Here is a 41,051-nt window from a genome sequence, read left to right on the forward strand (position 1 = left end):
CGCTGGAATTCGCTGAAGCGGCGCAGGCCGTCGAAGGCGTCGCGCACGATCAGTAGCGACCACCAGTCGCCGATCGCGTCGAGCGAACGCGCCACCGGACACTCGGCACCTTCCAGGCTGGTTCGCCGCACCATCGCGCCACTCCTTTCACACGCCGCCGGTGCCGCGCCGCGGGATGCGGCGCGCGGCGTGGCCCGCCCCAGACGATGGCGGCTCCCGCGGCGAAGCGGTTGCATTGTAAAACCGCGCGGCGCCCCGGACAACCCGCCGCGTCAGTCGTCGATCGTCTCGTGCACGGCGGCCGCGCCCGCCTTCCAGTAGCTCGACGCGCGGATGCGGCTCTTGTCGATGCCGCGCTCGCTCACCAGGTACTGGCGCACCGCGCGGATCGCCGCGCCCTCCCCCGCGGCCCAGACGTAGCCCTCGCCGCGCGGCAGCGTGATGGCGCGCAGCGCCCGCTCGAGCAGCGTGGCGTCGCCGGCCGGCGCGCCGTCGCGGTGCTGCCAGCGGACCTCGACACTGGCGCGGCTCGGCAGCGGGATCTCGGCCGCGGCGTTGTCCACCGCCACCACCACCAGCGCCTGCGCGCCGGCCGGCAGTTCTTCCAGGCGCCGGCCGATGGCGGGCAGCGCGGTTTCGTCGCCCACCAGCAGGTGCCAGTCGAAGCCGTCCGGAATCACGAAGGAGCCGCGCGGCCCGCCCACGCCCAGGTACTGGCCCGGCGCGGCCTGCGCCGCCCAGGTCGAGGCGGGGCCGTCGCCGTGCAGCACGAACTCCAGGTCGAGCTCGCCGGCCACGGGGTCATGGCGGCGCGGCGTGTAGTCGCGCGCGGCCGGCCGCGGCGCGCCTTCGGCGAACACCGGGCCGTTGGGGCCGACTTCCGGCAATGCCGGCCTGGGCTGCCCGGGCGCGGGGAAGAACACCTTGACGTGATCGTCGAAGGAAGCGGAAACGAAGTCCTTCAAGTCGTCGCCGGCCAGCGTCACGCGCAGCAGCTGCGGCGACACCTGCCGCGTGCGCACCACCTGCAGCAGGCGCATCTTGAGGGCATGGCGGACACGTTGAACGGTAAGGTCTCGGGTGGTCATCGATATGGGGTCCGGTTGGTTGACGTCTGACTGGTTCACGCCCGGCTGGCTGGCGTCCGACTGGCTGACTTGCGTCATGCGCGCGATCAGCATCACGCGCCCGCCGCGCCGGGACCAGCCTCGATCTCCGCGGCGGCCCGCGCGAGGATGGCCGCGATGCGCCGCTGCTCGTCCGGCGCGGCATCCGTGCGCATCAGCAGCGCGCGCTTGAGCGCCATGCGCGCCTCGACGAACTCCGGCAGCCAGCCGCCGCGCGCCTCGGCATCGTCGGCGGGGTTGTCGCCGGGGTTGTCGCCAGAGCCCGACAGCGCGCGCCGCACCCACTCCATCTTGCGCGCCACGTGCTTGAGCTTGTTGAGCATCAGCGCCAGCCGCTCGCGGTTGGCATCCAGGTGCGCGCGGCCCGGCCCGGCAAGCTGGTAGCGCTTCTTGTTGCCCTCGCTGTCCACGGTGGCATAACCAACCTCCTCGAGGAAGGTCAGCGCCGGATACACCATGCCCGGGCTGGGCTTGTAGAAACCGTTGGTGCGCGTCTCCAGTTCCTTGATGAGCTCGTAGCCGTGGCTGGGCTTTTCCTCCAGCAGCGACAGCAGCAGCAGTTGCAGGTCGTCGGCGCTGAACTTGCGGCCGCGGCGCCAGGTATCGCCCTCGCCGTCGAAGCCGTCCCCGCCGCCGCCGAAGAAACCACCGGGCCCGCCGCCGTGGCGGTGGCGGCCGATGGCGTGGTGGCCAAAAAAAACCTCGGCGTGCGAGGCGAAATGAGAAGACAGTCGGGCAAGCATGTGGTGGCCCATCAGGCCCTTCGAGAAGTGGTGACGCATGGCAGCGGCTCCTTGGTATCTGAAAACATATCTTAAGATATATATCGTAAGTAATAAAGTCAAGGAAGAAACCGCAGGGGAGACACATCGACCGCAAACGAGGCAACCGGCCGGACCGCAAGAGCAAGCATTCCGGATCAAAGGCAACGAGTTCATCGCCCCGAAGGACAAGCACCTGCCTTCCGTTACGTGCCACGAGAAAAAGCGGAAATTTCCTCACCCAAGTTTGGTACTCGTCCTATAACGGCGACGCCGACTCATCGCCTACGCTTCAGACACTTGCACCCGGCACTTCGAAGGCACGCCGAACTCATTGCACGTTGCCGCCGTCCCGGCTCCTCGTGCTCGTGCGTTGGATGTCCCGACCTGATCGCGCGTGGCCCTCTGCGAAAGCGTCATTCAGCACGCAGCAAGGGCACCCGTTCTCCCCCAAAAGACCGTGAAAGCTGTTTCGGGCCTATGGCTCGTCTTGCGCGAGTCGAAGCCAATTCTGACCGGCGTTGGACGCCTTCTTCAGGGAGAGAACGATGTTTGTCAATGTGGAACTGCGCAAGTACTTTGGACCCGGAGCGTTCGGCGGCTCGTTCATTTCCGAGAGCCTGGTGAGCGTCCTGCAGGAAGTGCAAGAGGCCTTCGACGGCGCGCGTCGCGACCCCTTGTTTCTCGGCGAGCTCTGGCGGTTAATGACAACCTTCGCTGGCCGGGAGACGCCATTGACCTATGCGGAAAGGCTATCCGAAAAATTTGGGCAGCATTTCTACCTGAAGCGCGAAGATCTGCTTCACGGTGGCGCCCACAAGACGAACAGCACGCTAGGGCAATTGCTTCTGGCAAAGCGGATGGGGAAGAGCCGCATCATCGCGGAAACGGGCGCCGGGCAACATGGCGTGGCAACGGCGATGACTGGCGCCAAGCTCGGCATGGCGGTGGAGGTATACATGGGCGCGCTCGACATCCAGCGCCAGCAGCAAAACGTCAAGCGCATGGAACTCTTCGGCGCCAGGGTACATCCGGTCGAAGCTGGCGGCGCAACGCTGAAGGATGCGATCAACGAGGCCATGCGGGATTGGATTACCAACGTGGGAAGCACCTATCACTGCTTTGGAACGGCAGCCGGACCGTACCCCTATCCCTCGATGATCAAGTATTTCCAATCTGTGATCGGCAAGGAAGCACGTAATCAACTGTTGTGCCTGGATCCCCGGCCCCCCTCGGCGGTCTTCGCCTGCATCGGTGGCGGCAGCAATGCGGTCGGGCTGTTCTCCGGATTCGAGCACGATACCGAGGTGGCGCTTTTTGGCGCGGAACCCGGCGGTATCGCAGACGGCACGGACAGGCACGCCGCAACCCTCACCAAAGGATCGGTAGGTGTCTTCCACGGGATGCGCTCGCTGTTCTTGCAGAATCAGGAAGGACAGATCACGAATACCCATTCCGTGGCGGCCGGACTCGATTACCCGGGCGTCGGCCCTGAACTCGTAGCGTTGCAGGAAACGGGACGCGCGTCGTTCGTGGCGATCAGCGATGCGGAAGCGCTCGATGCCTTCGAACAGTTGTCCCTTCTCGAAGGCATCATCCCGGCGTTCGAATCGGCCCATGCCCTCGCGCTGGCCATGAAGTGCAGCAAGGACTTTTCGCCAGGCAGCCGATTTGTGGTCTGCCTGTCCGGCCGTGGCGACAAAGACCTGGATCAATACTGGAACATCAGGGGGATCTGATCATGAATCGTTTTGCACGATTGTTCACTCGCCGGGATCGCCGGATGTTCGTCCCTTTCTTCACGCTGGGCGATCCCAATGCCATAGCAAGCTTCGATCTGATCTGCGCCGCGGTCGACGCCGGCGCCGACGCGGTGGAACTGGGATTCCCGTTCTCCGACCCCATCACCGACGGCCCGGTCAATCAGCGCTCGATGCGACGCGCCCTGGCAGCGGGCACCACCTATGCGACCTGCCTCGACATGCTCCGAAGGCTCAGGGAACGCTACCCGGCACTTCCCATCGGGCTGCTGCTCTACTACAACCTGCTCTTCATGCGCGGCGAGCGAGCATACAAGGAGCTGGCCGCGATCGGCGTCGACGCGGTGGTCTGCTCCGACCTGCCATTCGAGGAATGTGCCACGCACATGTGGCAACTGGCCGACAGCCGCATCGGCTGCATCCAGATGGTGGCGCCGAATACGCCGGTCGAGCGGGCGCGAAAGCTCATCGATAGCTCATCGGCATTCACCTACGTGATCAGCCGCTTCGGGACAACCGGCACGAGCGCCAGCTTCGAACAGCAGGCATTGGCCAGAATCGAACACCTCAGCAAGCTTGCAGACAAAGCCATCGTGGCCGGTTTCGGCATCAGCACGGTCGATCAGGTCCGCGACTTCTGGGCGGCAGGGGCAAATGGCGTGATCGTGGGCAGCCTGTTCAGTCTTCAGATCGAGCGTTGCCTGGCGGATGTTCCGGCCGCGCGCCAGTTCATCGAGGCATTCGTGGGACAGGTGCAGGCCGGAAAACCGCGCCTGGACTTTGCCGGGATCGTCTGACATCGGCATGCCCGCGCACCCGACTCAAGGAGACCCCGCCCGATGCGCAGCATAGATTGGTTCCGTCTGCTTGTACTCAGCGCTGTCTGGGGAGCCTCGTTCATCTTCATGCGCGTTCTGGCTCCCGTGCTTGGCCCGGTGGCAACCGCCGATCTGCGCGTTGCCATCGGCGGCATGGCATTGCTGGTCTACTTCGCGGTGATCCGTTTCAATCCCAACTGGACGACATACTGGCGTCAGTATCTCGTCATTGGGGCATTCAACGTCGGCTTGCCCTTTCTGCTCTTCTCCTATGCGGCGCAACATATCCCGGCGTCCTACTCGGCCATCATCAATGCCACCACGCCATTGTTCGGCGCGGTGTTTGCCGCGATCTGGCTGAAGGATCGCCTGACGAGAACCAAGGCGACAGGACTGCTGCTCGGCATGGCCGGCGTGGGCACCCTCACCAGCGGCGGCATGACAGCCGCCGCCTCGCCGGCGTTTGCCTGGGCGATCCTGGCGTGCCTGCTGGCTTCGGCTTCCTATGCCGGCGCCGGTATCTACATCAAGAAATTCGCCTCGGACGTCAACCCCATCGGGTCGGCAGGCTGCTCGCAACTGGTTGCCGCCGTTGGACTCCTTCCGTTCTCGGTCGCGGCACCGCCAAACGCGACCGTCGACACGGTCATCGTGTTCAACATGCTCTGCCTGGGACTGCTGAGCAGCGCGCTGGGCTTTGTCCTGTATTTCCGGCTGATCCGCGACATCGGCCCCGCGCGGGCCATGATGGTCGCGTTCCTGACGCCGCTCTTCGGCATCGTGTGGGGAATTGCCTTCCTAGGCGAGGCGCTGACGGCTCCGGTCATCATCGGAGGCGGGATGATCGTGGCTTCGACGATATTGATCCTGCGGCGAGGCATGGCAACACGACCGCAAGAAGCCCAAGCCGTGCCGAAAAGCGAAGCTGGCTAGTACAACAGCCCTCGGACAGTACCCGTAGCGCCTGCCGCTCAGATGCGCCTTTATCGCCACATAACGTGCCTTCGGATGGCCCCTCGCCCGCCTTCCACGCCGCGCAGCACAAATCCAGCCAGATCAGGAGAACATTCCATTGTTCTGCTGCCCTATCCTGCCCGCGAATGGGCCGGTGGCGAGCATTGCAGTTTTCCGCCGCAGCCCCCGCGAGCCGCGAGGGAAAAAATACCGGTCGCGAAGAAAAGCGCAAAAAGAAAGCCCCTGGCCGGGGTGGTCAGGGGCTCAAGGCAAGAGGCGGGTCGCGGGTTCCGCCCAAGGCCGGATCATAGAGCGCGAAGCGGGGTGCGCCATCACCTGATCGGGTGACATATCCAGTCATATTTGTCTTTTTTACACTTTTCGGCACTTGTTGGCGAAGAAACTACAAAACGCGCCGCCACGGGCTCGCGCAAGGTGCGTGCGCCGGCGCCCCGCTCCGCCCGGTTGGTGGCGCGCGGCCTTGATCTGTCGCAAGTTTTCAGGTGGGTCCGACGCCAGTTTCTGCGGCTATCATTACCGGGTACCGCCGCAACGGCGGCGGTAGCGTGAATGCCGCCCCGTGGCCGGCACGCCGCGGCCGGAGCGGCGCGCATGCTTTCGTGACGGGACGCGGCGGCGGGAGGTACGCCGAGGCTCTCGCCAGGCCGCGGCCAGTCCGATTCACAATCAAGTCACAACCGATTCGTAACCTCTGCACAAGGACCCGTCCATGACACTGCGCCAGTTGTTCCGCGCCTCGCTGGCATGCGCCCCGCTGCTGGCGCTGGCTCCGGCCTCGCCCGCGTTCGCGTACTTCGACAACTTCATCAACTCGACCGTGGTCGGCAAGATGAACCAGAAGGAGTCCGCCTCGCTGGCCCAGCACGTGCGCAAGGTGCTCGACACCGGCGCCGACGGCGCCGCCGTGCCGTGGAACTACCCCGCCACGCGCGGACGCCGGGCCATCGAGGGCTCGATCACGCCGCTGCGCACCAAGACCGACCAGGGCCAGTCCTGCCGCCAGCTGCGCACCCAGCTCCAGCGCGACGGCCTGGAGGACAACTGGACCAGCTGGTTCTGCAAGCAGGGCGACGGCAGCTGGAAATCGCGCAGGGTAAGCGACGACTGAACGCCGCCGGCCCGGCGGGCCGGCGGCGGCAACCATGCGGCCGGACACGGTCGCGAGCGAAGGAGATCCCATGCCAACCATGCAAGCAGCGGTATTCCTCGGACCCAACCGTATCGTGCTCCAGGAAAAGCCGATCCCCGACGTCGGCCCCTCCGACGCCCTGATACGCATCACCACCACCACCATCTGCGGCACCGACGTCCACATCCTCAAGGGCGAATACCCGGTGGCGCAGGGGCTCACGATCGGGCACGAGCCGGTCGGCATCATCGAGAAGCTGGGCAAGAACGTCACCGGCTACCACGAAGGCCAGCGCGTGATCGCCGGCGCGATCTGCCCGAGCTTCCATTCCTACGCATGCCAGGACGGCTGCTCCTCGCAGGACGGCCAGGGCCACGGGCACGGCTACAAGCCGATGGGCGGCTGGCGCTTCGGCAACACCATCGACGGCACCCAGGCCGAATACGTGCTGGTGCCCGACGCCCAGGCCAACCTCGCGCCGATCCCCGACACGCTCACCGACGAGCAGGTTCTGATGTGCCCCGACATCATGTCGACCGGCTTCGTCGGCGCGGAGAACGCCAACATCAAGATCGGCGACATGGTGGCCGTGTTCGCGCAGGGCCCGATCGGCCTGTGCGCCACGGCGGGCGCGCGGCTGCGCGGCGCCGGCCTGATCATCGCCATCGACGGCATCGACGAGCGCCTGGAGATCGCGCGCCGCATGGGCGCCGACGCCACCGTCAATTTCCGCAAGGTGGACGTGGTGGACGAAGTGCTGCGCATCACCGGCGGGCGCGGCGTGGACGCGGCCATCGAAGCGCTCGGCACGCAAGGCACGTTCGAGTCCGCGCTGCGCGTGCTCAAGCCCGGCGGCACGCTGTCGAGCCTGGGCGTGTATTCCAGCGACCTGCGCATCCCGCTCGACGCCTTCCATGCCGGCCTCGGCGACAACCGCATCATCACGTCGCTGTGCCCCGGCGGCAAGGAACGCATGCGCAGGCTGATGCGTATCATCGAATCCGACCGGCTCGACCTCGGGCCGCTGGTCACTCACCGCTACAAGCTCGGCCAGATCGAGCAGGCCTACGAACTGTTCGCGAATCAGCGCGACGGCGTGCTGAAGGTGGCGATCACGCCGTGACGGCGGCGGCGCCATGCCGCGCATGCCACACATGACGCGCAGGCGCTGCCGGCCCATACCGCGGCACGGCAGCGCCCGCGCCCGTCAGGCCACCGCGAGCGGCTTGGGCAGGCGGATCATGACGAACTCGTTGGCGTCGACGCCGGAGGGCATGCGCGAGGGCGAGCCGCCCGGGTAGTTGTTGTCGTTGACCAGCAGCAGCGTGCGCGCGTCCACGATGGCGATCGCTTCGATGCACTCCATCGGGTAGGCGAACACGCCGTCGATGGTGTCGCTGGCGCCGAGCCTGGCCGGGTCGAGCAGCTGCATCAGGTCGGCCACTTCTTCCTTGACCAGGAAGCCGTCCGCGTCGACGCGGTCGAGGCTGATCTTGAAGATGCGCTTGAAGCGCGCCGCGTTGCGCCAGGTGTTCGACGCGGCGAACTTGCCGGTGCGCACGTCGCCGGCGCCGCTGTCCTTTTCCACCACCAGGAACTCGCGGTCGTTGACGGCGACCATGTCGTTGACCGAGTAGTACTCGGTCTCGAGGTTGCCGTCGCCGTTGAGGCGCTGGCCGCTGCCGACGCGGTAGCGGTAGCTGGTCTCGAAGTTGAGCGTGCCCAGGTTGAAGACGTTGATGATGCGGCTGCGCACGTCGTCGCCGGCCACTTCCTTCTCGTACATGCCGTACAGGCGCGTGCGGCTGGCGTTGATGGCCAGGCTTTCGAGGCCGCCGGAGCCGCCCAGGTTGGCCTGCGCGGTGGTGCCGTTGGCGACGAGATAGGGATTGTTCGGGGTCTGCACCAGCGGGTTGGCGCCGAGCCGGCGCAGGTTGGGCATCTGCACTTCGCGCGCGAGCAGCCTGCCCTGCCTGTCGAACTTGAGCAGGAACGGGCCGAATTCATCGCCAATCCACAGGTTGCCGCTAGCGTCGAGCTGCATCGATTCGGGATCGATGTCGTAGCCGGTGAGCAGGCGGCCGTTGACGATGGCGCTGTCCACCGGGATGGTCTGGCCGGCCGGCGAGACCGAGGTGCCGGGATAGCTGGCCATGTCGGCCACGATCGGGTAGCCGATGCGGCGGTCGGGGTCGCTCAGGCGGATATAGCTCTCGGGCGTGAACGCGGCCAGCGGCGCGCCGGTCTGGAAGTGGACCGGGACCACCCTGCCGGCGGCCCAGTCGAACGACACCGCGTAGATGTGCAGCAGCGCGTCGGGCGAGGCGCCGCGGCCGCCGAAGCCGTTGTCCTGCAGCGCGTAGAACGTGCCGGCCTTGGGGCCCGGGATGATGGCCGAGAAGCCTTGCATGGGCTGCCTGGCGTTGAACGGCAGCGCGTAGCGGTAGACGTTGGTGGCGCGGTCGTAGTCGCCGCCCGAGATGAACTGGCCGCTGGTGGGGCCGGCCACGAAGCTGTCGGCCGGCAGCACGGCGCGGCCGAGCAGCGTGGGCGCCTTGACTTCGGCCTCGGGCGTGACCGCGGGCGGGTTGGTGGCCGGCGGCACCGGCGCGCTGCCGGCGGCCGGCGGCGCATCGTCGCCGCCGCCGCAGCCGGCCAGCAGGGAGGTGGACACGCCCAGCATGGCGAGCGTGGTGGCGCCCAGGCCGCCGCGCAGCAGCTGGCGGCGCGTGGTGTCGGGCAATGCGTGTTCGCGTGATTGGCTCATGGAGTCGCAACGATAGGAATGGGGAGTCGGAGGCGCGCGGCAAGCCGGCCCGCCCGCGCGGGCGGGCCGGTCCTGCGCGCCACGCCAGGCATCAGAACAGGGACGGCTCGGTGCTCAGGTCGGTGAGCTTGTTGGCCTTCAGGTCGATGACGAAGTGCTTGGTCGGCGCGCCGTTGGCGAGCTTGAGCAGGATCGCCATCAGCGGCTTGAAGCGGGCCTGGAACAGCGCCCCGGCGGTGTTGCTGTCCTTGACCTGGTCGCCGGTCATGGCAAGCGTGGCCGAGGTGGACTGCAGCGCCTGGGCCAGCAGCTTGTACTGGCGGGCGCGGGCTTCGGGGATGTCGGAGAACGCCAGGTCGCCGGCATTGGCCAGGCGCACGAAGTCGCCGGCCAGGTCGATCGCCTTCCAGTCGTTGAAGTCTTCGAGGCGCATGCCGTTGGCCTGGGCCAGCGCGCGGGCGCGGGCTTCGGCCGCGGCGTAGTCGGTGGCGTAGGCCGGGTTGGCCGCGTTGGTGCCGCCGCCGTCGGCCAGGCAGGCGAAGAAGGCGTTGGTCAGCAGGCCGTGGGTGCCGGTGTTGGCCAGTTCCTTGAGCGTGACGCTGGTCTGCAGCTGCGACAGCACCAGCAGGTCGGAGCCGTACAGCGGGCTCTTGACCAGCTCGCGCATCTCGCAGCGCCAGTCGTCCTTGAGCAGGCGCAGGCGCACCAACTCGGCCATGTAGCGCGAGCTGAAGTCGGCGTAGTTCTTGGCGTCGAGGATGGAGAGGTTCCACAGCTCGCCGCCGCCCGGGATCATGAAGCCGTAGGTGGTGAAGTACTTGTGCTCGTCGCGGTAGTGCTCGAACAGTTCGTCGAAGCGCGGCACGTTGTCGATGCGCACGGTCTGCACCTCGAGCTTGTCGTCGGCCTGGATCGACATCAGCTTGTAGGCCGGCACGTAGGCCGCCATCGACGGCGCCTGGATGTTGAACAGCGCCTGGCCGCCGTCATAGTTGCGGATGGCGGTGTCGTTGAAGTGCATGTGGCCGCCCACGTGCACCTTGAGCCCGGTCTCGGCCAGCGCCTTGGTCACGTTCTCGGCGGGGCGGCGCACCATCTGCATCTTGCCCGCGCCCAGCAGCGCGATGATGTCGTCGGAGGCGCCGTTGAAGAACTCGCTCATCGGGAAATGGCTGAACGCCACCACCTGCTTGCCGGCGGCCTGGCCGCGCGCGACCACGTCCTTGAGCCAGGCGATCACGTGCTGCTTGTGGGTCAGCATGGCGTTGTAGCCGGCGTCGCCCGAGCCGTTGAAGTCGGCGGCGGTGGTGCCGGCGCCGGTGGGAATGTAGACGTTGGCGTCGATGCCGACCAGCCACACGCCATCCACCGGCTCGACCAGGTAGGTGGTGTCCGGCACGGTCTTGCACAGCGTGTAGCCGGCCTTCTTGTACGCGCCGCCGGTGCCTTCCTTGCAGATCTCGTACTGGCGGTTGGCCCACGCGGCCTGGTCCTTGGCGACCTGGAACGAGTAGCTCTTGGCGTCGTAGGTGCTGTACGGCGTCTCGAAATAGCGGAACTTGGCCTTGGGCATGAAGCCGTGCTGCTCCAGCGCCTGGGTCACGCCGGCGTAGCCCATTTCCAGTACTTCTTCCGTGCAGTAGGACCAGTTCTGCTTCGACCAGCTGCCCGCGTAGGGGTTGGAGCAGTCGCCGTTGCCGCCGCGGCTGTAGATCGGCTGCGGGAAGCCGACATCGCCGTGGTTCGGGTCGATGCCGAGGTAGTCGCTCTTGCCGCCGGCGCGCGCGAACGGCTTGTTGGGATCGTGGTTGCCCGGGGCGGCGAAGAACTCGATGCCGTATTTCTCGGCGTATTCGTCCAGCACCTTCTTCAGGCCGCGGATGTGCACCGGCTGGCCGTCGTCGGAGAAGTCGCCCGGCAGCGCGATCAGCTTGACGCCGCGCGCCACCGCGTCGTCCAGCGCGGCGATGAAGGCGAAGTAGTTCTCGTTGAACAGGCGCGTGGAGGTCATCTGCGCCTGCATCAGGCGGATGGTGGCGTTGCGGCCCGACTTCTGGTTCGGGATGCCCGGGAACGAACCGTCCTGGAACGTGGCGTAGACATCGTGGAAATGGATGTCCAGCATGAAGGCGACCAGCGTCGGCGCCGGCTGGGCGGGCGCGGCCGGCGGCGGCGGCGTGGTGCCCGCGGGCGGCACGGTGGGCTGGCCGTTGTCGGTGTCGCTGCCGCAGGCGGCCAGGAAGGCGAACAGCGAGGCGGCCAGCAGCCTGGGCAGGCGGCGGGCGGGTCGGAAGACAGGCGGTGCGGTGGATGTCATGCGGCGGCTCGCAATGTGGTTTTCGTCGGAAATCGTCGGGAATGGCCTGCGCATGTGACGCGCAAGACCCGGAAAGCCGCCGAATGGTAGGCACCGCAGGTGACAGGGATGTGGCTAAATGTATGCTTTGAATATCACTTCAGCGAGTCATGAATGTATGCAAATGTCATGGCATTCGCGGCGCCGGGCCGGCCTGCCTGACGCCGGCATGCGCCGGCACGCCGGGTGACGAGCCACGCCCGCACGACACGACAAGCGGAAACAGGAGAGGCGCGGCGACCCCGCGCTCAGGGATGGCCACCGAAGCGGCGGCTCGCGGCATATCCGGCGCCGGGCTTCATCGGCGACAGCGAACCGTCGCGGAGCGACACGCGCCGGTGGTTCGTGGAATTCGCGGGAGGAAAATCGGGAAGGCAGCGCCGGGCGGATGAGGTCCGCCCGGGGAATGAAGGCGGCAACGAAGGCAAGAAGACCGGCGCTGAACGCCGGCCAGGATGCCAGTCGGGAACGGCGCTCAGAACGGCGCTCAGAACGCCGGCAGGATCGCGCCCTTGAACTGCCTGGCGAGGAAGTCGCGCACTTCCTGCGACTGGTAGGCCGACACCAGCGGCTTGACCCACGGCTTGTCCTTGTCCTGCGTGCGCACCGCGATCAGGTTGGCGTAGGGGCCGCGCAGGTCTTCGATGGCGATGGCGTCGCGCGTGGGGTTCAGGCCGGCCTTGACGGCGTAGTCGGTGTTGATCGAGGCGGCGGCGAGGTCGTCGAGCGAGCGCGGCAGGATGGCCGAATCGAGCTCGACGATCTTGAGCTTGCGCGGGTTGGCGGCGATGTCGAGCGGCGTGGCGTTCTTGCCGCTCTTGCCGGCGCCGTCGCGCAGCGTGATGAGGCCTTCCTTCTGCAACAGCAGCAGCGCGCGGTTGCCGTTGGAGGGATCGTTCTGGATGCCGACCTTGGCGCCTTCGGGCAGGTCCTTGAGCGACTTGAACTTCTTCGAGTAGAAGCCCATCGGCGCCACGTAGGTCAGGCCCACGTTGGCGATCTTGTAGTGGCGCGCCTCGATCTGGCTGTCGAGGAAAGGCTGGTGCTGGAAGCCGTTGGCGTCGAGGTCGCCGGCGTCGAGCGCGGCGTTGGGCTGGGCGTAGTCGTTGAACTCGACGATCTTCACATCCAGGCCGCTGCGCTTGGCCACGGTGCGCACGACTTCCCAGATCTGCGCGTCGGGGCCGCTCATGGTGCCGAGGCGCACCACCTGGTCGGCGGCGAGCGCGGACTGCGCGGCGAAGCCCGGCAGCACGGCGATGGCGGCGGCCAGGGCGATGGATTTGAACAGGGTACGGCGCTGCATGCAGTCTCCACGAAGGTTGGTCGCGGCCGGAGCGGCCGCTGTGGTGAGGGGCGCGGCCGGCGCTCGTGACGCCGGCTCGCGTGGCAGCGATGTTAGCGCCGCGCCCTGTGGCGCGGAATGAAGGTGTTCGCCTATCGATATGCGCGGCATGTCGCCGCGCACATCGTCCCGTGCATCCGGATGCGGCGGACGAATCCGGTAGAATCGCGCTCCCCGCGACACCGGACCCGGCCACGCCCATGACACAAGATCCGCCCTCCCCGCCGGCCGCGCCCGCCTTGCGCATCCTGTTCGCGTTCGGCGCGGACGCGGGCACCGTGCTCGAGATCAAGCGGCTCGGCCTGCCCGCCGGCACGCCGCGCGCGCGCCTCTACCAGTGGCTGTGGCTGGACGGCGCGCACTCGCCGCCGCGCGCGCAGCCGCTGCGCTTCGTGTCGATGGCGGAGGAGCCCGGTGCGCCGCTGCCGCAGCGGCGCGTGTTCGAAGAAGGCGTGCTGCGCTTCGGCGGGCAGGCCGCCGAACTGACGCTGGCCGGACAGCGCCCGCTCGCGCTGCGGGCCTGCGCGTCGCCGGCGCCCGAGACGATGGCGGCGGTGGCGGCGTTCGCCGCGGCAGGCTAGCCGGCGCGGGACTTTGCCATGCCGCCGCGAGCCAGTTCGCGCGCAGCGGCAGCGGCATCCTCCATACCCGAAGGCGCGCGGCGCCCGGCGTCTAGTGCGCCGCTGCCAGCAGCCGCGGCAGCGAGGCGGTCAGCAGCACCACGCCCGAGGCCGTCAGCAGGCTCAGCACGATGCGGCGGAAGGCGATCTCGCTGATGCCGATGTACAGCCGCGCGCCGAGGATGCTCGGCACCAGCATGGCCGGGCCCACCACCAGGAACATCGGCACCATGTCGCGCGTGACGATGCCGGTGCCGACGTAGGTCGCCATCGTCACCGCCAGCGTGGCCAGGTTGAAGTTCTGGATGATGGCGCGCTGCTCGTCCTTGGGCAGCCCGCGCAGCGTGCACCACAGCGTGGGAATCACGCCGCTGAAGCCGCCGATGCCGCCCATGATGCCGCCGGCGGTGCCGGCCAGGCCATCGGCCAGGCGCCCGCCGAAGCGCACGCGCGGCAGCTGCGCGGACAACAGCATGAGCGGGCACCAGATCACCAGGAACGCGCCCAGGCAAGCCTTGAACAGGTTGGCGTCGAGCATCGGCAGCACGGCCACGCCGATGGGAATGCCGAGCACGCCGCCGGCCACGAACGGCAGCAGCTGCCGCGGCGAGAAGCCGCGCCGCACCGTGAGCGCCGCCACCACCTGCCCGGTGAGCGAGCCGAACACCGCCATCGCCGCCGCCAGCCGCGGCTCCACCGTCCATACCCAGAACGACATCGCCACCATGCCGAAGGCAAACCCGGACAGGCCCTGCACGAAGCCGGCCACCACGGCGCCGAGCGCCACGATCAGGAGAGGAAAGTCCATCGGGAGTCAGGATGCCGCTGGCGGCAAGTGCGCGAGGCGCATCGTGCGAAAGCCGCAAACTATGCGCCGAATCGGCCCGCTTGTCATCCGCCGCCAGGCCGGCGGCGCGCGCGGCGGCGGCGCCGGCACAGGTCCGCATGGGAGGCGCCGCCGGCCGATTTGACAGCGCCGGCCCGCACCCCACATCATCGCAGGCACGGCCAGGCTCCGCCTTGCCATCCAGCCCAGGACCCACCCGCCCCATGACCCACGCCACGCCCGCCTCGCCGGCTTCGCTCGCCTTGCCGGACCTGCCGTTGCCGCCCGCCGCCGAGCCCGGCCAGCCCGTGACCGCCATCGACACCCCCGCGCTGGTGCTCGACCTGGACGCCTTCGAGCGCAACCTCGCGCGCATGCAGCAGGCCGCCAGCCAGGCCGGCGTGCAACTGCGCCCGCATGCCAAGGCGCACAAATGCCCGGCCATCGCGCTGGCGCAGATCGCGCGCGGCGCGGCCGGCATCTGCTGCCAGAAGGTCAGCGAGGCGGTGCCGTTCGTGCGGGCGGGCGTGACCGACATCCACATCAGCAACGAGATCGCCGGGCCGGCCAAGGCCGCGCTGCTGGCGCGGCTCGCCCTGCATGCGCGCATGAGCGTGTGCGTGGACGACGCGCGCCAGGTCGAGGCGCTGGCCGCGGCCGCCGCGCAGGCCGGCAGCACCATCGGCGTGTTCGTCGAGATCGACGTGGGCCAGGGCCGCTGCGGCGTGGCCGGCGCCGCCGCCGCGCTGCGGCTGGCGCAGGCCGTCCAGGCCCATGCGCGGCTGGCGTTCCGCGGCCTGCAGGCCTACCAGGGCGGCATCCAGCACGTGCGCGAGTACGCCGCGCGCAAGCGCGCGGCGGCCGAGGCCGCGGCCCGCACCGCGGCCGTGGTGGCCGCGCTGGCGGAAGCCGGCGTGGCCTGCGCCACGGTCACTGGCGGCGGCAGCGGCAGCGTGGAGTTCGACCTCGCCAGCGGCGTCTACACCGAGATCCAGCCCGGCTCCTACGTCTTCATGGACGGCGACTACGGCCGCAACGAATACGGCGGCGCGCTGCGCTTCGAGCACAGCCTGTTCATCGCCAGCACGGTCATGAGCGTGGCCGCCGCCACGGCGCCCGCGCCGGCCACGCCGCGCGTGGTGCTGGACGCGGGGCTGAAGTCGATGGCGGTGGACTCCGGCCTGCCGCTGGTCTGGGGCGCGGACGGCCACGACCTCGCGCTGGCCTACGTGGCCGCCAACGACGAGCACGGCATCGTCGAGGCGCTGCCGGCGCCGGGCGCGCGCGCCGCCCCGCTGCTGCCGGCGCTGGGCAGCCAGGTGCTGCTGGTGCCAGGCCACTGCGATCCCACCCTCAACCTGTACGACGACATCGTCGGCGTGCGCGGCGGCACCGTGGCCTGCGTGTGGCCGGTGGCGGCGCGCGGGTTGAGCCGCTGAAACGGCGGGCAGCGCCCGGGCGCTGCGGCGTTATACCGCAGCGCAGCAGACTGATACCGTCTTTTTAAGCGCATTTGCTTCTGTTATCCACGCCGGGCCGCCGGTAGCATGGGGTCCATCGCATGCGCCGGGGCGCGGTCCGCGCTCCGGGCGCAAGCCCAATATCCGGCCTCCGCACATGGACAACCCCGCATCAGGCCTGCCCGTCCGGGCAGGCTTCCGCCCCCGCCACCGCCCGCCCGCGGCATCCTCGCCACATCGCGTGCGCCCCCGCCCGCAAGCGCCCTTCAATGCGCTCGCGCCGTGGTCTACGCTATCCCTACGCGCCGGCCGGTGTCTTGGACAAGCCACCCCGGCCCACCCCCGCCTCACGGAGACCACGCCATGCCCGGCCTGAGTGCGCTCGACCTCGCCCGGATCCAGTTCGGGTTCACCATCTCGTTCCACATCATCTTTCCCGCCATCACCATCGGCATGGCCAGCTACCTCGCCGTGCTGGAAGGCTGCTGGCTGCGCACGCAGAACCCGGTCTACCGCGACCTGTACCACTTCTGGTCCAAGATCTTCGCGGTCAACTTCGGCATGGGCGTGGTGTCCGGGCTGGTGATGGCCTACCAGTTCGGCACCAACTGGAGCTTCTTCTCCGACTTCGCCGGCAGCGTGACCGGCCCGCTGCTGACCTACGAGGTGCTGACCGCGTTCTTCCTCGAGGCGGGCTTCCTCGGCGTGATGCTGTTCGGCTGGAAGAAGGTCGGCCCCGGCCTGCACTTCTTCGCCACCCTGATGGTCGCGCTCGGCACGCTGATCTCGGCCACGTGGATCCTCGCTTCCAACAGCTGGATGCAGACCCCGCAGGGCTACGAGATCATCGACGGCCGCGTGGTGCCGGTGGACTGGCTGCGCGTGATCTTCAATCCGTCGTTCCCGTACCGGCTGGCGCACATGAGCGTGGCGGCCTTCCTCGCCACGGCGCTGTTCGTCGGTGCCTCCGCCGCGTGGCATCTGCTGCGCGGGCGCGACAACCCGGCCATCCGCAAGATGCTGTCGATGGCGATGTGGATGCTGCTGGTGGTCGCGCCCGTGCAGGCCGTGATCGGCGACATGCACGGCATCAACACGCTCGCCCACCAGCCGGCCAAGATCGCCGCGCTGGAAGGCCACTGGGAAAACCGCGGCAACGAGCCGCTGCCGCTGATCGTGTTCGGCTGGCCCGACATGGCGCGCGAGGAAACCCGCTTCGCGCTGGAGATCCCGCGCCTGGGCAGCCTCATCCTGACGCACACGCTGGACGGCCAGATCCCCGGCCTGAAGGCGTTCCCGCCGCAGGACCGGCCCAACGCCACCATCCTGTTCTGGAGCTTCCGCGTGATGGTCGGGCTGGGTGTGCTGATGATCCTGCTCGGCCTGTGGAGCCTGCTGCTGCGCCGCGGCGAGGCGCTCTACCGCGCCCGCGCCTTCCTGCGCGTGGCGCTGTGGATGGGCCCGGCCGGGCTGGTGGCGCTGCTGGCCGGCTGGTTCACCACCGAGATCGGGCGCCAGCCGTGGGTGGTGTACGGCGTGATGCGCACCGCCGACGCGGTCTCGCCGCACGGCGCGCCCGAGCTCGCGCTGACGCTGGCGCTGTTCGTGGTGGCCTATGTGTTCGTGTTCGGCGTGGGCATCGCCTACATGATGCGGCTGGTGCGCAAGGGCCCGGTCATGCACGAAGGCGACGACGATGAGAACGAGGACGCCGCCCGTCCGGGCCATCCGGCGCACACGCCGGCGCGCCCGCTGTCCGCCGTCGACGACCGCGGCGACGTGCCCGCCATCAACACTTCCGGGAGCTGAACATGGGTGTCGACCTCTCTTTGATCTGGGCCGTCATCATCTTTTTCGGGGTGATGATGTACGTGGTGATGGACGGCTTCGACCTCGGCATCGGCATGCTCTATGCCTTCGTGCCGGACCGCCATGACCGCGACGTGATGATGAACACCGTGGCACCGGTGTGGGACGGCAACGAGACCTGGCTGGTGCTCGGCGGCGCCGGCCTGCTGGCCGCCTTCCCGCTGGCCTACTCGGTGGTGCTCAGCGCGCTCTACCTGCCGCTGGTCCTGATGCTGCTCGGACTGATCTTCCGCGGCGTGGCGTTCGAGTTCCGCTTCAAGGCCAACGACCGCGAGCGCCACGTGTGGGACAAGGCCTTCATCTGCGGCTCGCTGGCGGCGGCCTTCTTCCAGGGCGTGGCGCTGGGCGCGTACATCGACGGCATCCGCGTCAGCGGCCGCGTCTTCGCCGGCGGCCCGCTGGACTGGCTGCAGCCGTTCCCGCTGTTCTGCGGCGTCGGCGTGGCGGTGGCCTACACCGTGCTGGGCAGCACCTGGCTGATCGTCAAGACCGAGGGCGACCTGCACCGGCGCATGCTCCATCTCACCGGCCGGCTGGCCTGGGTCCTGCTCGGCGTGATCGCCGTGATCAGCATCTGGACGCCGCTGGCGCAGCCGCGCATCGCCGCGCGCTGGTTCAGCCTGCCCAACCTGATCTGGTTCGCGCCGGTGCCGCTGCTGGTGCTGCTGTGCATGTACCGGCTGGTGCGCTCATTGCGCGCCGACGCGCGCATCGCGCCGTTCCTCTACACGCTGGCGCTGGTCTTCCTCGGCTACAGCGGGCTGGCCATCAGCGTGTGGCCGAACATCGTGCCGCCCAGCATCTCGATCTGGGACGCCGCCGCGCCGCCGCAGAGCCAGGGCTTCACGCTGGTCGGCGCCCTGTTCATCATCCCGTTCATCCTGATGTACACGGTGTGGGCGTATTACGTGTTCCGCGGCAAGGTCAGGCACGGCGAGGGGTATCACTGATGGCCGCGAACCGGCGCGAGGACGGCCCCGCGCCGCGCGGCTGGCTGGCGCGCGTGGGCTGGCTGCTGGCGATCTGGATCGCCAGCGTGGCGGCGCTCGGCGTGGCCGCGCTGCTGCTCCGGGGCGTGATGCGGCTCGCGGGGATGCACGCCTGACGGCCGCGCGCCGGCGCACGCCGGCACGCGCCGACAGACGCCATAGCGCGCTACTGCCCGTCCTTCCCCGCCAGCAGCGCCGCGGCATTGCGCGCGCCCATCATGGCCGCGGCCGCCGCGGCAGTGGCGCCGCCGGCATCGCGCGCGCCGGCATTGGCGCCGCGCGCGAGCAGCAGCTCGACGATCGCGGCGCGGTCGAACATCGCCGCCACCATCAGCGCCGTGCGGCCGTCGGGCGAGGCGCCCTCGACGTCGGCGCCGTGGTCCAGCAGCAGCGCGGCGATCTCCGCGTAACCCTTGAACGCCACGCCCGCGAGCGGGGTCTGGCCGTTGTCGTTGCGCAGGTCCGGCGTCGCGCCGCGCGCGAGCAGCACGCGCGCGGCCTCGGCGTGGCCGTGGTAGCAGGCCAGCATCAGCAGGCTGTCGCCCTTCTCGTTGCGCAGGTCGGGCGACAGGCCGCGCTCGAGCAGGCCGGCGAGCGTGGCCGCGTCGCCGGCGCGCGCGAGCGCGAAGACCTCGGCCAGCGCGGCCTGCATGCGCTCCTGGTCGGGGTCGGCCTGGGGTGCGGATGGGGATGAGGATTGCGTCATGGCGTGGTCCCGTGCGTCCGGTCCGGTAGCTTGAATCCGGCTACTTTGCCGCATCGGCGGCCGCTTGGGAAGCCGGCCGGAGGAAAGCGCGGGCCACGCGCCGCCGCGCTCAGGCAACCCGTTCAGGCAACCCGTTCAGGCAACCGACAGCGCGCCGTCCACGCCGATGCTCTGCCCGCTGATGAAGCGGCCCGCCGGCGAGGCCAGCAGCACGGCCAGCCCGGCCACGTCCTTCGCCTCGCCGATGCGCCGCATCGGGATCGCCGCGGCCAGCCGCGCTTCCTGCTCCGGATTGCCCCACAGCGCCTCGCGCGAGAACTCGGTGCGCACCGGGCCGGGGTTGATGGCATTGACGTTGATGCCCTTCGGGCCGAGCTCCAGCGCCAGGCTGCGCACGGCCTGATCGGTCGCGCCCTTGGTGATGCTGTACATGCCGAGGAAGGCCGAGCCGCGCTTGGCGGCGATGCTCGACGTGAACACGATGGCGCCGTCGCCGCGCGCGATCATCTGCGGCGACAGCGCGTTGACCAGCATCAGGTTGCCGCGCACGTTGCCGCCCATCGCCTGGTCGAACAGCTCCGGCCCCTGCGTCAGCAGCGAGCCGGGCGTGGCGCCGGCCGCAGCGTTGAGCACCAGCGCGTCGACCCGGCCGTAGGCGGCCAGCGCCTGCTCGGCGAAGGCGCGCACGCTGTCCACGTCGGCGATGTCGCAGGCGATGCCCCGGGCCTGGATGCCCTCGGCGGCAAGCGTGGCGGCGGCCGCTTCGGCGCCGGCGCTGTCGCGCCCGGACACCACCACGGCGGCGCCCGCCGCGCCCAGCGCGCGGGCCATTTCCAGGCCCATGCCCTTGGTGGAGCCGGTGACGACGGCCACGCGGCCGGTGAGATCGAACAGGTTCTGCATGACAAACACTCCTTGGTGAGGAAACGCGCCGCGGCCCGGGGGCGGGCCGCGGCCTCTTAAATGATGACCGACATCTATTGAATAAATTATGGTCGTCATATAAAATCCGGTCAAGCAAAGTTTTGGCAGGAGAACGAACATGGCGCGCGCATCACGAGAACAGGCGGAAAAGCACCGCGAAGCGATCGAGGCGGCATCCACGCGGCTGTTCCGCGAACGCGGACTCAACGGCGTCAGCGTGGCCGAGCTGATGGCCGGGGCCGGGCTGACCCACGGCGGCTTCTACGGGCATTTCGCCTCCAAGGACGAACTGGTGGCGCTGGCGTGCCGGCGCGGCTTCGAGGAATCGGCGCAGCGCTGGGCGCGCCGCCTGGGCCGCGCCGGCGACGACAAGCACGCCATGCGCGCCAACCTGGTCGAGCCCTACCTGACGCAGGAGCACTGCGCCGCGCCCGGCGAAGGCTGCTCGGCGGTGGCGCTGGCCAGCGACGTGGCGCGCGAGCCCGTGGACAAGCCGGTGCGCCAGGCCTACCTGGACGGCCTCAAGGTCATGGTCGAGGACTGGATCAAGACCGTCGAGCACGCCGACCCGGCCGAGCGCCGCAAGCTGGCGCTGGCCGAGCTGTCCATGCTGCTGGGCGCGATGACGCTGGCGCGGGCCACCGCCGGCGATGCGCTGTCCGACGAGATCCTCGCCGCCGCGCGCGAGATGCTGCTGGGCCCGCTCGCGCCATAACGCGCGCACCCACCCCGAACCACAACGAACTCCGCCCCCGGAACATTCATGTTTGCTCAAGCGCTTTCCAGCCGGCTCGACCGGCGCGGCATCCACTATGCGTGGCTGATCGCCGCCCTCACCTTCGGCGTGATGCTGACCACGTCGGCCGCGCTCGGCCTGCCCGGCGCCTTCCTCAAGCCGCTCACCCGCGAAATGGGCTGGGACACCGACCAGATCTCGTCGATCCTGGCCGTGCGCTTCGCGCTGTTCGGCCTGATGGCGCCGTTCTCGGCCATCCTGATGGAACGCTTCGGCGTGCGCAACGTGGTCTGGGCCGCGCTGGCGCTGATCGCCGGCGGCATGGCGCTGGCCACGGTGGCGACGCAGTTGTGGCAACTGTTCATCGCCTGGGGCCTGATGCTGGGCATCGGCTCCGGGCTGACCGCGCTGGTGCTGGCCGCGGTGGTGGCCAGCCGCTGGTTCAGCGCGCGGCGCGGGCTGGTGATCGGCATCCTCACGGCCAGCTCGGCCACCGGGCAGCTGGCGTTCCTGCCGGTGGCGGCCTGGCTGATCGAGCACATGGGCTGGCGCACCGCCGTGCTGCCGGTGCTGCTGGCCTGCGCCGCGCTGGCCGCGCTGGTGTTCTGCTTCATGCGCAACCGCCCGTCCGACGTGGGCCTGGCCGCCTACGGCGAAGTTCCGCAGCAGGTGCATGCCGCGCCGGCCCAGCCGCCCGCGCCGCTCACGCTGCGCGGCCCCTTCGTGGTGCTGCGCGACGCCGCCCGCACCCAGACCTTCTGGGTCCTGGCCGGCACCTTCTTCATCTGCGGCCTGAGCACCAACGGCCTGATCCAGACCCACTTCATCGCGCTGTGCGCGGACTTCGGCATGGCCGCGGTGCCGGCCGCCGGGGCGCTGGCCATGATGGGCGCCTTCGACTTCGTCGGCACCATCCTGTCGGGCTGGCTGTCGGACCGCTACGACTGCCGCAAGCTGCTGTTCTGGTACTACGGCCTGCGCGGGCTGTCGCTGTTCTGGCTGCCGCACTCCACCTTCACGCTGTATGGCCTGTCGATCTTCGCCATGTTCTACGGCCTGGACTGGATCGCCACGGTGCCGCCCACGGTGCGGCTGGCGGGCGCGGCCTTCGGCAAGGAGCGCGCGCCGATGGTGTTCGGCTGGATCTTCGCCGCGCACCAGGTGGGCGCGGCCACCGCAGCGTTCGGCGCCGGCCTGACGCGCACGCTGCTGCTGACCTACACCCCGGCGCTGTACGCGGCCGGCGCCGCCTGCGCGCTGGCGGCCCTGCTGGCGCTCGCCGCCGGGCGCCGCACCGTGCGCGACGACGGCGCGCAGGTGCAGGCCGCCAAGGCCTGAGACCGGGCCGGGCGCCCTGCCCGGTCTCCCCGGAACACCACCCAACGTCTCCCAACGCCCGCCTTCGCGCGGGCGTTTTGCTTTTCCGGATCGCCTCCGCACCCGGCCCGTGCCTGTTCCATCAGGAATACAAATGGGCGCATCAGCATTCTTTGCCTGCATGTCACCCGGCTGACAACCCCTTTTCTTACTCTGCCAACGCGTCACGGGGAGCGTGATCGGCAGCGCCGCGATGGCGGCGCGCGGCTTGAGAAACAACGGAAAAGAGGGAAGCAGACATGGCATGGAAACAGCAGGCACGCATGGCGTGCAGCCTGGCCCTGGCGGGCGTGGTGGCCGCGTGCGGCGGTGGTAGCGATGCGCCGGCGACGGCGGCCCCGGACCAGGGCGGCAGCGGCGGCGCCACGCCGGGCGCGGCCGGCAAGAAGATCCTGCTGGTCGGCGTGGACGGCGCCACCTACAGCCAGTTGCAGAATGCGCTGATCCAGCACGGCATGCCCAACCTGGCCACGCTGGCGATCACGCCGTCGTCCACGGGCGGCAGGCTGGGCACCATCAGCGAACAGGCGCCGCTCGACGCGCCGAGCTGGGCCACGGTGCTGACCGGCAACTGGCAGGACCGCCACGGCGTCACCGACGACCAGGCCGCCGCGGCCGGCCTGAAGGCCCCGAGCCTGTTCCAGTACCTGCGCGCGGCCAACACCGGCGCGACCCGGCAGCGCCTGGGCGCGGCCACCGGCGCGGCGGCGCTGCCGCTGCTGCTCAAGGCGGACGCCGCCGCCGGCAACCTCGATTCGCTGCGCGACTGCGCCTACGACGACAACTGCGTGACGCAGGAAGGCGTGAAGCTGGTGCAGTCCGGCTACGACGTGGTGTTCGCCCAGTACACCGCGCCCGACCTGGCCGCCGCGAGCCAGGGCTTCAACGGCGGCGCCTACGCCACCGCGCTGAGCGGCTTCGACCAGGCGCTCGGCAAGCTGCTGGCCGCCGTGCAGGCGCGCCGCCAGGCCAACCCCGGCGAAGACTGGCTGGTCGCCGTGACCGCCAGCCACGGGCTCGACGCCACCGGCGCCACCACCACGCTGCCCACGGTGGAAAACCGCACCGCGTTCATCGCGCTGAACAAGCCCTTCAACGCGCTCGCCGGCAACCTGCCCGCGGCGCCGGCCAACGCCGCCGCGCTCTCGGCCATGCCGAGCGAGGCCGACCTGCTGCCCACGCTGCTGGCGCACAGCGGCACCGCACTGCCGGCCGCCCAGTACAAGATCGACGGCGCCGCGCTGACCGGCGAGGCCGGCGCGCGCGCCATGAGCTCGGTGGTCGGCCAGTTCAGCAACACCCTGGTGCTGTCCTGGCAGAACCCCACCGCCGCGAGCGGCCCCATGACGCTGCTGCGCGACGGCGTGGTGATCGAGTCCGCGCTGCCCGCCGGCACCACCAGCTACGAGGACACCAAGCTCAACCCGCCCGACAGCGGCCTGTACCGCTACAACTACACGCTGGTGCGCAACGGCGTGCCCGTGTCCCTGCAGGCGCAGATCAACTACGTCAAGCCGATCGTGCTGGCCGACACGCTGCGCAACAACCTCGCCGCGTACTACAGCTTCGAGACGCTGCCCGCGCTCGATGCCAAGGGCACCACCACCATCGGCCCGTGGGTGGCCGGCACCGACGGCGGCTCGCTCGGCACCGACAACTTCGGCGCCAAGTCGCTGAAGGTCAACTCCAACATCGACGCCTACGTGCTCAAGCAGAGCGGCGCCGACATCGCGCTGTCGCCGCAGTTCACCATCGGCTTCTGGTTCAAGTCCGACTGCACGCAGGGCAACGGCACCGGCGAGCCGATCCTGTCGAACAAGAACTACGTGTCCGGCGCCAACGCGGGCATCGCCTTCGGCCTGTTCGGCAGTTGCGAGGTGCGCTTCAACATCGGCAGCGGCGGCAAGCGCGACGACATCCAGGGCATGACGTTCAGCGCCAACCAGTGGGCCTACCTGGCCCTGTCGGTCAACGCCACGGCCAAGACCTTCAGCGCCTACATCATCGACCCGGTGCTCGGCGTGCAGAAGACCGAGAACAAGGCCATCGCCAACACCGACGTGACCAAGCTGGGTGGCCTGGCGACCGGGCAGTGGGGCATCAACGACGATGCCACGCATGCCTACGTGCCCAACAACGGTGGCTCGCTCAAGGGCGTGATGGAGTTCAACGACCTGGCCATGTGGACGCGCCAGCTCAGCCTGTCCGAACTGCAGACCATCACCGGCTCGCGCCAGCCGCTGTCCACGCTCAACCCCTGATTCCCCCCAAGAGAGCCCGTCACATGAAGCCTTCCAAACCGATCCTCGCCCTGCCCGGCTGGCTGGCGGCCCTGGCGCTGTGCGCCGCGCTGACCGCCTGCGGCGGCGACGACAGCAGCCCCGCCGGCGCCCAGCAGCCCGCGCAACCGTCCCAGCCTTCGCAGCCGGGGCAGGAGCCCGCCGTCACGCCGAAACTGCGCTGCGCGCCCTGATGCGCCTGCCCGGCGCCACGCGCCGGGCCGCCATCGCACGCACCGATCCGCCGAACCAGCCTAGCCAGAACAGACAACGATGAGCCTTCACAGCAGACGCAACTTCCTCAAGATGGCCAGCGGCACCACCGCCGCGGCCGCGGCGCTGGCCGCCTTCCCGCCGTCGATCCGCCGCGCGCTGGCGATTCCCGCCAACAACGCCACCGGCACCATCCGCGACGTGGAGTACGTGGTGATCCTGATGCAGGAGAACCGTTCCTTCGACAACTACTTCGGCACGTTCAAGGGCGTGCGCGGCTTCGGCGAGCGGTTCCCGATCCCGCTGGCCGGCGGCCTCGACGTGTGGCAGCAGAGCTATACCAACCGCATCGTGCGCCCATACCACCTGGACAGCACGCAGGGCAACGCCCAGCGCGTCAACGGCACCCCGCACAGCTATCCCGACGCGCAGAACGCCTGGGACCTGGGCCGCATGAACAAGTGGCCGACCTACAAGAACACCCAGTCGATGGGCTACTACACCGAGGCCGAGCTGGGCTTCCAGTTCGCGCTGGCCAACGCCTTCACGCTGTGCGATGCGTACCACTGCAGCTTCCACGGCGGCACCAACACCAACCGCCTGTTCCACTGGACCGGCACCAACGATCCCACCGGCGCCCGCGGCGGCCCCGTGATCGACAACAGCGGCGACTCGATGGGCGCCTCCACCAGCGGCTACACCTGGACCACCTACCCGGAACGCCTGCAGGCCGCCGGCGTGAGCTGGAAGCTCTACCAGAACATGCCGGACAACTTCACCGACAACCCGCTGGCCGGCTTCGTGCAGTATCGCAAGGCCAACGAGGCCAAGGGCAACGCGGCCAACGGCAGCCCCTACACCGCGTACAGCGCGGCCACCGATGAAGCCATCAACCCGCTCATCAAAGGCATCGGCAATACCATGCCCGACAACGGCTTCCTGCAGTCGTTCAAGGACGACATCGCCGCCGGCACGCTGCCGCAGGTGTCGTGGATCGTGGCGCCGGCCAACTACTCCGAGCACCCCGGGCCTTCCAGCCCGGTGCAAGGCGCCTGGTACACGCAGGAAGTGCTCAACGCGCTGACCGCCAACCCGGACATCTGGAGCCGCACCGTCCTGCTGATCAACTTCGACGAGAACGACGGCTTCTTCGACCACGTGCCGCCGCCGTGCGCGCCCGCCTACGACAGCAACGGCGTGCTGGCCGGCAAGTCCACCATCGCCACCGACGGCGAGTACCACACCGACAAGCACCCCTACGGCCCCGGCCCGCGCGTGCCGATGTACGTGGTGTCGCCGTGGAGCCGCGGCGGCTGGGTCAACTCGCAGGTGTTCGACCACACCTCGGTGCTGCGCTTCCTCGAAGCCCGCTTCGGCGTGGCCGAGGCCAACATCAGCGCCTATCGCCGCGCCGTCTGCGGCGACCTGCTCTCGGCCTTCAACTTCGTCAGCCCGAACAGCGCGGCGCTGCCGGCCATCCCGGCCAGCACCAAGGCCGGCGCCGACGCCCTGCGCACCGCGCAGGAAGCGCAGGCGCAGGTGCCGGTGCCCAGCGAGAGCGCGCAGGCAGCCGCGCCGGCCAACCAGGAAGTCGGCCAGCGCCCGTCGCGCGCGCTGCCCTACGAGCTGCACGTGAGCGGGCGCGAGGACCCGGTGTCGCGCGCCATGTGGCTGCTGTTCAGCAACAGCGGCACCGCCGCCGCCGTGTTCCACGTGTACGACCGCCTGCACCTGGACCGCGTGCCGCGCCGCTACGCGGTCGAGCCCGGCAAGGAACTGCACGACAGCTGGGACGTCTACGCCGCCGACGGCGGCAAGTACGACCTGTGGATCACCGGCCCGAACGGCTTCCACCGCAGCTTCAAGGGCAATGTCAGCGCCGTGGCGGCCGCCGGCGGCACCGCGCCGGAAATCCGCGTGTGCTACGACGTGGCCAACGCCGCGGTCTACCTGACCATGATCAACACCGGCGCGGCGCCCTGCACCTTCACCGTCAAGCCGGGCGCCTACCGCGCCGACGGCCCGTGGTCGTTCGACATCCCGGCCGGCAAGCAGCTCGACCAGCACTGGCCGCTGAACCTGCAGGACAACTGGTACGACTTCGTCGTCACGGTGCCCCAGGGCGGCTTCCAGCGGCGCTTCGCCGGCCGCCTGGAAACCGGCGCGGACGGCAAGTCCGATCCCGCGCTGGGCATGCCGGCGCAGATCGTGACCTGAGCCCCGCCGCGCGGGCCGGGGCAGCGCGCCCCGGCCCGCGTCCGGCGCGCGTCCGCCCCCCCCCGCGGCTCCTATCGGGTCCACCCCCGGCCCGCCGTGCGGCGCCGCCCTGTCCGGCGGCGTTGCACGGAACTGTCACAAAGCGCCGCTAGACTGGCGCGCTTGCCTCATTCCCCACGGATTCCCCAATGCTCGGCGACCTGTTGACGACATTCTATGAAGTGGCGCGGCAGGGCAGCATCACCACCGCCGCCAAGCAGTTGCGCGTCAGCCAGCCCACCGTCACGGGCCGCATCCGCCAGCTCGAGGAGAGCTACGGCGTCGAACTGTTCTACCGGCGCGCCGGCCGCGTCGACCTCAGCGACGTGGGCGTGGCGCTGATGCCGGTGGTCGAGCAGCTCATGCAGCACGAAGGCAGCGCGGATTTCCTGCTGCGCAACGCCGGCAACCTGCACCTGGGCAACCTGCGCATCGGCGCCACCGGCCCCTACTACATCCTGCCCAGCGTGGCGGCGTTCCGCGAGCGCCATCCGGCCATCGAGATCAGCCTCGACATCGGCAACTCGCAGCAGATGCTGGACGCGCTGTTCGAGTACCGCATCGACGTCGCGGTGTCCTCGCACGCCGTGGACGACGAGCGCCTGGCCCGCATCACGCTGGCGTCCGACCCGATGGTGCTGGTGGTTCATCCCGGCCACGCGCTGGCGCGCGCGCCCAGCGTCAGCCTGGAGCAGATCGCCGCCTGCCACCTGCTGATCCGCGAGCACGGCTCGATGACGCGCAAGGCGGTCGAGACCGCGCTGGAGAAGGCCGGCCTGCGGCTGCCGTCGAGCACCGTGATCGGCAGCCGCGAGGCCATCTACGAAGCCATCCGCCAGGGCCTCGGCGCGAGCGTGGTGCCGCTGGGCGAAGTCCCGCGCGATGCCGGCCTGTGCGCGGTGCCCTTCTCCAGCCAGCCGCCGATCCTGCACGAGTACCTGTACTGCCTGCAGGGCCGCACCCACACGCGCCTGATCGGCGCGTTCCTGGAGTGCCTCGCGCCGCGCGCGGCGGCATGAGCGAACGCGCGGCCGGCGCGGCGCAAATACGCCGATAGCCGTATCGGAATTCTTGCGCCGCGCATCATCGGCGAGTCACCGCGCCTGCGCATGCTTTCCGGTTTTCCGACCGGAGACGGCGCATGTCCTGCCTTGCCTTGTTTGACCTCGACCACACCCTGCTACCGCTCGACAGCGAATACGAATGGGCGCGCTACCTGGTGGCGGCCGGCGCGGCCGACGCGCGCGAGGTCGAGGCCAACAACGCGCTCTGGCTGGCCGAGTACGGCGCCGGGCGGCTCGACTTCCACCGCCACGCGGGCTTCGCCCTCGGCCTGCTGGCGCGCCATCCACGCGCGCGCCTGGAAGCGCTGCGCGACGGCTTCATGCGCGAGGTCATCGCGCCGGCCATCCTCCCCGAAGCGCTCGCGCTGCTGGCGCGCCACCGCGAGGCCGGCGACCTGTGCTGCATCGTCACCGCGACCTGCCGCTTCGTCACCGAGCCGATCGCCGCGGCGCTCGGCGTCGCGCACCTGGTCGCGGTGGAGGCCGCGTGCGACGCGCGCGGCGAGTTCACCGGCGCCGTGCAGGGCGTGCCGAGCTTCGGCGCGGGCAAGATCGAGCGCGTCGCGCAGTGGCTGGCCGCGCTCGGGCTGTCGTGGGACGGCTTCGAGCGCACCGCGTTCTACAGCGACTCCCGCAACGACATCCCGCTGCTGGAGGCGGTGAGCCACCCGGTCGCCACCAACCCGGACATGGCGCTGGGCGAGCTGGCCGCGGCGCGCGGCTGGGCGGTGCTGGAGCTGTTCGCGGAAGAAATGGCCGGCTAGGCCAGCCGCACGCCCCCGCGCCCGGCGCGCGGCGGCGTCACGGGGATTTCATATTCGCGGCGGATGATGGGAGGCACGCCCGCTTGCCTGGACCCGGATCTGCCCTCGCCCATGCCCCCGCCCGCCGCCGACGGTTTCGCCGAGATGCGGCAACTGGAAGCCATCCTCGAAGCCGGCGCACATCGCCTCGATGTCTGCCGCGTCGGCGAGGTCGACGCGGGCGGTCGGCGCTTCCCCCTCTACACCGCCGGCATCGGCTCGGACGACCCGCGCGCGCCGGCGATCGGCTTCTTTGCCGGCATCCACGGCCTGGAGCGCATCGGCACCCACCTGCTGCTCGACTACATGCGCATGCTGCTGTGGCGGCTGGAGTGGGACGACCTGCTCGAGCGGCAGTTGCAGTCGGTGCGGCTGTTGTTCATGCCCATCGTCAATCCCGGCGGCATGTGGGCCTACCGGCGCGCCAACCCCAACGGCGTGGACCTGATGCGCAACGCGCCGCAGGATGCCGATGGCCGCGTGCCGCTGCTGGCCGGCGGCCAGCGGCTGGGCGCGTGGCTGCCGTGGTACCGCGGCAGGCTGGGCGCGCCGATGGAGCAGGAAAGCCAGGCCATGCTGCGCGTGGTGGCGCAGCAGTTGCAGCAGCGCCCGCTGAGCTTCGCGCTGGACTGCCACTCGGGCTACGGCTGGGGCGACAGCATCTGGTTTCCCTACGCGCGCACCGCGGCGCCGATGGCGCACCTGCCGGAAATGTTCGCGCTCAAGACCATGTTCGAGCAGGCCCACCCGCACCACGGCTACGCCTTCGAGCCGCAGAGCCACCAGTACCTGCTGCACGGCGACCTGTGGGACTGGGCCTACGACCACACCCCGGCGCCCAACATCTTCCTGCCGATGACGCTCGAGCTGGGCTCATGGCTGTGGATCAAGAAAAACCCGCGGCAACTGTTCTCGCGCCACGGCTTCTTCAACCCGGTCAAGGCGCACCGCACCGAGCGCGTGCTGCGCCGCCACGCCAACCTGCTCGACTTCCTCGGGCGCGTGGCCTACGCGCCCGAGCGCTGGCTGCCGCAGGGCGAGCGGCGCGCGCAGCTGCTGGCGCTGGCCACCGCGCAATGGCAAGGCAGGCCACCCCGATGAGCGACTGGATCCTGCTGCGCGGCCTCACGCGCGAAGCGCGCCACTGGGGCGCCCTGCCCGCCGCGCTGCAGGCGCGCTGCGGCATCGCGCGCATGACGCTGCTGGACCTGCCCGGCAACGGCGCGCAGGCGGCGGTGCGCGCGCCGCCAGATGTGGCGGCGATGGTCGAGCACGTGCGCGCCGGCGCGCGCCGGCAGGCGCTGGCGCCGCCCTACCGCGTGCTGGCGATGTCGCTGGGCGCGATGGTGGCGGCGGAATGGGCGCGGCGCTATCCGCGGGAGATCGGCGCGCTGGTGCTGGTCAACACCAGCATGCGGCCGTTCGGCAGCGTGGCGCAGCGGCTGCGCCCGCGCAACTGGCCGGCGCTGGCCGGCATGGCGCTGCGCTGGCATGACGGCCCCTATTGCGAGCGCACCATCCATCGCCTCACCTGCAATGCCGTCGCCACGCGAGAGACCGACGTGGCCGCCTGGAGCGCGATCCGCGCCAGCGCCCCGGTCAGCCGCGGCAACGCGCTGCGGCAGTTGTGGGCGGCGGCGCGCTACCGCGCCGGCGCGGCGCCGCCGTCCTGCCCCACGCTGCTGGTGTCGTCGACCGCCGACCATCTGGTGGATCCGGCCTGCTCGGCACGGCTGGCGGCGGCGTGGGGCGTGCGGCACCGCTGGCACCCGTGGGCCGGCCACGACCTGCCGCACGACGACCCGGCCTGGCTGGCCGCCACTGTGGCGCACTGGCTCGGCGAGACCGGCGCGGCCTAACGCCGGCCGGTCAACCGTGCTCGCCCGCGCGCGAGGTGCACGCCGCGTGGACGGGATGCTGCGCCATCAGCCGGCGCACCACGCCGTTGGTCCAGCCGAAGCCGTCCTGCAGCGGATACTCGCCGCCCCCGCCGCCCACCGCGCCGTGCGGCGCCGGGCGCAGCGCGTACTTCTCCACCAGCTTGCACTCGCGGCGGTAGAGGCTGGCCACGGTATGCAGCCAGCGGTGCGCGATCTCGCGCGCCAGCGCATGCTGCCCGTGGCGCGCAAACCCGCCGATGGCCAGCCATTGCAGCGGCGCCCAGCCGTTGGGCTGGTCCCACTGCTCGCCGCTGATGCGCTCGGTGGTGGCGATGCCGCCGGGCAGCAGCAGGCGCGCGGCCACGGTGCGCGCCAGCAGCGCCGCCTGCGCCGGGCTGGCCGCGTCCACGTAGAGCGGCATCACGGTGGCCGCGGTCAGGCCGGCGCGCGGGCAATGGCGCTGCCAGTCGAAATCGAACCACGCGCCTGCGGCCTCGTTCCACATCAGGCGGTCGATGGCGCCGCGCCGCGCCCGCGCGCGCGCCAGGAAGTCCGGCGCGTCGGGGTCGCCGGCGGCGGCGGCCAGCTCCGCCAGCTTGGTTTCCAGCTTGTACAGCAGGCAGTTGAGGTCGACCGGCAGGATGGCCGTGGTGCGCACCGTCTCCAGCCCGCCGCCGGGGTCCTGCCAGCGCGAGCTGAAGTCCCAGCCCGATTCGGCCGCCGCGCGCAGGTCGCGGTAGACCTCGGGCGCGGGGCGCGATGACGACGCGGCGGTGGCCACGTCCTCGATGTAGGCTTCCTCGCGCGGCGTGTCGCGCTCGTCCCAATAGCGGTTGAGCAGGCTGCCGTCGGCGAGCCGGACCACGCGCCGGCATGCCTGGCCCGGCGCCAGGTGCTCGGCGCCGCGCATCCAGAACGCATGTTCCTTGCGCAGCTGCGGCAGGTAGGCCAGTTCGGGCTGCACGCCGTGGTCCTCGAACAGTTCCACCATCAGCGCGAACACGGGCGGCTGCGAGCGGCTCAGGTAGTAGGTGCGCGTGCCGTTGGGGATCACGCCGTAGGTGTCGAGCAGGTACGAGAAATTGGCCGCCATGCCGTGCAGCAGGCCGTGCCGGCCGCTGGCGGCGAGGCCCAGCATGGTGAAGTAGGAATCCCAGTAGTACAGCTCGGTGAAGCGCCCGCCCGGCACCACGTAGGCATGGGGCAGCGGCAGCAGCGAGCCTTGCGGCGGGTGCGCGGACGGGTGGCGCGTGAGCACTTCCCAGAGGCCGTCGATATGGTCGCCGAGCGTCTGCGCCCGGTCAGAGACATAGCTGCTGCGCGGCACCTGCGGCAGCGCGAAGTGCGCCCGCACGAACGCCGCGAGGTCGAAGCCGGCGGCGCCCGCGCGGGCGCGGTAGACCGCCAGGATCGCGGCCGGGTCCTGGCGCGGCATGGCGTCGGTGAAGGTCTTGCTGTCGTCGAACACGCGCCCCGTCTGCACGGCGACGAACAGTTCCTGGTAGCGGTCGGCGGGGGTGAGCGGATCGGCGTGGGGACAGCCCTGCAGGCGGTGCGGGACGACATGGTGGCCGCCGGTGCGGTCGGCCACCTCGCGCACGCGGCCCGCGTGCGGCAGCCCGGCCGCGGCGGCGGTGCGGGGACGGTTCTTCATGGCTGGCCTGCGCCGCCGCGTTCCGGCGCGCTGGTGATCCGTGCTGGCATTCCCGCTCCCGCTGCTTGTCCGCGCGGCGGCCCGGGCGGCCGCCGATAAGGCATCAGAGTGCGGCCCGGCGGGCGAGTTCCGGCGCGCCGGCGGGCGCGGCAGGCACGGCGGCGCGGCGCGCCTCGCGCATCACTCCCGCATCACTCCCATGCTGTTCGCGCGTCAGCGTTGCCCGGCGCGCGCCGCATGGGCGCGGCGAAAGTCCTCGAACGGCAGTGGCCGGCCAAGCAGCACGCCCTGCGCCTGGTCGCAGCCTTCGGCGCGCAGCAGGCGCAGCTGGTCGGCGGTTTCCACGCCCTCGGCCAGCACCGGGATGGCCAGGCTGCGGCCGAGCGCGAGGATGGCGCGGATGATGGCCCGGGCCTGCCGGTCGGCGGCGATCTCGGCGATGAAGGTGCGGTCGAGCTTGATCTTGTCGAACGGGAACGAGCGCAGGATGTCCAGCGACGAATAACCGGTGCCGAAGTCGTCGATGGCGATGGTCACGCCCAGCGCCTGGATGCGGCGCAGGATGTCCAGCGCGCGCGCCTTGTCGCCGATGATGGTGGACTCGGTGATTTCCAGTTCGAGCCGGCCCGCTTCCAGCCCGGTTTCTTCCAGGATGCCCGTCACCAGCCGGACCAGGTTGCCGTGGATGATCTGCACCGGCGACAGATTGACCGAGATCTTGCGCGGCGCGTCCCAGTGCGCGGCCGCGCGGCAGGCGCTGCGCAGCACCCACTCGCCGATCGGCAGGATGGCGCCGCAGGTCTCGGCCAGCGGGATGAAGCTGTCCGGCGTGATCAGCCCGCGCGCGGGATGCCGCCAGCGCAGCAGGGCCTCGCAGCCGATCGCCGCGCCGCTGGCGATGGCGGTCTGCACCTGGTAGTCCAGCACGAACTGGTCGGCGGTGATGGCCATCCACAGCTCGCCGGCGAGCGTGCGGCGCTCGCGCTCGGCCTCGTCCATGCGGCTTTCGTAGAAGCAGATCGACTCCGACAGGCTGCCCTTGGCGCGGCGCATGGCCAGCCCGGCGTTGGCGGCAAGCTGTTCGGCGCGGGTGCCGTCGCCGGGAAAGACCGCGACGCCGATGCTGGCCCCGGCGGTCAGCTCGAAGCCGTCCAGGCGCACCGGCTCGCTCAGGCACGTCACCAGCCGCGCGATGAACTCGCTCAGCTCGGGCTGCTGCGCGAAGCGCTTGACGGCCATGAACTCGTCGCCGCCCACGCGCGCGATGAACTCGCCCGCGTCGAGCTGCGCGGCGATGCGCCCGGACACCGCGCGCAGCACGGTGTCGCCGGCGGCGTGTCCATAGAGGTCGTTGATTTCGCGGAAGCGGTCCAGGTCGATGCCGAGCACGGCCACCCGGCTGCCCTGCTTGCGCGCGCGCGGCAGCTCCTCGTCGAGGTGGTCGATGAAGAAGCTGCGGTTGGGCAGGCCGGTCAGCCCGTCGTGGCGGGCCATGTGGTGGATGGTGGCCTCGATGCGGCGCTGCTCGGTGATGTCCTCGCAGGTCGTGACCCAGGCGCCGTCGGCCAGCGTGCTGTGCGACAGCGCGATGGCGCGCCCGTCGGGCAGCGCTTCCACGCTGCGCCAGCGCGGCTGCCGGCGCAGGATGTCGAGGTGCCGCTCGGCCAGCGCCTGCGCGTAGGGCTCGGCGCGGGCCTCGGGTGGCACGGCGTGGGCGGACGGGGTGGACTGGGCCGCCGCGGTGGACTGGGCCGCCGCGGTGGACTGGGCCGCCGCGGTGGACTGCGTGGACAGCCGGCCCGCCGGCGCGCCGGGCGCGGCGGCCTCGCTCGCGCGCGCGCCGGTCATGGCGCGGCACACGTCGAGGAAACCGGCGCCGGGCGCCAGCCCGCCGGCGGCCGCGCCGAAGATCGCCTCCATGCGCCGGTTGGCCAGCACCAGCGTGCCGTGCGCGTCGAACATGCACAGGCCCTGCGACATGTTCTGCAGTGCCAGGTCCAGCTTGCGCGTGACCTCGGCCAGGCGCTCGGCGTCGGCCTTCTGCTGCGTCATGTCGCGCGTGATCTTGGCGTAGCCGAGCAGGCGGCCGGCGCGGTCGTGGATGGGGGTGAGCAGCACGTGCGCCCAGAAGCGGCTGCCGTCCTTGCGCACGCGCCAGGCGCCGGCCACCTCGCAGCGGCCCAGCTCGCGGGCCCGCTGCAGGGCCTGCCCGGGCAGGCCGGCGGCGCGGTCCTCGGGCGTGTAGAAGCGGGAAAAATGGCTGCCCAGGATTTCCTCGCGCGCATAGCCCTTGGCGCGCTGCGCGCCGGCATTCCAGCTGCTGACGCTGCCGGACGGATCGAGTGCGTAGATCGCGTAGTCGGTCACGCCCTGGATGAGCAGGCGAACGAGTTCCGTCTCGGCGGGCGGACCTTGGATAGGCGGCATGAATGGTGTCGGCGTTATCTGTTTATGCCGCCCGGACACGCACTCGCCCCTGGCGGGACGAGTCCCTTGCGCGTGCAGGCGGAGGGTCGCGCCGGCGCTGCCTTTGCGCCGGTCGCCTACGGGGGATAACGGCAGCGCGCCGCGGAAATTTACCCTGGGGCGGCCCGGCCGCGGCCGGGGACGGCGGTCACGCGCGCGCGCCGTTTCGCGCCGGGCACGCTCCCGGCGCGGAACATGGAACGCGCCTCCCGTGGATCACGAGGCAGGCCCGCGCAGGCCAGGAGGCGGGAAAACGCACGACGGATTCGCGGCGCCGAAAGAATGGCGCAAGAAAAACGGCGTGCCGGCAAAGGGCACGCCGTCGGGGGACTGCGGCGAGGCAGGTCAGGCGGGAAGAGTCTGCGCTACCAGAGTGACCATCGAGCCACTGGCGACACAGACCAGGGCCCAGCCTGCCAGCAGACGGAAACTCTGCCAACGGCTCATGATGCGCTCCTGGTATCCGCGCGCCGCCAGGGCGGCGCGACGGGGTGAATCGGGGTCGGCGTCAGGCGCTGTCCTGCCTGCCGCCGGGTGCCTCAGGCGTTGGCGCCGTCGAGGTAGGGATCGGCCTTGCCGCTGCGGGCGCCGTCGTAGAACGGGTTGCGCTTGCCGTTGCCGCGCGCGCCGTCGGTGTACGGGTCGGCGCTGCGGGCGGGTTCGGCCGACACGCCGCTGCGATCGAGGCCGGCCACCATGCGGGCGCCGTCGGTGTACGGATCAGCGCTGCGGGCCGGTTCGGCCGACACGCCGCTGCGGTCGAGGCCGGCCACGGTGCTGGCGCGGGCGCCTTCCGTGAACGGGTCGAACTTGCCGGTGCGGGCGCCTTCGGTGAACGGGTCGAACTTGCCGCTGCGCGCGCCGTCGGTATAGGCGTCGCGCACGCGGTAGTTGTAGCCGTACTTGTCGGCGGGGACGGTGCCGGCCTGCGCGGCGCCGGTGGCGAAAGCCGCGGCAAGGGTGGCGGCGGTGAGCAGGGACTTGGCAAGAAGCTTGGCGTTCATGATGTTCTCCAATCGAAGCATGGGTCCGGGGGTCTGCACTGGCCGCGGGGACCGGGATTTATCCGGGAAGCCGTCCGTCTTGCCCGATTCGCGCTTTATCTATTGATAGGTAGACAAGCAGGGCAAAAAAAATGACTTCCGTCTTTGTTGCTGTTTGCTGCACTGGACGCCGGTGCCGGGTGGGCCTTGCTGCACTGCCGTTACCGTGGCGCCGCATCCATGAGACGAATCTTATCTATCTGTAGGTAGATAGTCAAGGGTTTTCACCAGGTTGTTTTAGAAATCCTTTTCAGGTGCGCCCGGCAACGCTTTGTGCGCCGCGCCCGGCATGCCCCGGGCCGGAGTGCCGGCGCCGGCCCGCCCTCCGCCCGCCCACCTCCCGCTCGCCGCCGGGCCGGCGCCGGCGCAACTGGCATCGCCGCCCTCGCCCGCTTGTACTAGGCTTGGCATGTCGGGCGACATCGGGGCAGCGCCGGGGCGGACACGCCGGCCTCCGCCGCCTGCGCCGGGTGCGCGCGGGCAGACATCGGCGCCAAGGGGGATTGCCGCAGTGCGGCATCGCGTGCAAACTGCCCCACGCACCTGCAGCACCCGCATCCATCCGCGCCGCGCATGCCGCGGCGCTCCCGGGAGGCCATACCGTCATGAGCGCAGAGCATTCCACCGGCAGCATCGGGACGAACCATCCGCAGGTCATGCCGCCGCCCGGCCAGGCCCTCGAGCCGGACCCGGCGGCGGCGGCGTTTTCCCCGATGGAGTCGCGCCGCCACCAGATGTTTCCCCGGCTCACGGACGCGGAGATCGCGCGGCTGCATCAGTTCGGCACGGTGCGGCAGTGGCGCGCCGGCGAATTCCTGTTCCGCATCGGCGAGTCCGCGCATGGCATGACGGTGCTGCTCAAGGGCCGCGTGCGCATCCAGCAGCGCGACGCGCTGGACCGCGCCAGCCTGGTCGGCGAGCATGGCCCCGGCTACTTCCTGGCCGAAGTGGGCCAGTTGTCGGGCAAGCCGGCCATCGTCGACGGCGAAGCGATCGAGGACGTCGAGGCCATCGCGATTCCGCCCGAGCGGCTGCGCGCGCTGCTGGTGGCCGAGGCCGAGCTGGGCGAGCGCATCATGCGCGCGCTGATCCTGCGCCGCGTGGGCCTGATCGAGCGCGGCAAGGGCCCCACGCTGCTGGGCCGCAGCAGCGAGCCCAAGCTGCTGCACCTGCAGGCCTTCCTGCGCCGCAACGGCTATCCGCACACCGTGGTCGACGCCGACACCGATCCCGATGCCGGCGCCCTGCTCGAATTCAGCGGCGCCTCGCCCGGCGATTTCCCGCTCGTGATCTGCCCCGGCGGCGCCGTGCTGCGCGCGCCCGACCCGGGCCAGCTTGCCACCTGCCTCGGGCTGGTGCCGGAGTTCGACCCGGACCATGTCTACGACGTGGTGGTGGTCGGCGCCGGGCCCGCCGGCCTGGCCACCGCGGTGTACGCCGCCTCGGAAGGCCTCTCGGTGGCGGTGTTCGACTCGCTCTCGCCCGGCGGGCAGGCCGGCGCCAGCTCGCGCATCGAGAACTATCTCGGCTTTCCCACCGGCATCTCGGGCCAGGCACTGGCCGGGCGCGCGTTCGTGCAGGCGCAGAAGTTCGGCGCGCACCTCGCCATCCCGCTGCAGGTGGTGGCGCTGCATTGCGGGGAACACCCGCAGCGCATCGAACTGGACGACGGCCGCCAGATCCCCGCGCGCACGGTGGTGATCGCCAGCGGCGCGGCCTACCGCCATCCGTCCATCGCCGCGCTCGAGCGCTTCGAAGGCCGCGGCGTCTACTACTGGGCCTCGCCGGTGGAAGCGCGCCTGTGCAACAGCGAAGAGGTGATGCTGGTCGGCGGCGGCAATTCCGCCGGACAGGCCGCGGTATTCCTGGCCGCGCACGCCAGCCGCGTGCACATCCTGGTGCGCGGGCCGGGCCTGGAGGCCAGCATGTCGCGCTACCTGATCGAGCGCATCGCGGCCCAGCCCAACATCGAGCTGCACACGGGCGCGGAAATCACCACGCTGGCCGGCGACGAGCGCCTGGCCGGCATCGGCTTCCGCTCGCGCGACACGGACCAGGTCACGCACCTGCCGATCCGCCACCTGTTCCTGTTCATCGGCGCCGATCCCAACACCGCATGGCTGCGCACCTGCAACGTGCGCGTGGACGAGAAGGGATTCGTGCTGACCGGCGCCGACACGCCGCACGAAGGGCCGGGGCCGGCCTCGGCGCTGGAGACCAGCGTGCCGGGCGTGTTCGCGATCGGCGACGTGCGCTCCAACTCCACCAAGCGCGTGGCCGCGGCGGTGGGCGAAGGCGCGGCCGTGGTGGCGCAGATCCATGCCTACCTGGCCAGGCTGGCGCGGCCGGAGGCGGGCACGCTGGCGATGTAGGCGCCGATGCGGGGATCACAATGCGGGGATCGATACGGGGCCGATATGAAGTCGATGCGGGGCCAATGCGGGGCCGATGCGGAGGCCCGCAGCCCGCCCGATTCGTCCGGACATAGGCCCGGGTAGCCGGCCAATAAATCTACTCCTGCCGCATGGCGCCCGCAATCGACCTTGTGGACGGCATGCGACAAAACCTGAAATGCGTGTTTCTTGACTATATTGGAAGCAATGGCAGGCGCTTCAATTCGAGGCCGTTTTTTGGGAGGTATGCCATGCGTTCGCTTGCAGACATGTTTAGTCCGCCCACCCCGGAGAAAATCGCAGCAAGAGAATTGCAGCAAATGCGCCTGACGTTGTTCCAGGCCGAGCGTCGTCTGCTCGAAGCACAGATGCAGGTCGACTACTACCGCGACCTGGTCGCCTTCCTCGAAGATGTGTCCGCCACCGGCGTCGAGAACGTGGTGGACAAGCGGCGCGCCCCCGGCAGCGCCGAGCCCTCGCTGGCCCCGCGCAGCGCGCCGGGCCTCGTCACCATACCAGCGGTTCCTTCGGCAGCCTGACGCGCGGCATGCCGGCGCCCCGGTGCCGGCATGCGCGGTGCCGCGTCCGCGCCAGCGCGCGCCACGCCTGGCGCGCCGCCGTCGTGCGTTGTCGCGCATTGTCGTGCGCGGTGCCGTCATGGCGCGCGCGGCGCGCCGGCGCGTGCCGCCGCCATGCGATACTGGCCGCCTTGCGCGGCGGGGCCGCGCCATCGCCGCCGCGCGGCGCCAACCGGAATCCCGACATGAGCGAGCTGCTGCCATCCATTGAAATCGAAAGCGCGCCGTCGCCCACGTGGTCCGTGATCTGGCTGCACGGGCTGGGCGCCGACGGCAGCGATTTCGCGCCGGTGGTGCCCGACCTCGGACTCGGCCCCGCCCCCGCGGTGCGCTTCGTCTTTCCGCACGCGCCAGCCATCCCCGTGACCTGCAACGGCGGCTACGTCATGCCCGCGTGGTACGACATCGCCTCGCTCGACGACGCGCGCAGCCACTGCGACGAGGCCGGCATCCGCGCCTCGCGCGAGGCCGTCCGCGCGCTGATCGCGCGCGAGAACCAGCGCGGCGTGCCCAGTCATCGCGTGGTGCTGGCGGGCTTCTCGCAGGGCGGCGCCATCGCCTACACCGCGGGCCTCACGCATCCCGAGGCGCTCGGCGGCATCGTCGCGCTGTCCACCTACATCCCGTCGCCGGCGCTGCTGGCCGCGGAGTTCAGCGAAGCCAACCGCGCCACGCCCGTGTTCGCCGCGCACGGCGTCGAGGACGACGTGGTGCCGGTGCCGCTCGGCATGCTCGCGCGCGACACCGTGCGGCAGCACGGCTGCCCGGTCGAATGGCACGCCTATCCCATGCCGCATACGGTCTGCATGGAAGAGATCGCGGCGATCGGCGCCTGGCTGAACGCGCGCTTCGCCGCGGCCGCGGCCTGACCCGGAGCCGCGCCGGCCGCGTCGTGGTAGTCTCGCGGCCATTGCCTTTCTTGCCCACCCGATGAAAACCACGCCACCCGGCACCGACGCCCCCGCCACCCCCCAGCCCCGCATCGACTTCGATACGCGCAAGGCGCTGCTGTTCGCGCTGACCGCGGAACGCCTGTCGGCCTATTACGAACACGGCCAGTGGATGACCGATGGCCAGGGCGCGACCCTGGCCGGGCTCTGGCTGTCACGCTCGAAACTGCAGCTCGCGCTGGCCGAGCGCCGGCTGCTGTCGCAGCTCAGCGACGACTTCGCGCGGCAACTGGCGGGCACGCTGTCGCGCGAGGCGGGGCTGTATGTGTCTCACGACATGATGGAAGCGCTTGACCCCAATTATCAGTCTGCGGTCGCGCACGATATGTTGGATGAGTGTGCGAGGTTGTTGCGGGAGAATGGGGTTATGGAGTGATTCAAGTGTGCTGGCCGCAGTGGGCCTTGGCGGCTTGGGCTTTGGCTGGCTGTTTGGTGGTGTCAAGTCTGCTGGCCGCTGTGGGCCTGGCGGCTTGGGCTTGATTGGCTGTTTGGAGGCATTAAGTCTGCTGGCCGCCGTGGGCCTGGCGGCTTGGGCTTGATTGGCTGTTTGGGGGTGTCAAGTCTGCTGGTCGCTGCGGGCCTGGCGGCTTGGGCTTGGTAGCCCGTTCGCACACATGTAAGTGTCACTTTTCTTTTCTCGAAAAGAAAAGTAACCAAAAGAAAGCGATTCTTGCAGAAGGCTGGGCGCTCAGACTTCAGGTCTGATGGTGGTTTCGTGGTGGGCGCGTTGGCTTCGATACGACTGCTGACGCTACCGGCACAGGCCGCGGCGCCATCCCGGATGCGGTCGTTTCACATTCCGGCTCCATGATGGCCGAGGCCCGCTCCGTTCGGGCTTCTGCCGTTACCGACTCAAGCGGTCACGACATAGCGCTCTCGTGTTTTCGTGGTGGGCGCGGTGGACCCGGCGCGGGTGTGTTGGGTTTC

Annotated in this window: 35 protein-coding genes (1 of these 35 only partly in view); 23 read left to right on the top strand and 12 right to left on the bottom strand. The window is 70.0% G+C overall.

The genetic code is table 11. The annotated features are described in order from the left end of the window. The 3 genes from KF708C_RS11260 to KF708C_RS11270 form a co-directional block, all read right to left on the bottom strand. Positions 1–134: the start of a winged helix-turn-helix transcriptional regulator gene (locus KF708C_RS11260; RefSeq protein ID WP_059411816.1), read on the bottom strand. Its footprint begins 346 nt before the window's first position; only the first 134 of its 480 coding nucleotides appear in the window; it begins with the start codon at positions 132–134; the stop codon falls past the left edge of the window. A gap of 138 nt (positions 135–272) precedes the next feature. Continuing rightward, positions 273–1,088 carry a siderophore-interacting protein gene (locus KF708C_RS11265; RefSeq protein ID WP_059411892.1) on the bottom strand — a complete coding sequence of 272 codons (816 nt, stop codon included), beginning with the start codon at positions 1,086–1,088 and terminating at the stop codon, positions 273–275. Between the two features lie 92 nt (positions 1,089–1,180). Next, positions 1,181–1,909, bottom strand: a complete 729-nt coding sequence (locus KF708C_RS11270) for a PadR family transcriptional regulator (protein WP_059411817.1) — start codon at positions 1,907–1,909, stop codon at positions 1,181–1,183. 527 nt (positions 1,910–2,436) lie between these two features. Here KF708C_RS11270 and trpB point away from each other — a divergent pair. The 5 genes from trpB to KF708C_RS11295 all read left to right on the top strand — a co-directional run bounded on the left by trpB (position 2,437) and on the right by KF708C_RS11295 (position 7,693). Then, the gene (trpB, locus tag KF708C_RS11275; RefSeq protein WP_059411893.1) at positions 2,437–3,627 is read left to right on the top strand and encodes a tryptophan synthase subunit beta; all 1,191 of its coding nucleotides are present in this window, start codon (positions 2,437–2,439) and stop codon (positions 3,625–3,627) included. A gap of 2 nt (positions 3,628–3,629) precedes the next feature. Continuing rightward, complete coding sequence (gene trpA, locus KF708C_RS11280; RefSeq protein WP_063922992.1) at positions 3,630–4,445, top strand: tryptophan synthase subunit alpha; 816 nt, start codon at positions 3,630–3,632, stop codon at positions 4,443–4,445. Between the two features lie 42 nt (positions 4,446–4,487). After that, positions 4,488–5,399 (top strand): DMT family transporter, encoded by a 912-nt coding sequence (locus KF708C_RS11285; protein ID WP_059411819.1) that lies wholly within the window; start codon positions 4,488–4,490, stop codon positions 5,397–5,399. Between the two features lie 751 nt (positions 5,400–6,150). Beyond that, positions 6,151–6,549, top strand: coding sequence for an RT0821/Lpp0805 family surface protein (locus KF708C_RS11290; protein ID WP_020204968.1), 399 nt, complete (start codon positions 6,151–6,153; stop codon positions 6,547–6,549). A gap of 70 nt (positions 6,550–6,619) precedes the next feature. Next, on the top strand, positions 6,620–7,693 hold the full coding sequence (locus tag KF708C_RS11295; protein WP_020204969.1) for an NAD(P)-dependent alcohol dehydrogenase: 1,074 nt from the start codon (positions 6,620–6,622) through the stop codon (positions 7,691–7,693). Positions 7,694–7,777: 84 nt separating this feature from the next. Here KF708C_RS11295 and KF708C_RS11300 read toward each other — a convergent pair whose 3' ends face one another. The 3 genes from KF708C_RS11300 to KF708C_RS11310 all read right to left on the bottom strand — a co-directional run bounded on the left by KF708C_RS11300 (position 7,778) and on the right by KF708C_RS11310 (position 12,999). Then, positions 7,778–9,337: an esterase-like activity of phytase family protein gene (locus KF708C_RS11300; RefSeq protein WP_156173783.1), complete on the bottom strand. Its 1,560-nt coding sequence runs from the start codon at positions 9,335–9,337 to the stop codon at positions 7,778–7,780. A 91-nt stretch (positions 9,338–9,428) separates the two neighbouring features. Further along, complete coding sequence (locus KF708C_RS11305) at positions 9,429–11,654, bottom strand: metallophosphoesterase family protein (RefSeq protein WP_059411821.1); 2,226 nt, start codon at positions 11,652–11,654, stop codon at positions 9,429–9,431. Positions 11,655–12,180: 526 nt separating this feature from the next. Continuing rightward, positions 12,181–12,999 (bottom strand): MetQ/NlpA family ABC transporter substrate-binding protein, encoded by an 819-nt coding sequence (locus tag KF708C_RS11310; RefSeq protein ID WP_059411822.1) that lies wholly within the window; start codon positions 12,997–12,999, stop codon positions 12,181–12,183. A gap of 239 nt (positions 13,000–13,238) precedes the next feature. On the opposite strand from KF708C_RS11310, the gene KF708C_RS11315 reads away from it, so the two are divergent. After that, positions 13,239–13,619 (top strand): hypothetical protein, encoded by a 381-nt coding sequence (locus tag KF708C_RS11315; RefSeq protein WP_155888303.1) that lies wholly within the window; start codon positions 13,239–13,241, stop codon positions 13,617–13,619. A 91-nt stretch (positions 13,620–13,710) separates the two neighbouring features. Here KF708C_RS11315 and KF708C_RS11320 read toward each other — a convergent pair whose 3' ends face one another. Next, entirely contained in the window at positions 13,711–14,466 is a 756-nt protein-coding gene (locus KF708C_RS11320) for a sulfite exporter TauE/SafE family protein (RefSeq protein ID WP_020205762.1), read from the bottom strand. A gap of 242 nt (positions 14,467–14,708) precedes the next feature. Between KF708C_RS11320 and KF708C_RS11325 the strand changes: the two genes are divergently transcribed. From KF708C_RS11325 to KF708C_RS34515, 4 genes are all read left to right on the top strand, one after another. After that, a complete protein-coding gene (locus tag KF708C_RS11325; protein ID WP_059411823.1) occupies positions 14,709–15,923 on the top strand; it encodes a DSD1 family PLP-dependent enzyme in 1,215 nt (404 codons plus the stop codon). Between the two features lie 384 nt (positions 15,924–16,307). Beyond that, complete coding sequence (locus KF708C_RS11330) at positions 16,308–17,753, top strand: cytochrome ubiquinol oxidase subunit I (protein WP_020205760.1); 1,446 nt, start codon at positions 16,308–16,310, stop codon at positions 17,751–17,753. Between the two features lie 2 nt (positions 17,754–17,755). Continuing rightward, positions 17,756–18,763: a cytochrome d ubiquinol oxidase subunit II gene (gene cydB, locus KF708C_RS11335; RefSeq protein WP_029044195.1), complete on the top strand. Its 1,008-nt coding sequence runs from the start codon at positions 17,756–17,758 to the stop codon at positions 18,761–18,763. Beyond that, positions 18,763–18,918, top strand: a complete 156-nt coding sequence (locus tag KF708C_RS34515) for a DUF2474 family protein (RefSeq protein WP_020205758.1) — start codon at positions 18,763–18,765, stop codon at positions 18,916–18,918. The genes cydB and KF708C_RS34515 overlap by 1 nt, the downstream gene beginning before the upstream one ends. Positions 18,919–18,968: 50 nt before the next feature. On the opposite strand, the gene KF708C_RS11340 is transcribed toward KF708C_RS34515, so the two are convergent. Both KF708C_RS11340 and KF708C_RS11345 read right to left on the bottom strand, forming a co-directional pair. Continuing rightward, complete coding sequence (locus KF708C_RS11340) at positions 18,969–19,508, bottom strand: ankyrin repeat domain-containing protein (RefSeq protein ID WP_370552804.1); 540 nt, start codon at positions 19,506–19,508, stop codon at positions 18,969–18,971. Between the two features lie 135 nt (positions 19,509–19,643). Next, positions 19,644–20,411 (bottom strand): SDR family NAD(P)-dependent oxidoreductase, encoded by a 768-nt coding sequence (locus tag KF708C_RS11345; RefSeq protein ID WP_020205756.1) that lies wholly within the window; start codon positions 20,409–20,411, stop codon positions 19,644–19,646. A gap of 139 nt (positions 20,412–20,550) precedes the next feature. Between KF708C_RS11345 and KF708C_RS11350 the strand changes: the two genes are divergently transcribed. The 9 genes from KF708C_RS11350 to KF708C_RS11390 all read left to right on the top strand — a co-directional run bounded on the left by KF708C_RS11350 (position 20,551) and on the right by KF708C_RS11390 (position 31,019). Continuing rightward, a complete protein-coding gene (locus KF708C_RS11350; protein WP_059411825.1) occupies positions 20,551–21,147 on the top strand; it encodes a TetR/AcrR family transcriptional regulator in 597 nt (198 codons plus the stop codon). A gap of 48 nt (positions 21,148–21,195) precedes the next feature. Further along, positions 21,196–22,506, top strand: coding sequence for an MFS transporter (locus KF708C_RS11355; protein ID WP_020205754.1), 1,311 nt, complete (start codon positions 21,196–21,198; stop codon positions 22,504–22,506). A gap of 278 nt (positions 22,507–22,784) precedes the next feature. Then, positions 22,785–24,806, top strand: coding sequence for a LamG-like jellyroll fold domain-containing protein (locus KF708C_RS11360; protein ID WP_059411826.1), 2,022 nt, complete (start codon positions 22,785–22,787; stop codon positions 24,804–24,806). Positions 24,807–24,829: 23 nt separating this feature from the next. Then, positions 24,830–25,018 (top strand): hypothetical protein, encoded by a 189-nt coding sequence (locus tag KF708C_RS11365; protein ID WP_020205752.1) that lies wholly within the window; start codon positions 24,830–24,832, stop codon positions 25,016–25,018. Positions 25,019–25,097: 79 nt separating this feature from the next. Further along, complete coding sequence (locus tag KF708C_RS11370) at positions 25,098–27,254, top strand: phosphocholine-specific phospholipase C (protein ID WP_059411827.1); 2,157 nt, start codon at positions 25,098–25,100, stop codon at positions 27,252–27,254. A 188-nt stretch (positions 27,255–27,442) separates the two neighbouring features. Next, entirely contained in the window at positions 27,443–28,312 is an 870-nt protein-coding gene (locus KF708C_RS11375) for a LysR substrate-binding domain-containing protein (protein ID WP_020205750.1), read from the top strand. Positions 28,313–28,434: 122 nt separating this feature from the next. Then, positions 28,435–29,121, top strand: a complete 687-nt coding sequence (locus KF708C_RS11380) for an HAD family hydrolase (RefSeq protein ID WP_020205749.1) — start codon at positions 28,435–28,437, stop codon at positions 29,119–29,121. A gap of 111 nt (positions 29,122–29,232) precedes the next feature. After that, positions 29,233–30,261 (top strand): M14 family zinc carboxypeptidase, encoded by a 1,029-nt coding sequence (locus tag KF708C_RS11385; protein ID WP_059411828.1) that lies wholly within the window; start codon positions 29,233–29,235, stop codon positions 30,259–30,261. Continuing rightward, positions 30,258–31,019 carry an alpha/beta fold hydrolase gene (locus KF708C_RS11390; protein WP_059411829.1) on the top strand — a complete coding sequence of 254 codons (762 nt, stop codon included), beginning with the start codon at positions 30,258–30,260 and terminating at the stop codon, positions 31,017–31,019. Before KF708C_RS11385 ends, KF708C_RS11390 begins: the two co-directional genes overlap by 4 nt. 10 nt (positions 31,020–31,029) lie before the next feature. Here KF708C_RS11390 and treF read toward each other — a convergent pair whose 3' ends face one another. From treF to KF708C_RS11405, 3 genes are all read right to left on the bottom strand, one after another. Then, positions 31,030–32,694 (bottom strand): alpha,alpha-trehalase TreF, encoded by a 1,665-nt coding sequence (gene treF, locus KF708C_RS11395; RefSeq protein WP_082079507.1) that lies wholly within the window; start codon positions 32,692–32,694, stop codon positions 31,030–31,032. A 213-nt stretch (positions 32,695–32,907) separates the two neighbouring features. Then, entirely contained in the window at positions 32,908–35,121 is a 2,214-nt protein-coding gene (locus KF708C_RS11400) for a putative bifunctional diguanylate cyclase/phosphodiesterase (protein WP_059411830.1), read from the bottom strand. A gap of 578 nt (positions 35,122–35,699) precedes the next feature. After that, positions 35,700–36,164 carry a hypothetical protein gene (locus KF708C_RS11405; RefSeq protein ID WP_020423952.1) on the bottom strand — a complete coding sequence of 155 codons (465 nt, stop codon included), beginning with the start codon at positions 36,162–36,164 and terminating at the stop codon, positions 35,700–35,702. A gap of 644 nt (positions 36,165–36,808) precedes the next feature. Between KF708C_RS11405 and KF708C_RS11410 the strand changes: the two genes are divergently transcribed. The 4 genes from KF708C_RS11410 (at position 36,809) to KF708C_RS11430 (ending at position 40,500) form a co-directional block, all read left to right on the top strand. Next, on the top strand, positions 36,809–38,575 hold the full coding sequence (locus KF708C_RS11410; RefSeq protein ID WP_059411831.1) for an FAD-dependent oxidoreductase: 1,767 nt from the start codon (positions 36,809–36,811) through the stop codon (positions 38,573–38,575). 272 nt (positions 38,576–38,847) lie between these two features. Next, complete coding sequence (locus KF708C_RS11415; RefSeq protein ID WP_029043731.1) at positions 38,848–39,135, top strand: hypothetical protein; 288 nt, start codon at positions 38,848–38,850, stop codon at positions 39,133–39,135. A gap of 224 nt (positions 39,136–39,359) precedes the next feature. Next, positions 39,360–40,043, top strand: coding sequence for an alpha/beta hydrolase (locus tag KF708C_RS11425; RefSeq protein WP_059411833.1), 684 nt, complete (start codon positions 39,360–39,362; stop codon positions 40,041–40,043). A gap of 61 nt (positions 40,044–40,104) precedes the next feature. Further along, positions 40,105–40,500, top strand: coding sequence for a hypothetical protein (locus tag KF708C_RS11430; RefSeq protein ID WP_059411834.1), 396 nt, complete (start codon positions 40,105–40,107; stop codon positions 40,498–40,500). Positions 40,501–41,051: the final 551 nt, after the last annotated feature.

Source organism: Cupriavidus basilensis, from assembly GCF_000876015.1.
GTDB classification, from domain to species: domain Bacteria; phylum Pseudomonadota; class Gammaproteobacteria; order Burkholderiales; family Burkholderiaceae; genus Cupriavidus; species Cupriavidus basilensis_B.

Excerpts from the sequence above, each read along its gene's own strand:
- KF708C_RS11265 (WP_059411892.1), bottom strand. The coding sequence starts at position 1,088 with ATGACCACCCGAGACCTTACCGTTCAACGTGTCCGCCATGCCCTCAAG.
- KF708C_RS11270 (WP_059411817.1), bottom strand. The coding sequence starts at position 1,909 with ATGCGTCACCACTTCTCGAAGGGCCTGATGGGCCACCACATGCTTGCC.
- trpB (WP_059411893.1), top strand. The coding sequence starts at position 2,437 with ATGTTTGTCAATGTGGAACTGCGCAAGTACTTTGGACCCGGAGCGTTC.
- trpA (WP_063922992.1), top strand. The coding sequence starts at position 3,630 with ATGAATCGTTTTGCACGATTGTTCACTCGCCGGGATCGCCGGATGTTC.
- KF708C_RS11285 (WP_059411819.1), top strand. The coding sequence starts at position 4,488 with ATGCGCAGCATAGATTGGTTCCGTCTGCTTGTACTCAGCGCTGTCTGG.
- KF708C_RS11290 (WP_020204968.1), top strand. The coding sequence starts at position 6,151 with ATGACACTGCGCCAGTTGTTCCGCGCCTCGCTGGCATGCGCCCCGCTG.
- KF708C_RS11295 (WP_020204969.1), top strand. The coding sequence starts at position 6,620 with ATGCCAACCATGCAAGCAGCGGTATTCCTCGGACCCAACCGTATCGTG.
- KF708C_RS11300 (WP_156173783.1), bottom strand. The coding sequence starts at position 9,337 with ATGAGCCAATCACGCGAACACGCATTGCCCGACACCACGCGCCGCCAG.
- KF708C_RS11305 (WP_059411821.1), bottom strand. The coding sequence starts at position 11,654 with ATGACATCCACCGCACCGCCTGTCTTCCGACCCGCCCGCCGCCTGCCC.
- KF708C_RS11310 (WP_059411822.1), bottom strand. The coding sequence starts at position 12,999 with ATGCAGCGCCGTACCCTGTTCAAATCCATCGCCCTGGCCGCCGCCATC.
- KF708C_RS11315 (WP_155888303.1), top strand. The coding sequence starts at position 13,239 with ATGACACAAGATCCGCCCTCCCCGCCGGCCGCGCCCGCCTTGCGCATC.
- KF708C_RS11320 (WP_020205762.1), bottom strand. The coding sequence starts at position 14,466 with ATGGACTTTCCTCTCCTGATCGTGGCGCTCGGCGCCGTGGTGGCCGGC.
- KF708C_RS11325 (WP_059411823.1), top strand. The coding sequence starts at position 14,709 with ATGACCCACGCCACGCCCGCCTCGCCGGCTTCGCTCGCCTTGCCGGAC.
- KF708C_RS11330 (WP_020205760.1), top strand. The coding sequence starts at position 16,308 with ATGCCCGGCCTGAGTGCGCTCGACCTCGCCCGGATCCAGTTCGGGTTC.
- cydB (WP_029044195.1), top strand. The coding sequence starts at position 17,756 with ATGGGTGTCGACCTCTCTTTGATCTGGGCCGTCATCATCTTTTTCGGG.
- KF708C_RS34515 (WP_020205758.1), top strand. The coding sequence starts at position 18,763 with ATGGCCGCGAACCGGCGCGAGGACGGCCCCGCGCCGCGCGGCTGGCTG.
- KF708C_RS11340 (WP_370552804.1), bottom strand. The coding sequence starts at position 19,508 with ATGACGCAATCCTCATCCCCATCCGCACCCCAGGCCGACCCCGACCAG.
- KF708C_RS11345 (WP_020205756.1), bottom strand. The coding sequence starts at position 20,411 with ATGCAGAACCTGTTCGATCTCACCGGCCGCGTGGCCGTCGTCACCGGC.
- KF708C_RS11350 (WP_059411825.1), top strand. The coding sequence starts at position 20,551 with ATGGCGCGCGCATCACGAGAACAGGCGGAAAAGCACCGCGAAGCGATC.
- KF708C_RS11355 (WP_020205754.1), top strand. The coding sequence starts at position 21,196 with ATGTTTGCTCAAGCGCTTTCCAGCCGGCTCGACCGGCGCGGCATCCAC.
- KF708C_RS11360 (WP_059411826.1), top strand. The coding sequence starts at position 22,785 with ATGGCATGGAAACAGCAGGCACGCATGGCGTGCAGCCTGGCCCTGGCG.
- KF708C_RS11365 (WP_020205752.1), top strand. The coding sequence starts at position 24,830 with ATGAAGCCTTCCAAACCGATCCTCGCCCTGCCCGGCTGGCTGGCGGCC.
- KF708C_RS11370 (WP_059411827.1), top strand. The coding sequence starts at position 25,098 with ATGAGCCTTCACAGCAGACGCAACTTCCTCAAGATGGCCAGCGGCACC.
- KF708C_RS11375 (WP_020205750.1), top strand. The coding sequence starts at position 27,443 with ATGCTCGGCGACCTGTTGACGACATTCTATGAAGTGGCGCGGCAGGGC.
- KF708C_RS11380 (WP_020205749.1), top strand. The coding sequence starts at position 28,435 with ATGTCCTGCCTTGCCTTGTTTGACCTCGACCACACCCTGCTACCGCTC.
- KF708C_RS11385 (WP_059411828.1), top strand. The coding sequence starts at position 29,233 with ATGCCCCCGCCCGCCGCCGACGGTTTCGCCGAGATGCGGCAACTGGAA.
- KF708C_RS11390 (WP_059411829.1), top strand. The coding sequence starts at position 30,258 with ATGAGCGACTGGATCCTGCTGCGCGGCCTCACGCGCGAAGCGCGCCAC.
- treF (WP_082079507.1), bottom strand. The coding sequence starts at position 32,694 with ATGAAGAACCGTCCCCGCACCGCCGCCGCGGCCGGGCTGCCGCACGCG.
- KF708C_RS11400 (WP_059411830.1), bottom strand. The coding sequence starts at position 35,121 with ATGCCGCCTATCCAAGGTCCGCCCGCCGAGACGGAACTCGTTCGCCTG.
- KF708C_RS11405 (WP_020423952.1), bottom strand. The coding sequence starts at position 36,164 with ATGAACGCCAAGCTTCTTGCCAAGTCCCTGCTCACCGCCGCCACCCTT.
- KF708C_RS11410 (WP_059411831.1), top strand. The coding sequence starts at position 36,809 with ATGAGCGCAGAGCATTCCACCGGCAGCATCGGGACGAACCATCCGCAG.
- KF708C_RS11415 (WP_029043731.1), top strand. The coding sequence starts at position 38,848 with ATGCGTTCGCTTGCAGACATGTTTAGTCCGCCCACCCCGGAGAAAATC.
- KF708C_RS11425 (WP_059411833.1), top strand. The coding sequence starts at position 39,360 with ATGAGCGAGCTGCTGCCATCCATTGAAATCGAAAGCGCGCCGTCGCCC.
- KF708C_RS11430 (WP_059411834.1), top strand. The coding sequence starts at position 40,105 with ATGAAAACCACGCCACCCGGCACCGACGCCCCCGCCACCCCCCAGCCC.